Genomic DNA, 57,671 nt, shown 5'->3' on the forward strand with positions numbered 1-57,671 from the left:
TTTTTTTGAAGGATCCCCTTGCAACCCGGAATACGGGGGCAAGGGGATTTTCGCGTTTATTTTGTATGTATCGCAGATTTTCTTATCTTTGCGGCATCAACTTTTATTAATTTAATGTTTAAAGCAAAATTTTTAAGTATGAAAACTAAATTATTTCTGGCTGCTCTTGCAGTTTCATTCTCTTTTGCATTGACTTCTTGTGGTAACAAACCTGCAAATTCAGAGGTGACTTCAGAAACGGTAGAAGTAGAAACGGTAGAAGCTGCTGCGACAGCTCCTTGTTGTAAAGCTGATTCTGCTGCTTGTGATTCGACGAAAGCATGCTGCAAGGACAAAGAAGCATGCTGCAAGGACAAAGCAGATTGCGAAAAGAAAGCAGATTGCGAAAAAAAATGTGACAAAAAGTAAGCTACGGTATTTAAACGTGTAAATGAATGGGAATAAGACATGTATATGTGTTTTATTCCCATTTTTTATTATAGAAATTCACAGGATTTTGTGATATATTTATTGATAAATAGCAATTATTCTTATGGAATGATATTTTTTTGAATAAAAAAGTAACGTTTTATTTGGTGGGAAAGAAATAATCTCTACCTTTGCATCGTCAAAATATAAAAGAAGACAATAACATGAATCAATCATTTATATATATTCTATTGTGTGGTATTATTATTCTACTGGCAGGGCTTAGTGGAAGTGAGTGTCGCGTATAGATGTGTATGATGAAAATATACGAAAGCCTTTCTCACTTCCCGGTGCGAAAGGCTTTTTTGATGATGTATAATCCGATAAAAACAATAAAAAACAATGAGTGACAGATTATTTATTTTCGACACCACGCTTAGGGATGGTGAACAGGTTCCGGGATGCCAGTTGAATACAGTAGAAAAAATTCAAGTAGCGAAGGCGCTGGAAGTACTGGGTGTAGATGTGATTGAAGCGGGGTTTCCCATTTCCAGTCCGGGTGATTTTAATTCAGTAATCGAAATTTCTAAAGCGGTGACATGGCCCACGATTTGTGCTTTGACACGTGCGGTGCAAAAGGATATTGATGTGGCGGTGGATGCTTTGAAATTTGCCAAGCGTAAACGTATCCATACAGGAATCGGTACATCTGATTCTCATATCAAGTATAAATTTAATTCGAACCGTGAAGAGATTATCGAGCGTGCGGTAGCAGCAGTGAAATATGCCCGTCGCTTTGTGGATGATGTAGAGTTTTATGCGGAGGATGCCGGCCGTACGGATAATGAATATTTGGCCCGTGTGGTTGAAGCCGTTATTAAGGCAGGGGCTACTGTAGTGAATATTCCGGATACAACCGGCTATTGCCTGCCCTCGGAATACGGTGCGAAAATCAAATATCTGATGCAACATGTGGCGGGTATTGAGAAAGCGATCTTGTCTACACATTGCCATAATGATTTGGGTATGGCCACTGCTAATACGATAGCCGGAGTTTTGAACGGTGCCCGTCAGGTGGAAGTGACCATTAATGGTATTGGTGAACGTGCTGGAAATACTGCACTTGAAGAGATAGCCATGATTATCAAGAGTCATCATGAGATCGATATTGAAACGAATATCAATACACATAAAATTTATCCGACGAGCCGGATGGTATCGAGCTTGATGAATATGCCTGTACAGCCGAATAAAGCGATTGTCGGACGAAATGCTTTTGCCCATTCATCGGGGATCCATCAGGATGGTGTGTTGAAGAATGTACAGACTTATGAAATCATCGACCCGAAAGATGTGGGCATTGATGATAACTCCATTGTATTGACGGCCCGCAGTGGACGTGCTGCTCTGAAGAATCGTCTTTCTGTGTTGGGAGTGACGCTTGATCAGGATAAATTGGATAAGGTATATGAAGAGTTCTTGAAGCTGGCTGATCGTAAAAAAGATATTCATGATGATGATATTCTTGTATTGGCAGGAGCCGATCGCAGTCAGAACCATCGTATTAAATTGGAATATCTTCAGGTGACGAGCGGAGTGGGAGTTCGTTCCGTTGCCAGTCTCGGATTGAATATAGCCGGTGAGAAGTTTGAAGCGGCCGCCAGTGGAAATGGGCCGGTAGATGCTGCTATTAAGGCGTTGAAACGAATAATAGACCGTCATATGACTTTGAAAGAGTTTACGATTCAAGCAATCAGTAAAGGTAGTGATGATGTAGGTAAAGTACACATGCAGGTAGAATATGATAACCAGATGTATTACGGCTTTGGTGCCAATACCGATATTATTGCCGCATCCGTAGAAGCCTATATCGACTGTATCAATAAGTTCAGCAAATAGACAACAGGAGTTAGAGTATTTCAATCGTAATTTGTAAATTGTAAAATCGTAAATAAACAAATGAATACATTATTTGATAAAATCTGGGATGCACACGTGGTAACTACGGTGGAAGATGGTCCTACACAACTTTATATCGACAGATTGTATTGTCATGAGGTAACCAGTCCGCAAGCTTTTGCAGGATTGCGTGCACGTGGAATCAAATGTTTCCGTCCGGAAAAGATATATTGTATGCCGGATCATAATACGCCGACGCATGATCAGGATAAGCCGATCGAAGATCCTGTTTCCAAAACACAGGTGGATACCTTGACAAAGAATGCGAAGGATTTCGGTCTGACTCATTTCGGGATGATGGATAAAAGGAACGGTATCATACATGTAGTCGGTCCGGAGCGTGGGTTGACTTTGCCGGGTATGACGATTGTCTGCGGAGATTCGCATACTTCTACTCATGGAGCAATGGGGGCAGTGGCTTTCGGTATCGGAACCAGTGAGGTAGAGATGGTATTGGCATCACAGTGTATTTTGCAGTCGCGTCCAAAAACGATGCGTATCACGGTGGATGGAAAACCGGGTGAAGGAGTTACTGCCAAAGACATTGCACTTTATATGATGTCGAAGATGACGACCAGTGGTGCAACCGGGTATTTTGTGGAATATGCGGGGGAAGCGATTCGTAACTTGACGATGGAAGGTCGTCTGACACTTTGTAATCTTTCTATCGAGATGGGCGCACGCGGTGGCATGATAGCTCCGGATGAAGTTACATTCGAATATATCAAAGGTCGTGAAAATGCACCGAAAGGTGAAGAGTGGGAGAAGGCGTTGGCTTATTGGAGAACGTTGAAGAGTGAAGAGGATGCCGTTTTCGATAAGGAGGTGCGCTTTGATGCTGCGGATATCGAACCGATGATTACTTACGGAACAAATCCGGGTATGGGTATGGGAATCACACAATTTATCCCAACTACAGATGATATGAATGAAACGACGAAGGCGTCTTTTATCAAATCTTTGGATTATATGGGTTTTCGGCCGGGAGAGTCTTTACTGGGTAAGAAGATTGACTATGTATTTCTGGGGGCTTGTACCAATGGGCGTATTGAGGATTTCCGGGCTTTTGCTTCTTTGGTGAAAGGACGGAAGAAAGCCGATCATGTGATTGCATGGTTGGTTCCCGGTTCTTGGATGGTAGACGAGCAGATTCGGGAAGAGGGATTGGATAAAATTCTGGAAGAAGCCGGTTTTGCTATCCGCCAGCCGGGTTGTTCGGCTTGTCTGGCAATGAATGATGATAAAATACCGGCAGGCAAATATTCCGTATCTACCAGCAACCGTAACTTTGAAGGCCGTCAGGGACCGGGGGCGCGTACATTGCTGGCAAGTCCGCTTGTTGCTGCTGCGGCAGCGGTGACCGGGGTGATTACCGATCCGAGAGAAATGATGAGATAGGATTTTCGATTGGACGATTTACCGTTTACGGTCGAAGTAAGTTCGTAAATCGGGATCGTCTGTGTAAGTCAAAAGTAATATCAATCGTAAATAGTAAATCGTTAAATCGTAAATAAAAAAGATGAAAGCAAAATTCAATATACTGACAAGTACATGTGTACCTCTGCCATTGGAGAATGTAGATACAGACCAGATTATACCGGCACGTTTTCTGAAAGCGACGACGAAAGAGGGGTTTGGAGAAAATCTGTTTCGCGACTGGCGTTATGACAAACAGGGAAATAAGATCGAATCATTTGTACTGAATGATCCTACTTATGGCGGTCAGATTCTGGTAGCCGGAAAGAATTTCGGTTCGGGTTCGAGCCGTGAGCATGCTGCGTGGGCCATTGCCGATTATGGCTTTCGGGTGGTGGTGAGTAGCTTTTTTGCCGATATTCATAAAAATAATGAGTTGAACAATTTTGTGTTGCCGGTGGTGGTAACCGAAGAATTCCTGGCAGAACTGTTTGACTCTATTTTCAAGAATCCGAAGACGGAAGTAGAGGTGAACTTGCCGGAGCAGACCATAATCAATAAAGCCACCGGGAAAAGCGAATCTTTTGAAATCAATGCGTATAAGAAGCATTGCCTTATGAATGGATTGGATGATATAGACTTCTTGCTGACAAACAAAGAAAAGATAGAACAATGGGAAAAGGCGTCAAAATAGAAATCATGGACACAACCCTCCGCGACGGTGAACAGACCAGTGGAGTGTCTTTTGTGCCCCATGAAAAACTAATGATAGCCCGACTGTTGCTGGAAGAACTGAAGGTAGACCGTGTGGAGGTGGCTTCGGCACGGGTGTCTGAAGGGGAATTTGACGCGGTAAAGATGATCTGTGACTGGGCGGCCCGTAGAAATCTGCTGCAAAAGGTAGAGGTCTTGGGATTTGTGGACGGTCGTACTTCGCTGGATTGGATTCATGCTACCGGATGCCGTGTCATCAATTTATTGTGTAAAGGCTCGCTGAAGCACTGTACTTATCAGTTGAAGAAAACTCCTGAAGAGCATATTGAAGATATTCTTGCCGTGGTGGATTATGCCAACGAATTGGATATCGAAGTCAATGTGTATCTTGAAGACTGGAGTAACGGTATGAAGGATTCTCCCGAATATGTGTTCCGGATTGTCGATGCATTGAAACAGACCAGTATCAAACGTTTCATGTTGCCTGATACGTTAGGTGTTCTGAATCCGTTGCAGGTGATCGAGTTCATGCGGAAGATGAAGAAGCGTTATCCGGATACCCACTTCGACTTCCATGCTCACAATGACTATGACTTGGCGGTGAGTAATGTGCTTGCTGCCGTGTTGAGTGGCGTGAAAGGGCTTCATACTACCATCAATGGTCTGGGCGAGCGTGCGGGTAATGCTCCTTTGGCAAGTGTGCAGGCTATCCTGAAAGACCATTTCAATGCTATTACCAATATTGATGAGAGCCGTCTGAACGATGTAAGCCGGGTAGTGGAATCTTATTCCGGTATTGTGATACCGGCCAATAAGCCGATTGTTGGTGAGAATGTATTCACACAGGTAGCCGGCGTGCATGCGGATGGCGACAATAAGAGTAACCTTTATTGCAATGATCTTTTGCCCGAACGTTTCGGGCGGATACGCGAGTATGCTTTAGGAAAAACTTCCGGCAAGGCGAACATACGTAAGAATCTCGAAAGCTTAGGACTCGAGTTGGATGAAGAATCTATGAGGAAAGTAACCGAACGTATCATCGAGCTGGGTGATAAGAAAGAACTCGTGACGCAGGAGGATCTTCCGTATATCATTTCTGATGTATTGAAGCACGATGGCATGAATAATAAGGTGAAACTCAAGAGCTATTTTGTGACGTTGGCAAACGGATTGAAGCCTATGGCTACATTGAGTGTTGAAATAGACGGGCAGGTGTACGAAGAGAGTTCATCCGGTGACGGTCAGTACGATGCTTTTGTGCGTGCATTGCGCAAAATATACAAAGTGACCTTGGGACGTAAATTCCCGATGCTGATAAATTATGCCGTGAGTATTCCTCCCGGAGGCCGTACCGATGCTTTCGTGCAGACGGTCATCACTTGGAGTTTCGGTGAGAAAGTATTCCGTACCCGTGGATTGGACGCTGACCAGACAGAAGCAGCCATCAAGGCTACGATTAAGATGCTGAATATAATAGAAGAGTATTGATTGATTTATGATTTATGAATTATGATTTATGGTTCATGAGTTTATAATATATGGCCGGGCATAATTCATAAATCATAAACCATAAATCACAGATCATAAATCATAATTCATAAATCATAAATCAAAAAGACATGGATTTTAAAATTGCTGTATTAGCGGGAGACGGCATCGGGCCGGAGATTTCCGTACAAGGTGTGGAGGTGATGAGTGCCGTTTGTGAGAAGTTTGGACATAAAGTAGATTATGAATATGCTATTTGCGGTGCGGATGCGATAGATAAGGTGGGCGATCCTTTTCCGGAAGAGACTTTCCGGATATGCAAGGATGCTGACGCCGTGCTTTTTTCTGCCGTAGGTGATCCGAAGTTTGATAATGATCCTACTGCCAAGGTGCGTCCGGAGCAGGGATTGCTGGCTATGCGCAAGAAGTTGGGGCTTTTTGCAAATATACGTCCCGTCCAGACTTTTAAATGCTTGGTTCATAAGTCGCCTTTGCGTGCCGAACTGGTAGAAGGGGCTGATTTTCTTTGTATCCGCGAATTGACCGGTGGTATGTATTTCGGTGAAAAATACCAGGATAACGACAAGGCTTATGATACGAACATGTATACCCGTCCCGAGATAGAACGTATCTTGAAGACGGCTTTTGAATATGCGATGAAGCGCCGTAAGCACCTCACGGTGGTAGATAAGGCAAATGTGCTTGCTTCCAGCCGTTTGTGGCGTCAGATCGCACAGGAGATGGCACCTGCTTATCCTGAAGTGACCACAGATTATATGTTTGTGGATAATGCGGCTATGAAGATGATACAGGAACCGAAATTCTTTGATGTGATGGTGACGGAAAATACTTTCGGAGACATTCTTACGGATGAAGGTTCGGTTATCAGTGGTTCTATGGGATTGCTGCCTTCAGCTTCGACCGGTGAAAGTACTCCGGTATTCGAGCCGATTCACGGTTCATGGCCACAGGCGAAAGGATTGAATATTGCCAATCCGTTGGCGCAGATTCTTTCGGTAGCTATGCTTTTCGAGTATTTCGACTGTAAAGAAGAGGGAGCACTGATCCGCCGGGCGGTGGATGCTTCTTTGGATGCTAATGTACGTACTCCGGAGATACAGGTGACCGGTGGTGAAAAATATGGTACGAAAGAGGTAGGAGAGTGGATTGTCGATTATGTTCGAAAGGCAGCCTCTCCCCAGCCCTCTCCGTGGGAGAGGGAGCTAAGTTAGTCTTGAATCGATTCAGAAGACAGAAGAACATATTTCCTGCATAGCTTTTATAGGTATCTTATTTGTTCTTTTGTTCTTTTGTTTGAAAAATAGTAATTAGCTCATGGCTAATCAGTTTTGAAGCCTCTCCCCAACCCTCTCCGTAGGAGAGGGCGTACAGTTACTCTTGTCTATCAATTAGTTACAAAACTAACTTAGCTCCCTCTCCCACGGAGAGGGCTGGGGAGAGGCTACCGTTTTATATTGTATGTATCGCCGAATAGATCAGGATTCCCACAGTAGTCAATAGTCCGATATAAATGGGAACCTCTGTCTGCCGGGCATTTCTGAAATCTTCTTTTGTCACCTTTCGTAGCAGATAGTACATAAGTGCGGCGCCGCACAAACCTACCAGCATCCCTACTATCAGGTCTCCCGGATAATGTAATCCTAAATAGATGCGGGTATAGCAATTGACAGTAGCCCATATACAGATGAACAGGCTGAGCCATCGTTTACGGAACAGGAATACGAGGAAAAAAGCCAAGCCGAACGAATTGGAAGCATGGCAGGACGGGAATCCGAAACCACCGCCCCGTCTTCCGTTGACGATATGTACCAGGTCGGCAATCGGACTTGCCGGATTGGAGGGTCGGGGACGTTCTACGATCGGACGGATAAGGGTGGCGCAAACTTGATCGGCGAATGTGATGGTAAGGGTGATTGCTATCAGGCAAAGCAGGGTAACTTTCCAGTTATAGTTTTTCAATAATACGTATAATATGCCGGCGTACATCGGTACCCATATCCACTTGCCGGTAAAGACCGGCATGAAATAATCACCGAATGTATTGTGCAGCCCGTTCAGATAAAGCAGCAGGCTCTGGTCTGCTTCGGTGAGTGATTGTAATAGTTGGTATGTCATCTTTGTGGTTTTTTAATGTTTATCTTTTAGCGAGGTCATCGTATAGTTTCTGCAAGTATGCTTTTCCTTTATTCAGATTTTCACCTTGGTGTGTTCCTTCATCCATCGCAACTGTATTTGATTCACAGTTGAATACCACTTCATTATCGGCTGTAACCATTCCGAATATATTGGGGAAAGTGAAAAATGCGAAATGAGGTGAAGACGGATTAAGGATGTTTTTGCTGAAAGTAAAATCATCGTGAGGTAGTCCTAACTGTGCCAGTAAGGTGGCGGCTATGTCGATTTGTGAGCCGTAAGCTGTAATTCTCTGCGGTTCTTTTACCGCACCTCCGGTCAGGATTAGGGGAATGGTATAGCGCTCGGGCGAAAGATGGTCTATACTTTCGGGGTATACACCTAAATGATCGGGTACGAAAAGAACGACACTGTTTTTCCAAAGAGGGGTTTCTTTGAGTTGGCGTACAAAATCTCCGGCACAACTGTCGGTATAGGCGAAAGCATTCAGTTTGGCATTCGACAATTTGCTGTAAGGTACTTCGAATGGCTCGTGACTGCTGGACGTCTGTAAAATCTTGAAAAAAGGCTCCTGTTGCGGTTCGGTCTTTAAGTCTGTCAAGATCCGGTGGAACAGGATGTGATCGTGTACTCCCCATTTACTGAGACGTTCGGAGACGGGAAAATCATTTTGGGAAACGATCTTTTCAATCCCGGTAGATACCAGATACGAACGCATGTTGGTGAAATCGGCATCGCCTCCGTAGTAATATTGCAGGTCGTATCCTGCTTTCTTCAGACTGGCAGGAATGGAAGGAAGGCTCTGTGTTTTACGGGTATATTTCATGATACTCGTAGTAGGCTGGGCGGGGTATCCGCTAATAATGGATACCAAGCCCCGGTCGGTGCGGAAGCTGTTGGCATAGAAATGGGTAAACAGGATACCTTCTTTGGCAAATTCATCCATATTGACCGCTATACCGGGTTCACCACCGAGTGTTTCCATCAAATGTGAAGAAAAACTTTCGAGTATGATCATGATAATGTTAGGACGTTCCGTGTTGAACAAGCGGGGGATGGAATCTGTCACGGGCTTATCCGTCAATTCGGAAAATAAAATATCTGCCTCTTCAGCAGGCATAAAGCGATATTGTTTATCGAAATCCGCCTGTCTGGAAAAGGAATCCAACAGGCTGAAAGCCGGATTGATGGCGGCATGGTTCAACCGTTGGTCGGCACTGAAAAAAACTCTGCCTAAATTCATGGTTGATACGCTGAATCCTCCGCGTATCGGGATAAAAAGCAGACCGGTAGCCAACAGGAGTACTCCGGATACGCTCAAACGGCGATAAGGTATCTTTAACGGACGTTTTTCGTTAACCAGTATCCATGAGAAGACGAAATATAAAAGTGCTGCATAAACCGCCATCGCCAAAATGCCTCTGGCCACCACCCATAGGCTGACGCTGGCAAGAGCATCTTTGGGAGAAGAGAAGAAATAAAACAATGGTGTGGTATCGAGCCGGAAACCCCAATAACCATATAGGCCGAGGTCGCTTATAAATATGCAGGAGAGCAATATGGATATGATGGTGAAATAGATGCGGCGTATCAGTTGTAATATCCGTGAGTCTGTCCATGCGGATGCTATCAGCAGTAACCCGGGAAGAATGGTCAGATATCCTGCCAGTGACAGATCGAGTGGAAGCCCGTGTCCGATTACACTGAACCAGTCCGTCCATGACACCTTATTATATAAGGTATAATAATAAGCCATGAAAATGGGTTTTTGCAGAATAAAGATAAATACAAAAAGAAAATAGGTAGTAATGAATTGTATAAGTCTTCTCTTCATACGATATACTTAAAAAGATTGAACGCAGGCAAAGGTACTATACTTTTCTTTATCTTTGCACATTAACTGATGTAAAACAGTGATAATTATGAAAAAAGTAGCAAAGAATCTGATAGGATTGATCGGGCATACTCCATTGATGGAGCTGTCCGGATATAGCGCCAAGTATGGTTTGGAAGGAAATATTGTGGCCAAACTCGAAGCCTTTAATCCTGCCGGAAGTGTGAAGGACCGTGTTGCGCTTTCGATGATAGAAGATGCCGAGGAACGGGGATTTTTGAAGCCGGGAGCCACCATAATAGAGCCTACAAGCGGTAATACTGGTGTCGGGTTGGCGATGGTAGCTACCATTAAAGGTTATCGTCTGATACTGACCATGCCGGAGACAATGAGTCTTGAACGCCGGAATCTGCTGAAAGCGTTAGGAGCGCAGATTGTGTTGACGGATGGTATGGCCGGCATGTCCGGTTCTATTGCAAAAGCACAGGAACTGAAAGCTACGATTCCCGGTTCGGTCATATTACAGCAATTTGAGAACCCTGCCAATGCGGCTGTACACGAACGTACCACAGGAGAAGAAATATGGGAAGATACCGGAGGACAGATTGCTGCTTTTGTTGCCGGGGTAGGAACCGGTGGAACTATCTGTGGTGTGGCTCGTGCATTGAAAAAACACAATCCCGATGTTTATGTAATGGCTGTTGAACCTGCCACTTCTCCGGTGTTGGCGGGCGGTGTGGCTGCCCCTCACCGGATACAGGGAATCGGTGCCAATTTTATTCCGAAGATTTATGATGCTTCCGTGGTAGATGAAGTAATGGGAGTACCCGATGATGAAGCGATACGTGCCGGGCGCGAACTTGCTGCTACGGAAGGATTATTGGCCGGTATTTCTTCCGGTGCAGCCGTTTATGCGGCGCGGAAGTTAGCGGAACGTCCGGAGTTTGCCGGCAAGATGATTGTAGCATTATTGCCCGATACGGGAGAGCGTTACTTGTCGACGGAGTTGTTTGCATTCGATGCGTATCCGTTGGACTGAATAATTGGCCAATGTGGCAATGTGCCAATATGCCAATTGGGGAATTGAAAGAATGAATTGGATAATTAATAAATTATTCATTGGACATTGGTATATTATATGCATTGGTATATTATTTAGCGCAGCCAATTGGCACATTGGCATATTTGCACATTATTAAATTATTAGTATGATGAAGTCAATCTTTGTTTTTTCCCTCCTCTTTTTCTCTTCTTTGACGGTTTCCGCTCAAACCTATCGTGAACTTTCTGAAAAGGCGATAGACTGTATAGAAAGAGACAGCTTGGCGCAGGCGGAAGATCTGCTGGTACAGGCTATGAAACTCGAACCGTCCAATCCTCATAATGCGTTGCTGTTTTCCAATCTCGGATTGGTGCAGCGTCGGTTAGGACGTTATGATGATGCGCTTCAATCGTATACTTATGCATTGAATATCGCTCCTAATGCCGTACCTATCCTATTGGATCGTGCTGCTATTTATATGGAGAAAGGAATGACCGATCGTGCTTTTCTGGACTATTCCGAAGCGCTCGAGGCCGATAGGGGCAATAAGGAAGCTTTATTGATGCGGGCCTATATCTATACTGTCCGGCGTGATTATAAAGCGGCGCGTCTCGACTATGACCGGTTGTTGGAACTGGATTCTAAGAGTTATGCCGGCCGTCTCGGGTTGGCTACTCTCGAACAGAAAGAAGGCAAATTCCGGGAAGCTCTTGAACTGGTAAATAAATTGCTGGTAGAAAATCCGGATGACGCCACTCTTTATGTGGCCCGTGCCGATATAGAACGGGAGATGGAACATTTGGAACTGGCTCTTGTCGATCTTGAAGAAGCGATTCGCTTGTCTTCATCATTGATGGATGCTTATTTGCTTCGTGGTGACATTTATCTGCTTCAGAAGAGGAAAGCACTTGCCAAAGCCGATTATGAAAAGGCGATTTCTCTCGGAGTACCGCCGTCCGATCTGTATGAGAAGCTGAAACAATGTAAATAAGTTGCTTGGATGCGGGGCGTTTCGTAATTGTGAGATGATCGTCTCATAACTGTGAGACGCACGTTTCTCAATTGAGTGACGATCGTCTCACAACTGTGAAACACTATATATTACCGTATCTTATTCGGTATTTTCCGTTATCTTTCATTTGAATTGACGTATCAGTTCGATGAACTCCTTACCGTACTTTTTCTTTTTATACTCTCCTATACCACTGATACTACCGAATTCCTCGATTGTTGTGGGTTGTGCCATACTGAGCAGGTGCAGTACTTTGTCCGATAAAACTATATAGGCGGGAATTGCTTCTTGTTCGGCTAATTGTTTGCGGAGTCCGCGTAAAGCTTCGAACAAATCTTTGTTCTCAGTTGTTGTTAGTCCCAAAGGCAGTTCTTTATTGACAACCACCTTTTTTCCCCTCCTTTTGGAGGTTGTGTTTTCTTCTCGTCGGATGGCCACTAATTTTGTCTTTTTTCGTCCAAATAGTATGTCATTTCCGATTTCCGTAATTTTCAAATGATTATTTTCATTATATGCAATTTCGAAAAAGCCCATTTGCAGAATTTGTAATAAATAGTCTTGCCAGTCTCTGGCTGAAATATCACGTCCGACTCCAAAAGTTTTTAGCTTTTCGTATCCTCTTTCTACGAGTTCGGAGGAAAATGATCCACGCAAAATGTCAATTAACATGCTTGTTCCTATCTGTTCTCCGGTACGCGCAATTGCACTGAGTGCTTTTTGCACAATTATCGTGCCATCGAACTGTTCCGGAGGGTTTCGGCAAACATCACAATTACCACAATCCTTTTCTACTTTCTCGCCGAAATAGCTCAGAAGAATCCGTCTCCTGCAAATGTTGGCTTCTGCATATTGCTGCATCCGTTGCAGCTTCTCCAGATTGATTGATTGCTGGTTGCTTTCAGTGGCAAATTTAGTGAGCAGGATCAAGTCTCCCAAAGAATAGAAAAGGAGGGTGTCGCTTGGCATTCCGTCTCGCCCGGCCCGGCCTATTTCCTGATAAAAGCTCTCGATGCTTTTGGGAAGATTATAGTGGATCACCCAACGGACATTTGATTTGTCGATCCCCATTCCAAAGGCAATTGTGGCGCAGACCACCTGTATACGGTCATTGATGAAATCGTCCTGCGTTGCGTCCCGTTGCTGGGTTGAAAGCCCCGCATGATAGACTCCGCAGCGTATTCCATGCTTTTGTAACATCTGTGCTACGGTCTCTGTTTTACTGCGGCTCATGCAATATATGATGCCGCACTCACCGGCGTGCCGGTCGATAAATTCCAGTATGGTCCTGCTCTTTTCTTTCTGTTGGTATCCCCGTTTCACGGCCAGGCTGAGGTTGGGGCGGTCGAAAGAAGAGATAAACACTTTCGGATCGGTGAGATGCAGTTGGCGTATGATGTCTTCACGCGTGATCTTATCGGCTGTGGCTGTCAGTGCGATAATAGGTATATGCGGGAATACCTGATGTAATATGCCCATTTGAGCATACTCAGGGCGGAAATCATGTCCCCATTGCGAGATGCAGTGTGCTTCGTCGATGGCAAAGAGGGAAAGATGCATGTCCCGCAGCAGATAGTCGATTTCGGTGATCAGTTTTTCGGGAGATATATAGAGGAGTTTCAGTTTGCCTTCGATGCAGGCACGCCGCAGATTGGCATTTTCGGTTTCGTCATTGCTACTGTTCAGTGCTCCTGCGGCTATTCCGTTGGCCCGGAGCGTTTCTACCTGGTCTTTCATCAATGATATAAGCGGAGATACCACGATGGCAGTACCTTCGCAAAGCAGCGCAGGGAGTTGGTAGCAGATCGATTTTCCTCCTCCGGTGGGCATTAATACCAGGCTGTCTTTCCGATCCAGTAAATTCTGGATAATCTCTTCTTGCAGGGGGCGGAAACTTTCATAACCGAAGTAGGTTTTCAGTGTTTGGATCATGGTTCGTATTTTGAAACTTTTTGCAAAGGTACTATTTTCTTCGGTCTATCATCTATATTGATAGATGATGGCAGGAAATTAAATAATCTGTGATCGAAAACACCCCCTCCGGAAGTTAAAGTTTCTTATTCTCTATGTTCTTTCTCACAAATTTCATCATTTTGATAGTTCAGTTATAAAAAATATATACTCAAAAGTTGCATATGTGAAAATAATGTCCGAAATTTGTGACATGGAAATATTGCTCCATTGTAGCAATAATTAAAAACAAACCCTAACCAGTTAATTTCAATGAGTAATTTAGAAAACAAAAAACAGGAAGAGACTCCGAAGAAGCGCCCTTATAACTTGAGGGAGAAGAAAGAGAAGAAAGCAGCGTATCGTTCTTTAATCAGACCGGAACTTGCAGATGAATTGTATGACAAGATATTGAATATCGTTGTCGTTCAGAAGAAGTACAGAGATCCTGACTATTCTGCAAAGGATTTGGCGAAAGAACTGAAAACGAATACGCGTTATTTATCCGCAGTAGTTAATTCTCGTTTCGGCCAGAATTATTCTTGCTTGCTGAACGAATACAGAGTGAAAGACGCTTTGCATTTATTGACAGACAAGAGATATGCAGATAAGAATGTGGAAGAAATCAGTGCAATGGTTGGTTTTGCTAACCGTCAGTCTTTCTATGCCGCTTTCTATAAGAATGTAGGTAAGACTCCTAATGGTTATCGCAAAGAACACCTTGAGAGCAAGAAGTAACAACGTATTTAATATGTAGAATAGAAAAGGAAATATTCCGGGCTGAAAAATCCCGGGATACTTCCTTTTTGTGATTTGGGGCCTCTCCCCAGCCCTCTCCGTGGGAGAGGGGGTGTAGATACTATTATTATTTATTAACCGGTAATCAAGCTAACTTAGCCCCCTCTCCCACGGGGAAGGCTGGGAAGAGGCTTTCCCCCTTTTTATGAAAAAGCATCTTATTATTTCGATGGCTGTAACCGCTACTGTGCTAACGTCATGCGGCGGTGCCAAAACAACGACTGCCCAGGCAGATAAATTTGATTATACAGTGGAACAATTTGCCGATTTACAGATATTGCGCTACCGGGTTTCCGGATTTGAGGACCTGTCGCTGAAACAGAAAGAATTGATTTATTATCTCACGGAGGCTGCACTCGAAGGACGTGATATCCTCTTTGATCAGAATGGAAAGTATAACTTGCGTATCCGGCGAATGCTGGAAGCCGTATACACTAACTACAAGGGAGACAAGAACAGCGCCGATTTTAAAAATATGGAGACATATCTTAAACGGGTATGGTTCTCTAACGGCATTCACCATCATTATGGTTCGGAGAAGTTCGTACCTGGTTTCTCTCAGGATTTCCTTAAACAGGCGGTGACGGGCATCGATGCTTCCTTGCTTCCTCTCTCTGAAGGTCAGACAACGGAGCAATTGTGCGAAGAAATATTCCCGGTGATTTTTGATCCGGCTATTCTGCCTAAACGGGTGAATCAAGCCGATGGTGAAGATCTGATACTGACCTCTGCCTGTAACTATTATGATGGAGTGACTCAGGCGGAAGCGGAAGCTTTCTACAATAAGATGAAAGATCCGAAAGACGAGACGCCGGTTTCATACGGCTTAAACAGTCGTTTGGTAAAAGAGAATGGTAAGATACAAGAGAAAGTATGGAAAGTTGGCGGACTTTATACGCAAGCCATTGAAAAGATCGTCTATTGGTTGAAGAAAGCCGAAGGGGTGGCCGAAGATGAAGCGCAGAGAGCTGCCATCGGTAAGCTGATCGAGTTTTATGAGACGGGCGACTTAAAGACTTTTGACGAATACGCCATTTTGTGGGTGAAAGACTTGAACTCCCGTATTGATTTCGTAAATGGTTTTACCGAAAGCTACGGTGATCCGCTCGGCATGAAGGCCAGTTGGGAATCTCTTGTTAATTTCAAGGATTTGGAGGCTACACACCGTACGGAAGTGATTAGCAGCAATGCGCAATGGTTTGAAGATCATTCTCCGGTAGATCCCCGGTTCCGGAAAGATCAGGTGAAAGGAGTTTCTGCGAAAGTGATAACTGCAGCTATCCTTGCCGGTGATCTTTATCCTGCAACGGCTATCGGCATCAATCTGCCTAATGCGAACTGGATACGTGCGCACCATGGTTCCAAGTCCGTAACCATTGGAAATATCACGGATGCTTATAATAAAGCTGCCCACGGTAATGGCTTTAACGAAGAGTTTGTATACAGTGATGCGGAGATCGCACTGATAGACCGGTACTCGGACTTGACGGATGAACTGCATACTGACTTGCACGAATGTTTAGGGCATGGTTCCGGTAAATTGCTTCCGGGAGTCGATCCGGATGCCTTGAAGGCTTACGGTTCTACCATTGAAGAGGCGCGTGCCGATCTTTTCGGATTGTATTATGTGGCTGATCCGAAACTGGTCGAGTTGGGGCTGCTTCCCAGCAATGAAGCGTATAAAGCGCAGTATTACACTTATCTCATGAACGGGCTGATGACACAATTGGTACGTATCCAGCCGGGTAATACGGTGGAAGAGGCACATATGCGTAACCGTCAGCTTATCGCCCGTTGGGTATTTGAGAAAGGTGCTGCCGATAAAGTGGTAGAGTTGGTGAAGAAGGACGGTAAGACTTATGTGGCAGTGAATGATTATGAAAAAGTACGTCAACTTTTCGGTGAGTTGCTGGCGGAGATTCAGCGTATTAAATCTACCGGTGATTTTGCGGCTGCCCGTGCATTGGTAGAAGATTATGCCGTGAAAGTAGATCCTACTCTTCATGCAGAAGTCTTGGAACGCTATAAGAAACTTAATCTTGCCCCATACAAGGGATTTGTGAATCCTAAATATGAGGCGGTAACGGATGAGAACGGGGCAGTAACTGATGTTACCGTAACTTATGACGAGGGATATGCAGAGCAGATGTTACGTTATAGTAAGGACTACTCTCCATTGCCTTCTGTGAATTAGTTGCAAGCTACGAACTGTGAGTGGTACGCGTGGTTAATATGTTGTATATTAGTATTGTAACCTCTGCTTTGTGGTCTGTAACCTGTAACTTGTAACTAAAAAAACAATGGATATAAAAGAACAACTGAAAGATATCAAGACACAACTCCGGCTTTCGATGAACGGGGTTGTGTCTCAAAGTATGCGTGAGAAGGGCTTAAACTATAAACTTAATTTCGGGGTGGAGTTGCCTCGGATCAAAAGTATAGCAGCTGCATATGAGAAGAATCATGAACTGGCACAAACCCTATGGAAAGAGGATATTCGTGAGTGTAAAATTCTTGCAGGATTGTTACAGCCGGTAGAGACTTTCTTTCCGGAAATCGCAGATATATGGGTAGAGAACATGCCGAATATCGAGATAGCGGAGCTTACCTGTATGAATCTTTTTCAACACTTGCCTTATGCTCCGGCCAAATCATTCCATTGGATCGCTTCGGAAGAGGAGTATGCGCAGATTTGCGGTTTCCTTACTATTGCCCGTTTGCTGATGAAAAAAGGGGATATGGCCGAGCGTCCTGCCGGAGAATTTCTGGATCAGGCTGTTTGTGCTGTTCTTTCCGGCAGCTATCATGTGCGTAATGCCGCTTTGCTTGCCATTCGTAAATATATGCAGCACAGTGAAGAACACGCATTCCAGGTCTGCCGTCTGGTAGAAGGCATGAAAGATTCATCCGTAGAAGCCGAACAGGTATTATATAATACGGTGAAAGAAGAGGCCTCTCCCCACCCCTCTCCGTGGGAGAGGGAGCTAAGTTAGTTTTGTAACTAATAATAGACGATAGTATCTGTACTCCCTCTCCCACGGAGAGGGGTGGGGAGAGGCCACATCTTATTTTCATATTATTCTTCATATTATTTTTGCTTTCTATAAAAAAGGCTTAACTTTGTTGGCGCTAATTTCGTGCCGATATGGAAACTCAGAACGTAAAAGATACGGTAAGACAGATATTTACGGAATATCTTAATGCGAACGGGCATCGCAAGACCCCCGAACGTTATGCCATACTCGACACCATCTATTCTATAGACGGACATTTTGACATAGATATGCTCTATTCGCAGATGATGAATCATGAAAATTTCCGGGTCAGTCGTGCGACACTTTACAATACCATCATTCTGCTTATCAACGCCCGTCTGGTTATCAAGCATCAGTTCGGCACTTCTTCCCAATACGAGAAATCATACAATCGTGAAACGCATCATCATCAAATCTGTACCCAATGCGGTAAAGTGACCGAGTTTCAGAATGGAGCGTTGCAGAATGCGATTGAGAATACAAAATTGAGCAGGTTTCAGCTTTCACATTATTCGTTGTATATCTATGGGATATGCAGTAAATGCGATCGTGCCAATAAACGGAAAAAAGTAAGTAACAACAATAAAAAAGAGAAATGAAAGTAGATGTACTATTAGGATTACAATGGGGCGACGAAGGAAAAGGTAAAGTAGTCGACGTACTAACTCCGAGATATGATGTGGTTGCACGTTTTCAGGGCGGCCCGAATGCCGGTCATACACTTGAGTTCGAAGGACAGAAATATGTGCTCCGTTCCATTCCTTCCGGTATCTTTCAGGGAGATAAAGTGAACATTATCGGTAATGGAGTCGTGCTTGATCCGGCTTTATTCAAAGCGGAAGCCGAAGCTTTGGAAGCATCGGGGCATAACTTGAAAAACCGGCTGCATATTTCTAAAAAAGCACATCTTATCCTGCCGACACACCGTATTCTGGATGCTGCTTACGAAGCCGCCAAAGGGGATGCGAAAGTGGGTACTACCGGAAAGGGAATCGGTCCTACTTATACAGATAAGGTAAGCCGTAACGGAATCCGTGTAGGTGACATTCTCGATAATTTTGATCAAAAATATGCTGCCGCCAAAGCTCGTCATGAACAGATTCTGAAGGGTTTGAACTATGAGTATGATCTTACGGAAATGGAAAAGACTTGGATGGAAGGCATCGAATACCTCAAGCAATTCAACCTGGTAGACAGCGAACATGAAGTGAACAACTTGTTGAAGTCCGGCAAGAGTGTGCTTTGCGAAGGTGCACAGGGAACGATGCTGGATATCGATTTCGGTTCTTATCCGTTTGTTACCTCTTCGAACACGGTTTGTGCCGGTGCCTGTACCGGGCTTGGTGTGGCTCCCAATCGTATAGGTGAAGTGTATGGTATCTTCAAGGCGTATTGTACTCGGGTAGGTGCAGGTCCGTTCCCTACGGAACTGTTTGATGAGACTGGTGATAAGATATGTACATTGGGACATGAATTCGGTTCGGTTACCGGTCGTAAACGTCGTTGTGGTTGGATCGACCTTGTTGCATTGAAGTATTCCGTTATGATCAACGGTGTCACTAAGCTGATTATGATGAAGAGTGATGTGCTCGATACATTCGAGACAATCAGAGCTTGTGTAGCTTATAAAGTGAACGGAGAAGAAATTGACTACTTCCCCTATGAAATTAATGATAGTGTAGAGCCTGTATATGCCGAACTTCCGGGTTGGCAGACCGATATGACGAAAATGCAGAACGAAGATGAGTTCCCGGAGGAATTCAATGCTTATCTGTCTTTCCTTGAAGAACAATTAGGTGTGGAAATCAAAATTGTTTCTGTAGGGCCGGATAGAGAGCAGACAATTGAAAGGTATACGGAAGAATAAACGGAATTTTAGATAATTCTTCATAAATAGGAAGGGAAACTCTTGTGATATACAAAGTTTCCCTTTATTTTTGGCAAACTATTTGTACAGATACTTGTAGTAATCATTAAAAAAAGAAAGTATATGATATCGTATTGGGTATTATTTATCGGCATTGCCGTAGTGAGTTGGTTGGTACAAATGAACTTGCAGAACAAGTTTAAGAAGTATTCGAAGATACCGACCGGAAATGGAATGACAGGACGCGACGTGGCTATTAAGATGTTACATGATAATGGAATTTATGATGTTCAGGTGACTCATACTCCCGGACAACTGACTGACCACTATAATCCTGCCAATAAGACAGTGAACCTGAGTGAAGGTGTATATGAAAGTAACAGTATCATGGCTGCTGCTGTGGCTGCTCATGAGTGCGGACATGCCGTTCAGCATGCTCGTGCCTATGCTCCGCTAACCATGCGCAGCAAGTTGGTGCCTGTAGTGACTTTTGCATCCCAATGGATGACATGGCTGTTGCTTGCAGGTATTTTATTGATAAATACGTTCCCTCAACTTTTACTCGCAGGTATTATTTTGTTTGCCATGACAACGTTGTTTAGCTTTATCACCCTTCCGGTGGAAATCAATGCAAGTAAGCGTGCCCTGGTATGGTTGAGTTCATCCGGAATTACTAATTCCTATAATCATTCTCAGGCAGAAGATGCGCTTCGTTCGGCTGCTTACACTTATGTAGTTGCTGCATTGGGTTCTCTGGCTACATTGATCTATTATGTCATGATTTTCATGGGTAGAAGAGATTAAGCGGAATTTAGACAGGATCTATCTAAGTTTGGAAATATGAATTCCCTCTTTCGGATAAGTTCCGGGAGAGGGAATTACTGTTTGTAGGCTTCCGACAAAAGTAAACCTTTTCATTGAATAATCAATTATTTCCTATAACTTTGCAATCCAAATACATAAAACTGTAAGAATTATGGCAGCAAAACCAAGCATACCTAAAGGAACGCGTGACTTTTCGCCTGTAGAGATGGCGAAACGCAATTATATTTTCAATACGATTCGTGAAGTTTATCACCTGTATGGGTTTCAGCAGATAGAAACCCCGTCTATGGAGATGCTTTCCACATTGATGGGAAAGTATGGTGAGGAAGGGGATAAACTCTTGTTTAAGATACAAAATTCCGGAGATTATTTTTCGGGAATAACGGATGAAGAGTTATTGGGCCGCAATGCTGTGAAGTTGGCCAGTAAGTTTTGTGAGAAGGGATTGCGGTATGATCTTACAGTGCCGTTTGCCCGTTATGTGGTGATGCACCGTGATGAAATTACTTTCCCGTTCAAACGTTATCAGATTCAGCCGGTATGGCGTGCAGACCGTCCGCAAAAGGGGCGTTATCGCGAGTTTTACCAATGTGATGCCGATGTGGTAGGTAGCGATTCGTTATTGAATGAGGTAGAATTGATGCAAATTGTGGATACAGTGTTCACTCGTTTCGGTATTCGCGTTTGTATTAAGATTAATAACCGTAAGATTTTGACAGGTATTGCCGAGATCATCGGTGAGGCTGATAAAATAGTAGATATAACGGTGGCTATCGATAAGCTGGATAAGATAGGTCTTGATAATGTGAATGCCGAGCTGAAAGAGAAGGGAATCAGTGATGAGGCGATTGCCAAATTACAACCGATTATTCTGTTGAGTGGAACCAATGCCGAAAAGTTGGCTACATTGAAGAATGTGCTGGCGGGCAGCGAGACCGGTATTAAGGGAGTGGAAGAGAGTGAATTCATATTGAATACACTTGCGGTTATGGGACTGAAGAATGAAATAGAACTCGACTTGACACTGGCGCGTGGTTTGAATTATTATACAGGTGCTATCTTTGAAGTGAAAGCGTTGGATGTGCAGATCGGTAGTATTACCGGTGGTGGCCGTTACGATAATCTGACCGGAGTATTCGGTATGGCAGGCGTTTCGGGAGTAGGTATTTCTTTTGGCGCCGACCGCATTTTTGATGTGTTGAATCAATTGGAACTTTATCCGAAGGAAGCGGTGAACGGCACGCAACTGTTGTTTGTAAACTTCGGTGAGAAGGAAGCGGCTTTCTCTATGGAGATATTGGCCAAAGCACGTTTGGCCGGTATACGTGCAGAGATTTTCCCGGATGCGGCAAAAATGAAGAAGCAGATGAGCTATGCCAATGCCAAGAATATTCCGTTTGTAGCTATTGTGGGCGAAAATGAGATGAATGAGGGCAAGGCGATGCTGAAAAATATGGAGACCGGTGAGCAGTCGTTGGTTTCAGGGGAAGAGTTGATCAAGGCTCTTTTGAAATAGTTTTTCTCCCCCGTTCTCCTCGGTGTCGGAGATATCTTTCTTCGGTGCCGGACCACTGTCTCCTCAGTGGTGAAGAAGATCCTCCCCGATGCCGGCAAGGTTGAACTGCAGTTCAATTCAGAAGCATCGGGGAGGATTTTTTTATTCCTTTTACCATTCTATTTTATCGAGTATTCCGTTGAGACAGGCGATGGCCACTCCGTAATTGGTCATTGGAATTTTTTGCAGCCTGGCTTGTGCTATCCGGCTGAGGACATACTTTCGGTTGAACATGCAGGCACCACACTGGATTATTAGATCATACTTCTTGAGATCTTTTGGAAAATCATTGCCGGATACGATGTCTATTTGTAATCCTTCTCCTGCTTTTTTGCGTAAAAGACGGGGAAGTTTTACACGGCCGATATCTTCTGACAATGGTGCATGAGTACATGCTTCGGCAATCAGCACATGAGATTTTTCAGTCAGTTTATCAATGGCCGACGCACTGGCGGTGTAGTATTCGATGTCCCCTTTATAAGCGGCGAATAGCACGGAAAAAGAGGTCAGCATGCTTTCTGCCGGTTTCTGTTCGTAGACAGTTTTGAATACCTGCGAATCGGTGATAATCAGTTTAGGAGGGCGTGATAGTGCTTGTAGGGTGGCTTTCAGCCGGTCAGTAGTGCAACTCATCACCGGGCATTTCCGGTCAAGCAATTCTCGGAGTGTCTGTACTTGCGGAAGGATGAGGCGCCCTTTGGGTGCTTGTATGTCTTGCGGCATGACGAGTAGAACGAGATCCCCTTCCGAAACCAGATTCCCCGTGATACTTTGTGCATCGAAATCTTCCGGCAGATGCCGTATGATGGCTTGCGAAATTTCTGCTATGCCTTGATGTGTCTTTGCGCTTACGATGAGGGGATACTGTCCGCTTTTATCTTTGATGCTTTGTGCTTCCTGTTCCGTATCATACAGTATGTCCGCTTTGTTTAGTAGCAAAATTACCGGAATATTCTTTTCTTTGAGTATCTTGATCCAGTGAAGTTCTTCTTTCATATCCGGGTGGCAGAGCAACAGGGCAATGTCTGTTTTTTCAATAGCCTGCAAAGTACGGGTTATACGCATCTTCCCCAGTTCGCCTTCATCGTCATATCCGGGCGTGTCGATGAAAAGGCAGGGGCCGATGCCGTGAATCTCCATTGCTTTAAGCACCGGATCGGTCGTTGTACCTGGAGTGTCGGATACAAGGGCGGTATTCTGTCCTGTCAGTGCATTGATCAAGGAGGACTTGCCACTGTTTCGCCGCCCGAAAAGAGCGATATGCAGTCGGTTGGAATTAGGAGTTTTCTGAAAGCTCATACTGATTGAATTATAAAATGATGATTGTCGGTCCGATGTATCTTTCCGTTCGGGAAATATTTCTTGCAAGGACAATACAGGGTAGCACCGGGTGCTACACTAAAACCGAAAGTCTCTTTTCCCATTAGCTATTTCGCTCAGGTTCCGGATGGCTATTTCTTTGATTTTCGGATTAGGTATTCCGGCAGCTTCGGCAGCTATCAACGATTCGCCTTTGATACGGGTGGCGGGAGAGGCATAATCCTCCAGATACTCTTTTAAAGTCATCAAGGCATTCGGTCCGCAGCAGTTGGCTATCTGGCCTGATTTAACCAGTGACATAAACCGGTCGCCTGTTCTTCCGGCCCGATAGCAGGCAGTGCAGAAACTGGGGATGTATCCTAAGTCGAGCAGCCAGCTCACGATTTCGTCCAGTGTACGGGTATCACTCAAATCAAACTGCGCTGAATTTTCGGATAAAGGTTCCGGCACCGCATAACCGCCTACGCTGGTGCGCGAGCCGCCACTGATTTGTGAAATACCTATGTCAAGAACCTGTTGCCGAGACTCTTGTGATTCACGGGTAGAAATAATCATTCCTGTATAAGGTACGGCAATGCGGATCACTGCTACGATGCGGCGGAATATATCATCGGACACGGCATTGGGGAAGTCGGCAGTATCGATGTCATCAGCCGGGCAAATGCGTGGAACACTGATCGTATGCGGTCCTACTCCGAATACGGCTTCAAGATGTTCGGCATGCATTAGCAGTCCGGTAAAGTCATATTTAAAAGTATTCAGTCCGAACAAGACTCCGATGCCCACATCGTCTATTCCTCCTTGCATGGCACGGTCCATAGCTTCCGTATGCCAGGCATAGTTGCTTTTGGGTCCGGTGGGGTGGAGCTTTTCGTAGTTCTCTTTATGGTAAGTCTCTTGAAAGAGGATATAGGTTCCGATACCTGCATCTTTCAGTTTTCTGTAGTTCTCCACCGTAGTGGCGGCTATGTTGACGTTCACCCGGCGGATTGCTCCGTTTTTGTGTTTGATGCTGTATATCGTTTCGATGGATTCGAGAATATACTCCAACGGGTTGAGTATCGGGTGTTCACCGGCTTCCAATGCCAAACGCTTATGGCCCATATCCTGTAGGGCGATTACTTCACGACGAATTTCTTCTTGTGCCAGTTTTTTACGGGCAATCGTTTTGTTCTTCAGATGATACGGGCAATAGGTACAGCCGTTTACGCAATAGTTGGAGAGATAGAGTGGCGCAAACATCACGATGCGGTTACCGTAGAGTTTCTGTTTAATCTCTTTGGCTAAGTGAAAGATACGTTCTGTCAGATCCGGCTGGTCACATTCCAGCAGGAGAGCGGCTTCCCGGTGGGTGAGTCCTTTGCACAGGGCGGCTTTGTCTATGAGTCGTTCTATCAGCGTCCGGTTATTTTTGTTTTCGCGGGCATACTCCAGTGTGTCCAATATCTCCTGATGATTGATGAATTCATCAGCTCGGGAGGAATGGGGGAGGTAAGGTATGGTTTCCATTGTTTTTTAATTATTTAAACGGGTTATCACCGTTTGGGGCATCTCCTCGTGTGGGAAGTACTTTGTAACCGATAGCCTGTAACTGCTTGTTCAGCATGGCAAGACCTTCGGCAGCTTCGGCACCGAGAGAAGCTTTGTTATTATATAATGCATATTTTATTCGTTCTTCGCAAGGCGAGAGGTTAGGCATCACCACGTTGGCACCTGCCAGTATACCTCGTTCGCGCCCGTCGGGTGCAAGGGTGGCCAAGGCCGTAGTAGCCGGAATGAGTGCATCGGGCAGCATCAGCCGGAAGATGGAGAGTAACCGTAAAGTCTGCTCTATGCTTCCCGGCGCGGATGTGCCGAAAGGTGTATCCTGATGAGGGATAAAAGGACCTATGCCGATCATCTGCGGGCGGAAACATTCGATGAACCTGATGTCTTCGATGAGATGATCGGTCGTCTGCCCGGGGCTGCCTACCATTATTCCTGTCCCTGTCTGGTAGCCTATCTCTTTTAACCAATGCAAACATTGTATCCGGTTTTGTTGTGACATTTCTGCCGGGTGCAACAGCTTGTAATGTTCTGCGTTAAATGTCTCGTGACGCAGGAGATAACGATTGGCTCCTGCACGGAAAAAACGCTCGTATTCTTCCCGGGTCTTTTCTCCCAAAGACAGGGTAATGGTACAATCGGGGAAGCGGTTTCTTATGGCGGCTACGGTCTCTTCCACCCATTCGGACGATTGTGCCGCATCTTCTCCTCCCTGCATTACAAAGGTACGGAATCCCAACTCGTATCCTTGCGTGCAACAGTCGAGGATCGTTTCACGGCTGAGGCGATATCGCTCTACTTGTGGATTTCCTTTTCGTATTCCACAGTAATGGCAATTGTTCCGGCAGCAATTGCTGATTTCAATTAGTCCACGGATATAGATATTATTACCAAAACGTGCCTGTGTCACTTTCTGTGCCTGTCGGTGCAGATATGTGGTGACATCGACATGGGTGCAGGTCAGTAGTGCCTTGTATCCCTCGGGCGGGAGGGTATGTTCTTGTTTGAGACGGTCAACCCATATTTTCATAAGATTCTTTGCGTTTAAGCAAGCTCTGTACCAATTGCCGGCGACCGGAAACAATATCGTTGTGCGTACTCGGTCCGGTGATACAACCGCCCTCACAAGCCATTACCTCGATGAATTGTCCGGCGGCTTTGCCCGTTTTGGCGCATGCCCGGAGCAAGGCGATATTCTTTTTGTTTATATCGGACACTTGGATGGCGTTGATCTTGTCGGCTTCTTCTTTCAGGTAAGCTTTTACCGCTCCCATTACACCACCTGCCTGGGCAAATCCGTGTGCTTCGCGCACGGAAGTGTATGCCAGAGAGAAAGGTTGAGCCTGTTCCAACCGGATATCCATACCGTCGAGGATGGAACCTATTTCTTCAAATGTCAGAATGAAATCTATTGCTTCATCACGACGTATCTCCTGACGTTTTGCCACGCAAGGACCGACGAATACGATTTTTGCATCCGGGTGCTTTTCTTTTGCAATACGGGCTGCATAGTACATGGGCGAGCCGGTGGTGGATACGTAAGGTTTTAAATCGGGAATGTGCTTTTCTACCAATTCGATATACGACGGACAGCAGGAAGTTGTCATAAATGCTTGTCCTTCTTCCAACTTTTCCAGTAACTCATGGGCCTCATTGCTGGTGGTATCCATGGCCCCTTGTGCCACTTCGATCACATCTGTGAAACCGATCTCCTTGAAAGCGCCGTATACGTGTTCTATATCGGTTTTGAACTGTCCGAGGATGGAAGGAGCAATAATCGCTACCATCTTTTCTCCTTTACGTATGTGTTGCAGAACATCGAAGGCTTGTGAGATTTCGAAAATGGCACCGAACGGACAAGCGTTCATACACTTTCCGCAATAGATGCATTTGCTCTCGTCGATGTGTTCGATACCCCGTTCGTCTTTACTGATTGCCTTGACAGGACAAGCTTCTTCGCAAGGCACAGGAATATAGACGATGGCATGGTACGGGCAGCTTTTATGGCAGATGCCACAACTGACGCAAGTGTCATGGTCAATCATTGCTTGTCCGTTTTTCTTAAAACGGATGGCATCTTTGGGGCAGTTCATATAGCAACTGCGTGCCACGCACCCCCGGCAGAGATTGGTTATTTCATAATTGATTTGTACACAGGAAGAACAGGCTTCATCTATTACGCACAGGATATTCTCTTTAGTACACGTTTCGCGGTCTAATGCTTGACGGGCGTATTCGGACAAGGTAGTCAACTCATCCTTTTCATCTGCCATGTCCAGTCCCAACAAGGGGAGGCATTTGTATTTCCATACAGCGCGCTCTTTGTGGATGCAGCACCGTCCCAATGGTTTTGATTTACGGGGGCTCAATTCAATGGGAAGCCGGTCGATTTTGTCTGTTAATTCATCTTTCTTCCATAGTCTTACGAGGTCGGCCAGCAGTTTGTGGCGGACAATCATAACGTTGTTAGTAAATGCCATAATGTCTTTTTAGGGTTGTTAGGGACTGCAAAGATAATGAACAGTTTGCTGAAAAACTAATATTCGTTAAAGATGATTGTCATGCCAACTTCAAACAATTGTAATATCCCATGTGTTTCTTTGCACTCAACCGAATAAATTATTATGATAGGGCTTTTTAATGATTGTTTCCCTCCGATTATGGATGGGGTATCGCTTACTACACAGAATTATGCTTATTGGCTTCATAAAAAAGCCGGCAATGTTTGTGTTGTGACTCCTAAAACACCGGCTGCAAAAGATAAAGAGGCATATCCGGTGTATCGTTATTCTTCTGTTCCCATTCCTATGCGTAAACCGTATCGGTTGGGGTTTCCACGTATTGACTGGCCTTTTCACGAACGAATCAATAAACTCTCTTTTGAACTGGTGCACGCGCATTGTCCTTTTTCATCCGGTTCGCTTGCTCTGAAAATAGCCAAAACGCAGCATATTCCTTTGGTAGCTACATTTCATTCTAAGTACCGTTCTGATTTTGAGAGGGTCATTCCTTGCAAAGCTCTGGTTGACTATCTGATTCGAAGCATTATTCGTTTCTATGAAATGGCAGATGAAGTATGGATTCCACAGGCGGCGGTAGAAGAAACTTTGCGTGAATACGGGTATAAAGGTAAAGTGGAAGTCGTTGATAATGGCAGTGACTTTGCTGGGAATATCCCAGTGGAACAGTTACGGCGTTCGGCAAGGGATAAACTGCGGTTACCTTCCGATGAATTTATGTTTTTATTCGTGGGACAGCATATCTGGGAAAAGAATCTGGAATTTTTGTTGGAGGCCTTGGCTGAAATCCGAACACTTCCTTTTCGGATGTATTTTATCGGTTCGGGATATGCTGCTTCCGAACTGCGGAGGAAAACAGAGGATTTGTATCTAACGGATAAGGTGATTTTCATGGGAAGTATAACAGAACGTGAGCGGTTGAAGTTGTATTATGCGGCAGCAGATTTGTTTCTTTTTCCTTCTTTATATGATAACGCTCCGTTAGTTGTTCGTGAAGCAGCCGCATTGCATACTCCTTCGTTACTGATCAAAGGTTCCACTTCGGCAGAGGTAATACATGATTCTGTCAATGGATTCTTGAGTGATAACAGTGTTACGGCATATGCATCCCGTATCAGTCAGTTATTAGAGACCCCACAATTGATAGCGGAAGCCGGAGAGGCGGCTTCACACAGTATAGCCCGCTCATGGGAAGATGTGGCAGAAGAGGTATACGATCGGTATGTTAACCTTATCCATCGCAGCGGAAATTGAAAGACGACGTGATGGGTAATACGATAAAAACCTTTAAAATCTCTTATGTGTTTCTGCCTGTTCTTATAGGATTGGTTGTTGTAAGTTGGCTTTTCTATAGGGATTTTAATCCGGAGTTGTTTTCCGGACTTCATTTTTCCTGGCGGATGTGTGGAGGAATCTTATTGGCTTTTTTATTTATATTCGGTAGAGATTTTGGGGCAATGGTACGTTTGCGTTGGCTTAGCGACGATACGCTTACCTGGCGTCAGGTTTTTAATGTGAACATGCTTTGTGAGTTTACTTCGGCTGTTACCCCTTCGGCTGTGGGCGGGGGAAGTCTCATTGTTTTATTTCTCAATAAAGAAGGGGTTGATGCCGGAAAAAGTACGGCATTGATGATTTCCTGTATTTTTTTAGATGAGTTGTTTTTTGTATTTGCTTGTCCTGTTGCATTGCTTTTGTTTTCTTTTGACGAACTTTTTGGCAGTATCGGTGTCATCTCTTCAGGAATTAAAGCATTGTTTTTTATCGTTTATTCTTTGATTGTTTTTTGGACGTTATTATTATATGTGGCTTTGTTTCACCGCCCTGAATGGGTGAAACGTTTGTTACTGGCGGTTTTCCGTATTCCACTGCTTTACCGTTGGAAAGGAGCTGTCGAGACGCTGACTGATAATCTTGTCATCAGCTCTCATGAGATGAGTCATCGTTCATTGCTTTTTTGGCTAAAGGTTTTTGGGATGACTTGCATTTCATGGATGTCACGCTATCTGGTGGTCAATGCATTGTTGGTTGCTTTCACGACAAACGGGCATCAATTATTGGCTTTTGTCAGGCAGCTTATTCTCTGGATTGTGATGACTGTCAGTCCCACACCGGGTGGTAGCGGTGTAAGCGAATATATGTTTCGGGTATATTATGCCGACTTTTTTACTATCGGTGGAATGGCTTTGCTTGTTGCTTTTATCTGGCGGATGATAACCTATTACATGTATCTTTTTATCGGAGTCTGTATATTACCCGGTTGGCTCAGAAAGTTGAAAACGTAAGTGAACTGTCACGTTTCTGTAAGGAAGATGTAAGATTCCGGCTTTATTTTTGTACTATGAATAATCAAAGAAAGAAATTACGATGGGTAAAAACGATTTGGTACGAAAAAGTCATTTTGCTATGGTGAGTACATTGATGGCCATTATAAGTTTGGTATTCCTTTTCTATATGGGTAGTTCGCTTATCGATTTTACAAAGAAGTACCAAAACCGGACGATAGAGATTGCAACTCGATAGAAGAATATAATGGCTGTTACCTATGTGCTTCATATTTATAAAATGTATGTTTTCTCTTCGAAAGGGTTTCTCGGATTGCCCCGTTTTCTCGGATTAATTGATAAAAGGAGAAAGCATAGGATGTGTTTTTTATGCTTTCCCCTTTATCGGTTGATATATATCGAGTATGTTGAATTGTAGTTAGAACATAAACATGGCTACTCCCACAACACGGTGATTGCTGATGGAATGGGTATCTTTGATTTTTCCGTTTGAAGTATCCATCGAACCATACCAGGCTGAACTGAATGTATATTCAAGTCCGAATTTCCAGTGAGCTACATTGTAAGTCAACTCAGCTCCCACGGTCGTGAGTTGATCGACATCAGTTCCTGTACCGTATAATTGGGTTACAGAATCCCCGGTCCCTAAATTCTTGATATATCCGAGGAAAACTCCCGGTTTCCACTTTTTGCCATATACCACATTCACCCATGAACTGGAGTTTAAGATAGATGCATACTCTTGTTTACCGGTCTTTGCGTCTTTGGATTTTATGCCGTAACCGCCTAACATGGAGGTTTGTGTCAGATTACTTCCTAATACGCTTTTTGCAGCAACAAGCCAGTTTGCATTGCTGTATTTCAGATGTGCTTCGTATGAGAGGGTGGTAATACGTTCGTTTACCTTATAAGTATTATAGTGTTTTTTTTCCGGTGTCGATTCCGGTGTCTCCACTTTTGATTCTGTTCTGGGCTTGATGGATAATAATTCGATACCTGCACCTACCAACCAGTTTTTTCCTTTGTAATCTGCTCCGGCATAAATCTCCGGGATGCAACTGTTTTTAATATAATTCTGGCTTTTTACATTATCCGGACCCACTGACAAGTATTGCGATTGCCAAATGGCAGCACCTGTCAATTGAAGATTCTTGTTAGTGTATTGATACCGTATTTGCGGTGCCCGGCTGAATGGCTGGAAAGGAGCCCCCACCGAGAGGTTTAATATTTGTGGGGAGACATCACCAAACAGGGGATGCCAGGTCTGTCCCATCAGGAGGGCTGACTTGCCCCAATCCAAATTTAGATAGGCATGGCGTACGCGTACAGTGGAAAAAGTGGTTCCCGAACCTCTGAAATCGACTTCCACTTTGGCGGATGTTTTGGCATTTCCCAATTTCGGCCCTGCCACGTCTACTCCCAAACGAGTATATAAAACATAGAAGCTTCCGTTGGCTGTAGCATTCAAATCTTTTCCATCTGCATCCGGGAGTTTATCCAATGGATACATATAGAATAATCCGTCCACCGTTTCTTTATTGGCGCGGCTGTTGTAAAATAAATCCGTACGGATTTGCCCATAGAATTTGTATTTGAAATCTTTCTTTTGGGCAAAGCCGTTCATTGTTACCAAAAGGCAAATTGCGAGTAGTAATTTCTTTTTCATATGAATGTGTGCGTAAATGACGTGCAAAGGTACATAATTTATTCCTAATTCGTCAGCCACATCTGCGTCATTTTGTCAGTCTTTCGCTGACAAACAAACATATTTTGATTTTGGCACGGTTTTCGCAATCTGTTTTTCGTTCGTTTGAAACGGACAGATTAATAATATAATTATGTATAACATATAAAACAAAAAAGTAACTATGAACATTAAACCATTGGCAGACAGAGTGCTGATACTCCCTGCACCTGCAGAAGAAAAGACAATTGGCGGTATCATTATTCCTGATACAGCAAAAGAAAAACCTTTGAAAGGTGAAGTTGTGGCAGTAGGTCACGGTACAAAAGATGAAGAAATGGTATTAAAAGTAGGCGATACGGTTCTTTATGGAAAATATGCCGGAACAGAACTCGAAGTGGAAGGTAGCAAATACCTTATCATGCGTCAAAGCGATGTTCTCGCTGTTTTGGGTTAATTAAAATAGTAGATTGTAAATTATTAAATAGTAAATAGAGATGGCAAAAGAAATATTATTCAATATCGATGCCCGTGACCAATTGAAAAAAGGTGTCGATGCTTTGGCAAATGCAGTAAAAGTAACACTGGGTCCGAAAGGACGTAATGTCATTATTGAAAAGAAATTCGGAGCTCCTCACATCACTAAAGACGGTGTGACGGTGGCTAAAGAAATCGAATTGGCAGATGCTTATCAGAATACCGGTGCCCAACTGGTAAAAGAGGTAGCTTCTAAAACAGGTGATGATGCTGGTGACGGAACAACGACTGCAACAGTTTTGGCTCAGGCAATCGTAGCTGAAGGTTTGAAGAATGTAACAGCCGGTGCAAGTCCTATGGATATCAAACGCGGTATTGACAAAGCTGTTGCCAAGGTGGTTGAATCTATTAAGAATCAGGCCGAAAAGGTAGGTGACAACTATGACAAGATAGAGCAAGTAGCTACTGTTTCTGCTAATAATGATCCGGTAATCGGTAAACTGATTGCTGATGCAATGCGCAAGGTCTCTAAAGACGGTGTTATCACTATTGAAGAGGCGAAGGGTACTGACACTACTATCGGTGTGGTAGAAGGTATGCAGTTCGACCGTGGTTATTTATCTGCTTACTTTGTAACCAATACAGAGAAGATGGAATGTGAAATGGAGAAACCATACATTCTGATCTATGACAAGAAAATCTCTAATCTGAAAGATTTCTTGCCTATTTTGGAACCTGCTGTACAGACAGGACGTCCTTTATTGGTGATTGCAGAAGATGTTGACAGTGAAGCATTGACCACATTGGTTGTAAACCGTTTGCGTTCTCAGTTGAAGATTTGTGCAGTGAAAGCTCCGGGCTTCGGTGACCGCAGAAAAGAAATGCTGGAAGATATCGCTATCTTGACAGGCGGTGTGGTTATCAGCGAAGAAAAAGGATTGAAACTGGAACAGGCTACTATCGAAATGTTGGGTACAGCCGATAAGGTTACGGTTTCTAAAGATAATACGACTATCGTAAACGGTGCCGGTGCAAAAGAGAACATCAAGGAACGTTGCGATCAGATTAAGGCTCAGATTGCTGCTACTAAATCGGATTATGACCGTGAAAAATTACAGGAACGTCTGGCTAAATTGTCTGGTGGTGTAGCTGTTCTTTATGTAGGTGCTGCTTCTGAAGTAGAAATGAAAGAGAAGAAAGATCGCGTAGACGATGCCCTTCGTGCTACTCGTGCAGCTATCGAAGAAGGTATCATTCCGGGTGGTGGCGTAGCTTATATTCGTGCTATCGATGTTCTGGAAGGTATGAAGGGTGATAATGCCGATGAGACAACCGGTGTGGAAATCATCAAGCGTGCCATTGAAGAGCCGCTTCGTCAGATTGTAGCTAACGCAGGCAAGGAAGGTGCTGTAGTAGTTCAGAAAGTTCGTGAAGGCAAAGGTGACTTTGGTTATAATGCCCGTATGGATGTTTACGAGAATCTGCATGCTGCCGGTGTAGTCGATCCTGCTAAGGTTGCTCGTGTAGCTTTGGAAAATGCTGCTTCTATTGCCGGTATGTTCCTTACTACCGAATGTGTAATTGTAGAGAAAAAGGAAGATAAACCCGAAATGCCGATGGGCGCTCCCGGAATGGGAGGAATGGGTGGAATGATGTAATATTATCCCATAATTTTAAGAGGAAAGCCGCTTCAGTTTGTTTGAAGTGGCTTTCTTTTTTTTAGTAGTTACACTATTTCTTCAAGTTGTTTCTTATTGCCGTATAAACACGTTTTATACTAACTTTGGCTAACATATTATAATGAAAAAAAGTATCCCGTTTAACGTATGCTAAGAACAGTAATATATTGAGTTGTAAGACGGTCGTTATGTTAAAAATGCTGTGTGAAATAGAAAATTATTGCTTTTGCAGTAACAATGTTTGCGCAATTTTGTTAACTTTAATCGATGAAATGGTAACCGATTGTATTACAACCTTTAAATTATTGTATTAAATTATGGATAAGATGGAAATTGGCTTGAATGCCGGGAAAGTTTGGCAGTTGCTAAGCAACAATGACAAATGGAGCTACGGGAGCCTTAAAAGGAAATCCGGGCTCAAAGATAAAGAGTTGGGGGCAGCTTTAGGTTGGTTAGCCAGAGAAGATAAAATTGAGTTTGAACAACAAGAAGACGAACTTTATGTTTTTCTGTGTGTAAATGTGTATATCGGCTAATTGATGCTTTTTAGATAGAAAATAAGAGGGTACAGAAAGTCTCTTTAAAAAGACTTTACCCCTGCTACCGATGTTGTGTTGTAGTAGGGGTAAGGTTCTTAGCGAAGAATTTTTTATATATTTTCCGATTCTTATCGGTCTTCTTTCTTTTTATTCATTTTGTTCTCGATGAGGAAAGCGGTAATCAGGCCGGCACCTCCAAAAAGCAGAACACTGGAGCCATAAACGATGCCGACTATTTGTCTCGCATTCCAACTGAGGTCACTGGTAGCAAGATAATCGGGTATGGCAGATGCACAAATAAAAAAGCCAATCAATAACCCCAATCCGATACCTAACATCAGGCAGCCTCCTTTCAATGTACTAAAAGAATAATGGTTGTAAATGGGTAGGGAAAACTTTCCTTTCCAATCGGCTGCTGAAATCTTATCGCCCAATTTTTCAATGATAGCCATGCGTTCTCGTCTGCATGCAAATAGTTCGAACAGTTTATAAATTCCTAATGTAATAATTCCCATGATGAGTGGAACCATAATAAAATCCATCATAATCGTATGTTTTTAAGTGAATAATTTCGTTCTTTGTACTGTTTGACGCGATACAGTGAAAAAGGTTACAGTAAAATTGAATTTATTTATCGGGATGATTCCTGTATCCTAAAAGGTATGGGTCCTGTTTTAATTTTGCTCAAAAGAAGCTGATAAAGCTTTTAAGGGAAAATTCAGACAGACTTTTAGGTTATTTCTGTAACCTTTTTCTGTAAACTGCGTCTAACCGGATATCATGGTACAAAACGAAGAGACACGGTATATTGCACGGATTTTGGATGGAGAAACGGAGTATTTTTCTGTTTTACTCGATCGTTACAGTCGTCCGCTCTATTCGTTGATCGTGCAAATAGTCGGTTGCTCTGAAGATGCGGAGGAGCTTGTACAGGATGTTTTCTTAAAAGCTTTCCGGAACCTGAGTAATTATAAAGGAGAGTGTTTGTTTTCTACGTGGATTTACCGGATTGCTTATAATACGGCCATATCCGCAACTCGTAAAAAGAAGCAGGAGTTTTTCTATGTGGATGAAAATACCATTAACAATGTGCCTGACGATAAAGCAGACGATATACTTTGTCTGACGGATGATGAAGAACGGATAGCGAAACTAATACATGCGATTGATCGCTTGACTGCAGAAGAGAAAGCGTTAATTACCCTTTTTTATTATGAGGAAAGATCAATGGAAGAGATTAGTGAGATTTTAAAGTTGTCGTCTGGAAATGTAAAAGTGAAGTTGCATCGGACGCGTAAGAAAATCTATTTATTAATGAATGAGGAGAGCCGTTATGGAAACAAAAATCGATAATACATTGAAACAAGTGCTTGAAAAGAGAAAATCCGGAAGTCTGTCTTCCAATTTCACTTTTCGTATGATGGAACAGATACGCGTAGAGGCAGTAAAACAGGAAAGACGGAAAAAGAGGAATCTGCTTTTCTCTTTATTGGCTGCTTTGTTTGTGATGTTGGGTACTTTAGTCTACTATTTGTTTTTTTATTTAGATTTCAGTCCATCGGATTTTATGCTTCATTTGAAGCTGTCTTCAACCTCTTTCCCGTTAATAGCTTTCTATGCTTATATTGCGTTATTGGCTTTGGGGCTTTTAGGGATAGATTATTGGATCAGGAGAAAAAAATCAATATATAAATAGTATCGCATATGAAAGAGATAGACAGATTTGTTAGTAAGTTGGATTTTGACCAGCTTTTAGAAAAGATAAAAGATTGGGGGAAAACTCTTGGACGTACTTCCATGCGTCCTGTGCTTTCTCTTTATTATGTATTGAAGAGTCCTGATACACCCTTGTCAGATAAACTTTTGGTTGTTTCTGCACTCTCTTATTTAATATTACCTGTTGATTTGATATCTGCCCGGCGATTCCCTGTTTTGGGCTGGATAGATGAAATAACAGCTGTAACGATAGCATATAAGAAAGTGAAAAAGCACATAACCCCTGAAATAGAATCCGAAGTAGACAATATTCTGGAAAAATGGTTTCCTGAATTAAAATATGAAATATTACTTTAGTTTATCACCATTAAAGTAAAGAAGAGGCGGCACATGATTTTCTGATGAGATAGAAAATTTTGTGCTGCCTCTTTTTTATTGAGAGGAAAATTTAAACCGGCTCTTAATAGATGTTTGGATAAATAGGATTTATATTTTTCTTAAAATGTATTGTTAATATCTTTTAAGGATATGGAAAAATCAAGATATGACACTACCCGTTTTTTCATATTGACTGTCTGATTGTTGGGGAGGTACCAATACCTTAAACAAATTATGTCCTATTATGAAAAACAATCGTAGTTACAGGAAACTATATATCGTTTTCTTTATTATCGTTTTGCAGGGTTATTCTCCTTTGACTTTCTGTCAGGATAATGTTATCGATAGTGGGTTCAAACAGCTTTTTAGCGGTTCACAATTACAGGATCCGGGTAATAAGCGGGATAGTATTGGGCAGTGTATGCAGATGATGTATGAGTATCATTATTATGTTTCATATATTGAGTTCTATGGGTGCGATCATTTTTCATGGTATCCGGCTTTTAATTATCCAGACTTTATGGATTGGCTTTTTAATCAGAAAAAGTAAATAATTAGACTTTTTGTTATTAGTATGATTGGATTTATTTATCTTTGAAATACAACAATTAAATCTTTTACTTAATTTGACTAAATGACAGGTGTACCTGGAGATTAACTATGACTATGAGTAACAAAAATGATATTATTACGGATAATAATGTCATGATCTATTTGAGAGAAGGAAATGAATATGCCTTTCGTTTTATTTTTGATAAATACTATGATTTCTTATGTATGGTTGCTGACAGTTATCTAAGAGATGAGTACATTTCGGAAACGATAGTGGGAGATATCATTTATAATTTGTGGGAAATAAAAGACAATATTGATATTAAGTATTCTCTGCGCTCTTATTTAGTGAGGAGCGTGAAGAATCGTTGTATTAATTATCTGCAGCAGGAATATATTCAACGGGAAATAAGTATTAATCAATATGAGGATAAAGCGGCAATAGAAGAATTATTTTTCATAGAGAACAAGCATCCGTTAGAAAGCTTGCTGGAACAGGAGTTGGAGAATAAAATAAATTCGATAATTAATGAATTGTCTCCCGAATGCCGGGCTGTATTTAAAATGAGCCGGTTTGACGGTATGAAATATGAAGAAATAGCGAGTGAACTGAATATTTCGGTTAATACAGTGAAATATCACATGAAGAATGCATTAGGGAAACTACGGTTAGAGTTGAAAGACTATATACTGTCAATTCTGGTGTTTTTAACGTTACTTTAATGATTTTGAAATAAAATCGTCATATTAGACTACACAAAAGTGCAAACGGATTGTCTTAAGTTATAGAATATGGAAAGAAATATAACAAATATAGATAGTTTGATACTCTCTTTTTTAGAGAGAACCATTTCTTCAGGAGATTTGCAGGTTTTGCGGAAATGGGTAAAGGAGTCTGCCGAAAATAAAGCATACTTTCAGCAGTATGAAGAAGCGTGGTTGCTTTCCGTTGCTTCTACCGATAAAAAGCGTTATCATAAAGAGCTTGCATATCAAAATTTTAAGGAAAAAGTGGATAGAGCTGTAAAAAGCAAGAATAAGATGATTCCTTTAAGGAGGATTCTTTATTATGCGGCATGTATTTGTCTGATTTTTATGGCAGGTATAGGAACTAATTATTTATTGAGTACCTCATCTTCTGAAAAATTGTTGACTTATTCATTGGAAACTCCCCGAAGGGCCAAGTTGAAATTTAATCTTCCGGATGGCAGTATCGTTTGGCTGAATGCTGCATCCACACTTTGCTATAATAATCAGTTTGGAATAACGAATCGGGATTTGTCATTGCAAGGTGAAGGGTATTTCGAAATCAGTAAGAATCCGGAGCTTCCGTTGGTGGTGGTTTCGGGTGAAGCGAAGGTAAAAGTATTGGGAACTAAATTCAATGTGCAGAATTATCAGGAAGATGATGAAATCCGGGTAGCTCTATTGGAAGGCTCCGTTGATTTTCGTGACAGTAGGTTTGATAAATCTATTTTGTTGAAACCCAATCAATTGATAACCTGTAATAAAAGGAGTGGAGTCTTGACCGTCAAAGATATCAATGCTGAATATATGAATGCGTGGATTGATAATAATGTATTCTTTAATGAGGAGAAATTAGGTAATATAGCTAAAATTTTGGAACGGGCATTTGATGTCACCATTCATTTTGACAATGATGATTTGAAGCATTTGATTTTTTATGGTGATATAACTATCGGAGCGGACAATATCGTGCAAATTATGGATATTATGTCTGCTACGAATAAATTTAATTATCATTACGATATGGACAAGAGTGAAATTCGCATTTTCCATTGATGCTTTTTCTCTGTCTGCCTTTATGCTGATTAATTAACACATAGATATTTGTTTATCCGGAATTTGTCGGGGCTGTATTGTTCTGATACAGTCGGTGTGCAATTTCCTAAATAGAATTATTCATGAAAGATCAGCGCAAATTCATTCATTTTCATTGTTTTGTATTTTTGTTTATAATCTATCCCTTTACTCTCTCGTCAACTGAATATCTGACGGTAGGAGGTGAAAAATACGGATGGGAGGTATCTGTTCATCCGGATAGAGGAACCATAAAACAGTTCCGACAATTGATGGGAGATGTTTGGGAAACGATTCCTTTCAGAGATGACAGCTTGGCAGGGCCGGCATGGAGTGGCATGCAATTGTGTCCTTCGAAAAAGCAGCTTTATGTGTTCGAAGCTCATCAGGGTGATATTTATTACACACTTCGATATAAGGCAGCATACGATCATTTGATTGTTGAATGTACTATATCTAATCGGGGAGATGATGTTTTTAGACCTGAATATTCCCGGCTTTTTATAGGAGTTGATTCGGAGATGAAAACATATCCGGATTGGGATACTAAGTTTTTCCCTACTTTGCTGCGTTGTGAGAAGGATTTTGCTTGGGGATATTTTATGTCTCCACGTCAGATCATTATGGGAATCGGGGTCGAAGAACCGGTAGCTTCTTATACATTGAATTATGTATATGAAGGATCGATGGAGTGGAAGTGGGGGCACCAGATAAAGACAGGGAGTCTCGATTTGTTGCACTGCCTGCCTTTGCCGGAGCGGCATCCCCAGAACAATATTTCACTGAAACCACATGAAACAAGAAAATGGACATTACATTTGGGAGTGGTCGACCGGCTTGCCGGAGTGAAAGAAAAGCTATCTCAATGGATACAGGCTCCGATGATTGAATGTGAGAAATATACGATGGCCGGACACGAAACGAGTTGTTTACTTATCCATAGCCAGAGCGGTTTGGAAAAACTGATCGTAAAAGCACCCGATGGTACGCAGTCTGTTTTGCCGGTTGATGGTGTCGCTGATAATGTATATTCTGCTTTATTTTCTCCTTCTTCACAGAAAGGGCTTTATCGGATTACGGCTACGGCTATCAATGGAAAAACAGCAGAAGCCAGTATTTACATACGCAATCCCTGGTCTTGGTATATGAAGAATGCCCGTGATTTTGTGGCAAGGAATCCACCTCTTTTTTCAAATGGATGTGAAGCTTTTTATGGATATTATACAGCTTTTCTGGGTGCTCGCCATTTTCCGGAGACTTCTGTGGATAGTATACTTGAGAAACGTTTTAACCGTACGCTTCCTTTCTTTATCGATACGTTGACTTGGATTCCTAAATCTGAAGCCGCACCGGACAGGGTACAGAATTTCTCTACGCTCGTTGGAATGCTGGTTGATTTATGGGAGGCTACAGGCGATATCGGTTATCTTGAAAAGGCAGCTCATGTGGGCGATTATTTATGTTCGGAGAAAGTGCAGTCGGCAGACGGTGCGTACCGTTCCAAGGGGACTCATTATACGGCTGTTATTTATCCGGCTAAATCGATGCTTGAATTGGTGGCAGCCGAAAGAGGGCTTATCGGCTCCCCTTTGTGGAAAGAGCGTTATGTACGGCATAAAGAATCGGCAGAAAGGGCGATTGATGATTTATTGCTTCGACTCGATGATATTCAGACAGAAGGAGATATGACTTTTGAAGATGGAATGATAACCTGCAGTGCCTTGCAATTGGCGCTGCGGGCGTTATTGGAAGGTGATTCTGCAAGACGGGAGCGATATACTTCTTCTGCTGCTTATCTGATGGGCAAGCATCAATGTCTGGAACAGCAGTTAATTCCGGATTGTCGTATGAGAGGGGGAACTTTGCGTTATTGGGAGGCCCTTGATGTTTATTTTGTACCGAATCAGGTAATGAATTCTCCTCACGGCTGGACGGCATGGAAGATCTATGCGTGTTATTACCTTTACCTGTTGACGGGAGAAGTCCGTTATCTATCCGATTTTATGGATACGTTAGGTGCATGTGCTCAATTTATGGAATTGAACGGGCATTTGCGGTGGGGATTTCTTCCCGATCCTTATATCAAAGGTAAGGTTTGTATGGAAAGGACCGACAGGCAACATGATTGGCATCCGGTGGATTCCATTGTCGGAGAACAGTATTTGGATATGATCAGTCCCTGGCTGAGACCGGATAATGAGAATGCCGTTTGTGCATTTGGTGAGCGGGGTGGTGCGGGTGATAACACCGTACAGGAGATCTTTAAGGTAATGGAAGAATGTGCTTTGACCTCTGCCTATGTTGTGGCGGATGGAGCCGGCCGGGTTCGGTGTTGGAATTGTACAGCCGAATATGAGGAGGGGATTCTTTGCATTGCTCCCGATGAAGAAACGGTTGTGGGAATACATCTTAATTTATCCGGTGATGTGGAGGTAGAAGTTGTTTTACCGGGTAATCGTATTCGTAAAAATTGTCCGGCAGGGATGAGATGGATTGGAAATATTCCTTCATTGATAAAATAGAGAAATCGTTGAGGTAGATGGTTTTATTGTTATCTATTCTAATTTTTATAAATGTACTGGAACCATAGTTAGAGAAATTCAAGGTAGCTGTTTGAAAAAAGTGTTACTAAAAAGCGGATTATACTATTCTTTTGATTTTATATTGTCTTTTTTCTGACATGCTATTCTGCAAATTTATTTCAAATAGAAAATGGATTGTATAATAATTCAATATATGACTCCCTCTTTTCTGCATATATTCACTTAATTTGAATGAATATGTTGTTTTCTACATACCTTGACCTTACTATCTTTATATAATAAGTACGGTTCCTCTACGAGAAAATATAAAAGACTCGTAGAGGAACGGCATAAGACTCTACGAGGAGCGACAAAAGCTCTGTAAAGCGGGTATATTGCTTCCTCAAAAATCATGTTTTTGCACTGGTTCCTATCTGATTTTGATTCGTTATTAAGTAGCAAAAAGTGTTATATAGTGCGAGATATGTGTTGATTTGTGTAGTAAATATCTGAAAGTGCAAGGAATGTATTCTGTAGTTGACTCTGAACCTGATAAATTGAAAAGAGACGATTGGAAAATAAAGACGTAATTGCCTCTCTATACATCATTTTTCCCAATAAAAGGATTGTACGGGATTGGAAATATCATTTTGCCAGATTGATATATTGAAGTTTTAAGAAAAAAAGTAAAAATCAGACTACACACATTTCTCTTTTACCTGTCTTTCATATAAACCGGAATATTTAATCTATGTATACAATGTTTTGAAATTCCTACTTAACTGATTTTATCCGTATTAATCTTATTTAATTCTTATGATGAAAAGAAAATTGAGACTGTTTACATTATTGTTGTTCTGTTGGTGCACTTTCATCCAGGCGCAAAATGTATCGCTTAACCTAAAGAATGTAACGGTTAAGGAAGCTCTTGAAGCTGTAAGAAAACAGACCGGAAAGTCTTTTTTCTTTAATGTAAATGATGTCAACATGAATCAGCGTATTACGTTGAACTTTAAAAACGAACCTTTGGAAAAGGCTGTCAAACTTATCCTTGAAGGACAAAAACTGAGCTATGAAATTAAAGACAATCACATCATTCTTTCTAAAGCGCAGGTTGTAAAACAGGTGGGAAACGACTTGGATGTGAGTGGCAAAGTGGTGGATAATGCCGGTAATCCTCTGATTGGTGTGAATGTCGCAGTGGACGGGGTAGGGGTCACAATAACCGATATTGATGGAATTTATCGTGTAAAGGTACCGGTAGGCCATACCCTTACTTTTACGTATATCGGGTATAAGCCACAAACCGTAAAAGTGAAAGAAAAACAGAATATTAACATTAGGATGACTGAAGATAGCAAGGCACTGGAAGAAGTGGTAGTAATCGGCTATGGCACGCAGAAAAAAGTCAATCTGACAGGAGCGATCGGTTATACTGATTCGAAGGCGATTGAGAATCGTCCGGTAGCTAACTTAGGACAAGCCATTCAGGGTGCAATTCCGAATTTGAATATATCTTTTGGTTCCGGAAAGCCGGGTGAGACAACCAGTATGAATATTCGCGGTTTTGCATCTATCAATCAGGAGTCCAAACCATTAATATTGATCGATGGCATTGAGGGTAACATTGATAATCTGAATCCACGTGATGTTGAGTCTATTTCTGTTTTGAAAGATGCTTCTTCTGCTGCCATATATGGTGCCAGAGCACCTTTTGGAGTAGTATTGGTGACTACGAAGAAAGGGAAAGCCGGAAAAATGCAGGTAAATTATAATGGCAGGTTCAGTTTCTCTACCGAAACAACGAAAACCGATTTTATAACTTCCGGATATGATGCGGCCAAGTTAGTGGATGGCTTTATGAGATCTTATAATGGAAACTCTTATACCCGGTATACGGAGGACGACTATAAAGAACTCGAGGCCCGTCGTTATGACAAAACCGAGAATCCGGAACGCCCGTGGACGGTTGTGCAGAATCGCGACGGTGTGGATAAGTATATGTATTATGCTAATTTCGACTGGTATAACTATTTGATAAAATCAAGTCGCCCTACATGGGACAATAATGTGAGTATATCGGGCGGAACTGATAAAATAAATTATCTGGTAAGTGGAAATTTCAATACACAGACCGGTATTTATGCACAAAATCCGGATAAATATAAGACTGGGAATCTGAGAGCCCGTTTGAATGCCGAGGTTAAGTCTTGGTTGTCATTGAATTTTGCAACCAGTTTCTTCTCTTCCAAATATTCGGCTCCGGGATTAGGCCACGGAAACAATTTACCTAATTATACTTTCCATGCAATGCCATTCCTGATGCCTTATAATCCGGACGGAACACACGTATTCAGTAACCCGATTATTGGCCAGCAGCCTACTGATGGAGTCCATATAATGACTGCTGATGGTAATTCTAAATCGGTGGAAGATAAAAAGCAGATGACTTATACCGTAGGTGCTACATTTAAAATATATAAAGGGCTATCTTTTAATGCCAACTACAGTTTTAAGTATAATACGGTTGATTATATGGAGCGTACGGCAAAATCCCAGTTCTCACAATATCCCGGAGTTCTTGAGGATGCCGATGGTTCATTGTTTAAAAATAAGTTGCGTCAGTTGAACGAGAAAGTTTACTATCATAGTGCAGATGCTTATTTCAATTACGAACAATCTTTTGGCGGACACAATTTGCGTGCCGTAGCCGGTTTCAACTATGAGCAGAATGCTTATAAGAGAATCTATGCAACAAAATTGAATATCCAGTCGGATAATTTGAACGACTTTAATTTAGGGGATATCTCGAAGGATGTAACTTTGGAAGGCGGCCAGAATGAATGGGCTTTACTTGGTTATTTCGGTCGTCTCGGTTATGACTGGAAGGGAAAATATCTGGCAGAGTTTAATGTTCGCTGGGATGCTTCTTCGCGTTTTCCGAAAGGACAGCGTTCCGGTACTTTCCCGTCGTTCTCCGCCGGATGGCGTGCAAGTGAAGAAAAGTTCTTTGAGCCGATTCGGAATGTGGTGTCTAATTTAAAAATAAGAGGTTCTATCGGCTCTTTGGGAAATCAGGCAGTAACGGATTGTTATCCTTATCTTCAGACACTGACTATGGCATATTATGACGGATATCTGCTGGATGGTGACAGATTGACCTATGCCAGTGTAACCCCTCCTCCGGCAGGAGACCAGACTTGGGAAACCATTATACATAAGAATGTGGGTATCGATTTGGGATTTTTCAATAACAGGTTGACTTATAGTGCAGATGTGTTTATCCGTGATACCAGAGATATGCTTATTGCAGGTAAAGCCTTGCCGGGTGTTTATGGGACTACTTCACCTAAAGAGAATGCTGCAGATCTTCGTACAAAAGGTTTTGAAATGACGTTGAGTTGGAATGACAGTTTTACCTTGTTGGATAAGCCGTTCAGTTACAATGTGTCACTCAGTCTGGCAGACAGTCGTTCGCATATAACGAAATACGATAACCCGTTGAAAGAATTTAGCAAGTCCAACTATTATGTAGGCATGGAAATCGGAGAAATATGGGGATACCATGTTACCGGTTTATTCGGTACGGACGAGGAAGCAAAAGCTTATCAGGAAGCGATAGATCACAGCTATGTTTGTAAGAACATCTTAGAAACCGCTATTGGAGAAAATAAAGGTTTGAAAGCCGGTGATATGATTTTTGCCGATCTTGATGGAAGCGGAAGGATTGATGATGGTAAAAAAACAGCGGACGACCGTGGAGATATGCGCATTATAGGTAACTCAAGACCACGCTATACATACAGTGGAAATCTGGGCTTCAACTGGTACGGTTTCGACTGTTCTGCTTTCTTCCAGGGAGTAGGCAGGCAGAATCGTTATCCGGGAGGTAATGCTATGCTTTTTTGGGGAGGGTTTGCCCGTCCGTATGCCTCATTCACTCCAATTGATTGGGTCGATAATATCTGGACGGAAGAGAATCCGGATGCTTATTTCCCGAGAATGCGTGGATATGCGGCACAGGGCGACCGTTCATTAGCAAAAGTCAATGACCGTTATCTGCAGAATCTTGCTTATTGCCGTTTGAAAAATCTGACGTTGGGATATACGCTTCCTGCCCAATGGACTACGAAGGTAGGAATGGAGCGTGTGAGGTTCTACTTCAGTGGTGATAATTTGTTGACATGGACGAAATTGAAAACCAAATATATAGATCCGGAACAATTCTCGGCCGATGCCGATGCCCGGGTATATCCTTATGCTAAAACATTCTCTTTTGGCTTAGATGTAACTTTTTAATAACCTTCAGTAAGTATGAAAATGAAAAGAGTTAAATATATATATGTAGCAATGTTATTGTTGGGTACAACGAGTTGCGCTGATATGTTAGATAGATTTCCACTTGACTCTCTGGCTCCGGAAACTTATTATAATAATGAAATGGAGTTAAAGAGTGCGACGAATAATTTTTATGGAATGTTTCCGGGTGCTTCTTCCGGTTATGGGGAGAGCGATGATATTGTGTGCGTGTTTACTTTGCCGGAAGCGATCATCGGTTCACGAACGATCCCTACTACCGGTGGCGGATGGGATTGGGGATATTTGCGTAATATAAATTTTTATCTGGAACATTCTCAACGTTGCTCCAATACGACTGTTCGGGAACAGTATGACGGTATTGCACGTTTTTTCAGAGCGTACTTTTATTTTGAGAAAGTAAAGCGATTCGGTGATGTTCCCTGGTACGATAAAGCGATGGCATCGAATGATGAAGATTTGATGAAGCCCCGGGATACCAGAGAGTTTGTTATGGGAAAAATCATTGAAGATATAGATTATGCAATCAAGCATATTTCTGATGCGGCGGAACTCTACCGGGTGACCAAATGGACGGCAATGGCACTGAAATCGAGGATCTGTCTTTTTGAGGGTACATTTCGGAAATATCATGGCATAGCGGGTTATGAAACCTATCTGGATAAATGTATTTCTGTTTCAGAAGACTTTATAACAAACAGCCCTTACTCTATTTATAAAGATGGTGAGAAACCTTATCGTGACCTGTTCTCTTCCATGGATGCGATTTCTCAGGAAGTCATTCTGGCAAGAGACTATGACAAGGGAAAGGCGGTTATGCATGAAGCCAATTATAATACGATGGGGCCTACGTATGGACGTCCCGGTATGAATAAGAAAGTTGTCAACAGTTATTTGATGACCGATGGAAGCCGGTTTACTGATAAAGAAGGGTATCAGACTATGCAGTATTATGATGAAATGCAAAATCGTGACCCTCGTCTGACGCAGACGGTAGTAGGACCGGGCTACACGCGTATTAACAGTACTACGGTCGAATCTCCCAATTTTAGCTCGTCTACTACTGGATACCAGATCATAAAATGGGTGACAGATGCCAGTGGAGACGGCTATATGGGATCTTCCAATGATTATATTTTGTTTAGAGCTGCCGAGGTTTATCTGAACTTTGCCGAAGCAAAAGCCGAGCGTGGAACCTTAACACAAAGTGATCTGGATATTTCAATTAAGAAAATTCGTGATCGTGTAGGAATGCCTAACATCGATATGGCGGAAGCCAATGCGAATCCGGATCCTTATTTGAGTAATATAGAAACCGGATATGCTAATGTAACAGGTGTTAATAAAGGGGTTATTCTTGAAATTCGCCGTGAACGTACTGTGGAGTTGATTCTTGAGGGTTTCAGGTATTATGATGTCATGAGATGGAAAGAAGGGAAAATATTTGAACAACCTTATTTAGGAATGTATTTCCCCGGATTAGAACATGGCGAGGGTGACAATCGGTTTGGTGTGTTTGATATGAATGACGGGACACTGCGTGATAAGGATAAAGTGGATATCTGTATTTATACAGGAAAGAAACCTACGGGAACACTTGTTAAAAATATCCGGAAGTTCTATAAGTTAGGAGATGAATTCCGCTTCACAGACGGACTGAAAGGAAATATCATCGTTCATGATGTGAAAGACGAACCTCGAGTGTGGAGAGAGGACAGAGATTATCTGTATCCCATACCTGTTCAAGAACGGGTATTGACCAATGGAAATATTACTCAGAATCCAAATTGGGAAGACGGGCTTGACTTCTGAAATAAAGGGGGCTATTGATGCCCCTGCTATAAATATCTTACAAATGTTTAACACTTAATTATTTGAACTTATGAAAAGTATTACTTTGATCGGAAAGAGAGTATTTGCTATTGCAGTACTCGCATTTGCAAGTACTTTAGGTTTCGCACAAGAACAAAACTGGAATTTCAACGCGGATGAAACGGCGGATTATGCGGCGTTCTTCAAGCAACCTTCGGCTATTGAGGGAAAATGTAACGCCGAAGTTATGGGAATAGATATTCATAGAGACGGTTTCTCATGGAATGATATGAATACCTGGAAGAATGCGGAAGGCAAAATATGGCATACCTATTCGGCTACATATGCCGAAACGCTGTTTGGGGTATGTGTTAATGCTGCGGCTCCTTTTAATGGTAAAACCAGCAGCTTGTCCTGGACAAATACGGAGGGAGACAATAAGTGGTATCCGGTTTTACCGGTTGTTGAGAATTTAAAAGGAAAGTTGGTTCTGAGAGATTTTAAGGCGACAACCGTACACGTTTCGAATACCCAAATGGATACAGTAAAAATAGCAATGACCAATGCAGAGAATGATTGTTATCTTCATATCAGACGTAATCCTTTTGTGAAGCAAATTGATTTGAGCGGTTCTACCGGAAAGTGCCGTCAACTTGCCGGGTATAGGAATATTCTGTCAGATGAGACAGCTTTCGTCTGCAATGATTGTCGGCAAACAGAATTCCTGGACTGGCTATTAAATCTGGAGGACAACTGTTTCACATATTCCACATTGCCTTTGCATCCGGCTACAGGAAAAGTATTGGGTAGCGGTTATAAATCTCAGTGGAATACGTTGGGCGGCCTTCCTATAGGTTTGAAAAATGACGAGGGAGAATATGAGATAGGAGTGGATGAGGATATCGATCTGTCGGCAGAATACGATGTGCAGGGCAAGCTGACGACTTATACCTGGAAGAATGAAGATGGCGATGTAATAACCCCGACCTCCGCCGATGCTACCGGTTGGTTTTGTTTTGGAAGCGAGTGTGTGGGAAAAGTATATCGTTGTGAAATGCAGAATGCTGCCTATCCGGCATTAGCTTTGAATACAGTCTGGGTGAAGGTGGTGGACAGCTATTCTACAGGTGTGAATAAAACGGAAAGTGTGAAGATAAAAGTCGGCCCGAACCCTGTTGTGAATGAACTTTCTGTTGTTGCTTCGGATGTTCGAAGCATCGATGTTTACTCAACTACCGGCGCTTGTGTGAAGAGAGCAAACGGTTCTCAGACAATAGTCAATGTGTCTGATTTGACTCCGGGACTGTATTTTGTAAAGGTAACCACTTCAACAAGCGAGGATATTGTCAAAATAATAAAGAAGTAATTACTTTTCAAGTATTCATTGTTTAATGGCCGGCAGGAATTACGCTTCCTGTTGGCTATTGAAAAACGAAAATGTGTTATGAGAAAATATATAATCTTTTGGGGATTCTTATGTTTATGTCTGGAATTGGCGGCTCAGACATACCCTAAAGAGGGGAATGTAATAAGGATTTTAACTTATAATACTCATTATTGTAAAGGCGGGACTGATCCCGGCAGTATTAATGATGCCAATACGAGACTGTTGGCTTCGGTCATTAAAACATTGGATGCCGATGTGGTTTCGTTGCAGGAACTTGACAGTGCGGCAAATAGCAGGGGAAAACGCTATTTACTGGAGCAAATAGGCAAAGCGACCGGACTGAATTACACACCCGTGTACGGCAGTGCGCTCAAGTGGGACGGTGGGAGTGTCGGTTGCGGAAGTCTTATAAAAACGATTTATCCCATAAGTAAAATAAAAAAGATCGCTTTGCCCGGCGACGAGCCACGCATAGCGGTGAGAACCGATTTGGATAAGTTTGTTTTCATAAGTGTTCATGGCGACCTTAATGACACAAAGCGGATACAAGGGGCAAATATTATCAATAACGAACTGGATTATATTCGTAAACCAGTTTTTCTGGCTGGCGATTTGAATGATTGCCACCGTTGGGGAAATGGCGGTATTGCTTTTCCCGTTTATATGGAAAAGTTTACGATAGCCAGTGATACGAAAGGTAATACGGTATGGAACGGCCCGCACGGTGAAGAAGGCGCTGACCAGGGGCTTATCGACTATGTCCTTTTCCATGACTATAATAATTCGAGGATTGAAGTGGTACAGACACATATAGTGAGATCCATAGAGATCAACGGCGCTATCGTCAATCTGCAGAATGTGTCGGATCATTATCCTGTATTTGTCGATATCAGGCTTCCGGGTTCTACGTCGATTGAAAATGTAGAAGGAGAACCGGATTTTAATGTTTATTTTGATGGCGTCAGAGAGAGATTCTGCATACAGGGAGAGATGCCGTTAGAGCAGATAGACGTGTATGCACTGACCGGACAGAAGATGGCGGGCATGAAAGGAGAAAATGTAACAGCAGTGGATGTATCCGGATTATCAAAAGGCGTGTATATCGTAAAAGGATTTTCTGCCGGTAAATCTTTGGTGAGGAAAGTGATAAAAGAATAACCAAGTGATAATAAACAACTAACGACGGTCATGTTTCAAAAAATATTTTTTACATTTGTAATGTCATTCCTTTGTTTTGGTGTGGTTGCTCAGGAATATGAAAAGAAAAGAGGTACCATACGTTTGTTAACTTATAATACGCACTATTGTAAGGGAGCCGCAGACCCGGGAACGATATCGGAAGAAAATGTACATAATCTGGCCCGGATAATTAAAGCTCTGGATGCCGATATTGTAGCATTGCAGGAGCTCGATAGCGCTTCGTTGCACCGGGGAGGGCGGTATCTGTTGAAAGATATTGCAGATGCGACAGGAAGTGAATATACACCGGTGTATGGAAATGCCGCCTCATTCGATCATGGCAGTATAGGCTGTGGAGTGCTGGTCAGGAAAAAGCGGTCTGTCAAAAACATTGAAGTAATTCCTTTGCCGGGAGATGAGGCCAGGGTTGCCGTGAAAATAAAATTCAAGAATTTTGTTTTTATCGGTACTCATTCCGACCTTAATGATGAAAAGCGTAAAGAAGGGGCTGTAACCGTATGTGATTTAGTGAAAGACGAAACAAAACCGGTTTTTCTTGCCGGTGATTTGAATGATTCTCATCGTTGGCCCAAAGGCGGAATATCATTTCCTGTGTGGATGAAACAGTTTAAAATCATAAGTGATACGATCGGTAACTCCATTCCGGGAAGAACGGATGGCGGAGCTTTGATCGATTATGTACTTTTACTTGATAATAAAAAGGCTTCGAAGGTTAAGGTTGGCCAGTCATACATAGTGCGCAGCCTTTCCATTGATGGTAAAAAAGTAGATACAAGTGCAGTTTCGGATCATTATCCGGTTTTTGTTGACGTAAAATTATAAATGTTTGATTTCTTATAGCATGGTCTCTTCTCCCTTGCGAATTTCTTTCTCTCGTAAGAGACATACTGTAAAAAGATTATTGGGATTGAATTCATAAAAAATGTTCTAATGCGGAAAGTACTATTATTCTTCACATCCATCCTGTTTTGTGGATGTTCGATTTCTAAACCCGACCAGCCGGTATATGGGTTGGCTGAACGTCTGTTACCGGCGAATAACTCCTCTTTTGTCTTTGAACAGCTCTCTTCCGATTCTGATTTTTTTGAGTTGGAGCAGACTACAGAAGATAAGATTATCATCAGAGGGAATAATGGCGTCTCGATGGCACGTGGGCTGAATCATTATCTTAGGAACTATTGTCACCGTTCTGTTTCGTGGTGCGGTAATAATTTGTCCGACTTGCCGGAGCCGTTGCCTCCGGTGAAAGAAAAGATCAGGATTGACGCTTCTTTTCCTTACCGCTATTATTTGAATTATTGTACTTATAGCTACTCCATGGCTTTCTGGGATTGGGAACGGTGGGAGGCAGAGATCGACCGGATGGCTCTTCAAGGGATCAACATGCCCTTGATGGCTGTGTACGGAGAATATGCCGTATGGCAGAATACGCTTAGAAGATTGAATTTCAGTGAAACGGATATAGCTGCGTTCCTTCCGGGAGCAGGCTATGAAGCATGGTGGCTCATGGGAAATCTGGAAGGATTCGGCGGGCCCGTGAGTCCGGAATTTATTGCAAGACAGACGGACCTGCAACAGAAAATGTTGAAGCGGATGAGGGAGTTAGGGATGAAACCGGTATTTCAAGGATTTTATGGAATGGTTCCTAATGTTTTGAAAAAGAAATATCCCGATGCCCGTATCAAAGAACAGGGGACGTGGCAAACTTATCAGCGTCCGGCCTTTTTAGATCCGACAGACCCGCTTTTTGATAGAGTGGCAGCTATTTATTACGAAGAACAGAAAAAATTATTTGGAGATGCGGAATTTTTTGGCGGTGATCCTTTTCATGAGGGTGGCACTTCGGAAGGCATTCATGTAAAACTTGCCGCGCAGAAAATATTGCAGGCTATGCGGAAAGTAAACCCGAAAGCGGTCTGGGTCTTACAGGGATGGCAGCATAACCCGGTAAAAGACTTGATGGACGGGTTGAATCCCGGTGAGACAATCATATTGGATCTGATGGCCTGCGAACGTCCCCAGTGGGGAGGAGTCACTACTTCCATGTTTCATAAGCCGGAAGGGCATCAGGATCACCGGTGGATATGGTGCGCTTTACCTAACTTCGGAGGAAAAACCGGGCTGCATGGAAAAATGAGCAGTTATGCTTCGGGAGCCGTCTTTGCAAAAGAACATCCGATGGGGAGAAATATTTGCGGTATAGGGACTGCTCCTGAGGGTATCGGAACGGTTCCGGTAGTTTATGATATGGTGTATGATATGGCATGGAGAACGGATAGTATCCAGATTCCCCAGTGGTTGACCAATTATACTTATTATAGGTATGGCATGGAAGATACGAACTGTGATAAAGCGTGGAAAATATTATCCGAAACCGTCTATGAATGCCATAATGAGTTGGGCGGACCGGTAGAATCTTATATTTGCGCCCGTCCTGCAGATACGATCGATCATGTGTCTACGTGGGGCAATGCCAGGATATTTTACGAACCTGTAAAGATGGTAGAGGCATGGGAGTTTTTGTATCAGTCGAGAAACCGATTTAACCATTGCGATACCTATGAATATGATCTTGTCGATGTCACCCGGCAGGTTCTATCCGATTATGCCAAGTATCTGCATAAAGAAATGGTAGAGGCATTTCATCAAAAGAATAAGAATGGCTTTATGAAATATAGCACTGAATTTCTGGATGTCATAAAGGATGAAGACCGCCTGCTGTCCACCCGCAAGGAATTTATGCTTGGCACTTGGTTGACGGAAGCCGAAAATGCAGGTTGTACTCCTGAGGAAAAAAGACGCTTCGTTACGAATGCCAAAAGGCTGGTAACGACATGGACCGACAGGGATTCGGATCTGCATGATTATGCCAATAAGGAGTGGAGCGGGCTGTTGAGTGATTTTTATCTTCCCCGTTGGGAGGCTTATGTAACCTATAAAGCCAGTTTACTGTATGGTAAGAAACTTCCTTATCCGGATTTTGCAGAGATGGAAGAGAAGTGGGTTTTGGCAAACTCTACCTATCTTTCCAAAGTGAATCCGGAAGGGACGATACCGGTTGTCGAAGAACTTCATAAACGCTATTATAAAAAAATAGAACAGGCATATCTGAAATAACGAGAACAAATACATTATGATAAAAAGAAATCGATTGAAATTATTGCTTTCCGGTTTTTTACTTTTACCGGGAATGATATTTGCCCAGCAATTGCCTTATAGGCAAAGCTCTCTTCCGATATCGGAAAGGGTGGATGATTTGTTGGGACGCATGACTCTGGAAGAAAAAATAGCGCAAATCAGGCATATCCATTCATGGAATGTATTCAATGGTCAGGACTTGGATATGGAAAAGCTCGGGAAATTTACCGGCGGTGTGAGCTGGGGATTTGTAGAAGGATTTCCATTGACAGGAGTTAACTGTAAGAAGAATATGCAGTTGATACAGAAATTTATGGTTGAGAATACGCGTTTGGGGATACCGGTGTTTACCGTTGCGGAGTCATTGCATGGTTCGGTACACGAGGGATCTACTATTTATCCTCAGAATATAGCCATGGGGAGTACTTTCCGCCCTGAACTTGCTTACCGGAAAGCGGCAATGATCACGAAAGACCTTCATGCACAGGGAATGCATCAGGTATTGGCACCCTGCATCGACGTGGTAAGAGATTTGCGGTGGGGACGTGTGGAAGAATCTTTCGGAGAAGATCCTGTATTATGCGGGTTGTTTGGCATTGCCGAAGTAAAAGGGTATATGGACAACGGTATTTCTCCGATGCTGAAACATTATGGCCCTCATGGTAATCCGTTGAGCGGTTTGAATCTGGCTTCTGTGGAATGTGGGCTTCGGGATTTGCATGAGGTATATTTGAAACCGTTCGAGATGGTGATTCGTAATACTCCTGTGTTGGCGGTTATGTCTACTTATAATTCATGGAATCATGTGCCGAATTCTGCTTCGCATTATTTATTGACAGAGGTATTGCGCGGACAGTTCGGATTTAAAGGGTATGTATATTCGGATTGGGGAGCCATTGAAATGTTGAAGACTCTTCATCGCGTGGCGCATAATTCGGAAGAAGCGGCTATGCAGGCTTTCACTGCCGGGCTCGATGTAGAGGCTTCTAGTAATTGTTATCCTTTGTTGGCCGGCCTGATACAGAAGGGGAAGTTGGATGAGGAGGTTTTGAATGAGTCTGTTCGCCGGGTATTGTACGCCAAGTTTAAAATGGGACTTTTCGAAGACCCTTATGGCGAACAGTATTCTCATAGTGAGATGCATGGGGCAGAAAGCATACGGTTGTCGAAAGAGATAGCGGATGAATCGGTTGTCCTGTTGAAAAACGAGAATGGGCTTTTGCCTTTGAATGCCGATAAGTTGAAGTCTGTTGCGGTGATCGGCCCTAATGCAGACCAGGTACAATTCGGAGATTATACATGGAGTCGTAATAACAAAGACGGCGTTACCCCGTTGGAGGGAATCAGGCGATTATTGGGCGGTAAGGCTACTGTCCGTTATGCGAAAGGATGCGATCTCGTTTCATTGAATGCCGGTGGAATAAAGGAGGCCGTAGAAGCGGCACGGAAGAGTGAAGTGGCGATTCTGTTTTGTGGAAGCGCCAGTGCGGCCCTTGCACGTGATTATAAAAGTTCTACCTGTGGTGAAGGTTTTGATTTGAATGATCTGAACCTGACGGGAGTACAAGGGCAGTTGATTAAAGAAGTGCATGAAACCGGAACGCCGGTAGTGTTGGTATTGGTAACCGGAAAACCGTTTGCCATATCTTGGGAGAAGAAACATATTCCGGCTATTTTGACACAATGGTATGCAGGAGAACAAGCAGGAAATTCGATTGCGGATATTTTGTTTGGAAGCATTTCTCCATCAGGAAGACTGACTTTTTCTTATCCTCAGACTACGGGACATTTGCCGGTATATTATAATTATCTTCCTTCCGACAAGGGCTTTTACAAAAATCCCGGAAGCTATGAATCTCCGGGAAGAGATTATGTGTTTTCCTCTCCGGACGCTCTTTGGGCTTTTGGTCATGGGCTGACTTATACTTCTTTTGTATATAAGAATCTAAGGACAGACAAAGAACATTATGGACTCAATGATACGATATACATTGATGTCGATATTAAAAATACAGGAAAGAGAGAAGGGAAAGAGGTCGTGCAGTTGTATGTGAATGATAAGGTTAGTACCGTGGTAACTCCTGTAAAGCAACTGCGGGATTTTAAGAAAGTGGATGTTGAGGCTGGAAAAACAGAAACGGTGAAACTGAAAGTCGCAGTGAACGATCTTTATATTGTAAATGCCGGAAATAAAAGGGTAGTTGAACCGGGAGAGTTTGAGTTACAGGTGGGGGCTGCGTCAGACAATATTCTTCAATCGAAAGTAGTCTCCGTCGGTGAATTTGTATCCACCGCTTTGGTAGAAGAACAAAAAATACTAAAGAGCAGCAAGACGATTTCCGTTCATGGAGAAGTAAGGGATGTACAGGCCACTTTGATAGGGAAGGTGAATATTTATGCCAAGAGCACGGGAGAACTTCTTGGGAAGAGCGATGACAGGGGCTGCTATCGGATGGATGTAGGGAATAAGGAAGTATTGATATTTAGTAAAAAGGGATATCAGAATCTGGAAGTACCGGTCGATAATCAAGAGGTTGTAAATGTGCGTATGAACTATGGTGACAATTGAAACTGAAAAAATAATTATTAATTAAATCTGTGATATATGAGAATCAAGCCTTTTTGTCTGATACCACTCTTTTCTTTGGTGTTTTTTGCTTGTGGGGAGAAGATGGTTGTGAAACCTTATAATGAAGGTCTTCACATAATTCCCGAACCTGAGAGAATCACTCAACAGACGGGAGAATTTGTTTTAAATCCTAACACGCTTTTTATTATCGATAATGATACGCTCGATGCGGTTGCCGGTTATTTTAAATACAAGATAAAGCAATCTACCGGTTATCAACTTGCTGACGGACAGGAAGCAGAACGGAATTATATTCGTCTGGCTTTGGATACTACTTTAAACCTGAAAGAGGAAGGGTATAAATTAGCCGTGCTTCCTGAAGGAATTTGGGTACGGTCACAGTCCCCGCAAGGAATTTTTTATGGGATGCAGACGGTGATGCAACTTTTGCCTGCCGAGATAGAGAGTGGACAGGTTATAAATAATATTGTATGGGCTATGCCGTGTGTCGAGATAGAAGACGAACCGGCTTATTCCTATCGCGGGATGATGCTGGATGTCAGCCGGCATTTTCATGATGTGGCTTTTGTCAAGAAGCAGTTGGATATCATGGCTATGTTTAAGCTGAACCGTTTTCATTGGCATCTTACGAATGATCATCTGTGGACGATTGAAATAAAGAAATATCCCCGCCTTACCGAAGTGGGTTCAGTGCGTCGTAATGCTGACGGAAGTATACACAAAGGTTTTTATACACAGGAACAGATTAAGGAGGTGGTTGCTTATGCGGCAGAAAGGTTTATAACGGTCATTCCGGAAGTCGAATTACCCGGACATGCTTTGGCCGCTCTGACGGCTTATCCGGAATTGTCATGTACCGGTGGTCCTTTCCAGTTGAGAAATAAGTGGGGGGTGGAAGAGGATGTATATTGCGCAGGTAATGAACAGACCTTTAAATTTTTGGAAGATGTAATCAATGAGGTCGCATCTTTATTTCCAGGTAAATATTTTCATATAGGAGGAGACGAATGTCCCAAAGTGAGGTGGAATGCTTGTCCGAAGTGCCGGAAGCGCATGCGGGATGAAAAGTTGAAAGATGCCCATGAGTTACAGAGTTATTTTGTACACCGGATCGAGAAAGTAGTGTTGGCACATGGTAAGCGCATGGTAGGCTGGGATGAGATTCTTGAAGGCGGACTGGCACCTACGGCGACCGTAATGTCGTGGCGTGGGGAGGAAGGTGGTATCGAGGCCGCTTCCATGGGGCACGATGTGATAATGACACCTGCCAAATGGTTGTATTTGGATTTTGGGCAGGGGAATATCGAAGTGGAGCCTATTACAATTAATTTTAAGACTTTGCTGAGCAAAACCTATCATTACAATCCTGCGTCCGAAAAAATACCGGCGGAACAACGCTCACATGTGATAGGAGCACAGGGTAATATGTGGGCAGAATATGCCGTCAATCCGGATCATACGGAATACATGCTTTATCCGAGACTGTTGGCGGTAGCGGAACTTACCTGGACACCTGCCGATAGAAAAGATTATGCATCTTTTGAACGTCGTCTGGATAATCAATTGGTACGCTTGGACGAACATCATATTCATTATCACATTCCATTGCCCGAAGGGCCGATGGCCGATCGTGTGGCAATTGTCGGTCCGGATACGCTTAGTTTCTCGAATAGCCGCAATCTTCCGATGGTATATACACTGGATGGAAGCGAACCGGCGGTTCATTCCAAACGCTACAGCGCTCCCATTGTTGTAGACGGCAATCAGACTATACGTATTGCAACCCTTCTTTCTTCGGGCAAAATGAGCAGAGTGCGTACGATAGAAGTAGTGAAAGAACCCTTATGGCCGTCTTACAAAGAGAGGACTGAACCGGGAGTGTCTTTGATGTATGCAGAGGGTGATTTTTATTTTGTGAAAGATACGGAAAACGCTGCTTGGAAGGATGAAAAGATAGTAGACGATTTCAATTTGAAACCAGTTTTAGAAGATAAGGGGGCATTCTGCTATACCGGATATTTTGAGGTGCCTCAAGACGGAGTCTATTATGTATCTACCGAGATGGACGAGTTGCAGATAGACGGTAAATTGGTATTGAGTAATGACGGTAAATTGGTACGTCATTCACACACGCGT

General features: G+C 42.8%; 45 protein-coding genes (1 of these 45 running past the window's edge). 36 read left to right on the plus strand and 9 right to left on the minus strand.

What is annotated here, in order from left to right; translation table 11 throughout:
* Positions 1–138 precede the first annotated feature (138 nt).
* From HMPREF1532_RS21800 to leuB, 6 genes are all read left to right on the plus strand, one after another.
* Complete coding sequence (locus HMPREF1532_RS21800) at positions 139–408, plus strand: hypothetical protein (RefSeq protein ID WP_007481356.1); 270 nt, start codon at positions 139–141, stop codon at positions 406–408.
* Positions 409–810: 402 nt separating this feature from the next.
* Complete coding sequence (locus HMPREF1532_RS11405) at positions 811–2,307, plus strand: 2-isopropylmalate synthase (protein WP_005929384.1); 1,497 nt, start codon at positions 811–813, stop codon at positions 2,305–2,307.
* Between the two features lie 60 nt (positions 2,308–2,367).
* Positions 2,368–3,765, plus strand: a complete 1,398-nt coding sequence (gene leuC, locus HMPREF1532_RS11410; RefSeq protein ID WP_005929386.1) for a 3-isopropylmalate dehydratase large subunit — start codon at positions 2,368–2,370, stop codon at positions 3,763–3,765.
* Between the two features lie 121 nt (positions 3,766–3,886).
* Positions 3,887–4,477 (plus strand): 3-isopropylmalate dehydratase small subunit, encoded by a 591-nt coding sequence (leuD, locus tag HMPREF1532_RS11415; protein WP_005929388.1) that lies wholly within the window; start codon positions 3,887–3,889, stop codon positions 4,475–4,477.
* A complete protein-coding gene (locus HMPREF1532_RS11420) occupies positions 4,456–5,985 on the plus strand; it encodes an alpha-isopropylmalate synthase regulatory domain-containing protein (RefSeq protein WP_005929389.1) in 1,530 nt (509 codons plus the stop codon). The genes leuD and HMPREF1532_RS11420 overlap by 22 nt, the downstream gene beginning before the upstream one ends.
* Positions 5,986–6,116: 131 nt before the next feature.
* Entirely contained in the window at positions 6,117–7,217 is a 1,101-nt protein-coding gene (gene leuB, locus HMPREF1532_RS11425; protein WP_005929391.1) for a 3-isopropylmalate dehydrogenase, read from the plus strand.
* Between the two features lie 238 nt (positions 7,218–7,455).
* On the opposite strand, the gene HMPREF1532_RS11430 is transcribed toward leuB, so the two are convergent.
* Positions 7,456–8,121, minus strand: coding sequence for a phosphatase PAP2 family protein (locus HMPREF1532_RS11430; protein ID WP_005929393.1), 666 nt, complete (start codon positions 8,119–8,121; stop codon positions 7,456–7,458).
* Between the two features lie 19 nt (positions 8,122–8,140).
* Positions 8,141–9,973, minus strand: coding sequence for an LTA synthase family protein (locus tag HMPREF1532_RS11435; protein WP_025819862.1), 1,833 nt, complete (start codon positions 9,971–9,973; stop codon positions 8,141–8,143).
* Between the two features lie 88 nt (positions 9,974–10,061).
* On the opposite strand from HMPREF1532_RS11435, the gene cysK reads away from it, so the two are divergent.
* Together cysK and HMPREF1532_RS11445 are read left to right on the plus strand one after the other, a co-directional pair.
* Positions 10,062–11,012 carry a cysteine synthase A gene (gene cysK / locus HMPREF1532_RS11440; RefSeq protein ID WP_005929397.1) on the plus strand — a complete coding sequence of 317 codons (951 nt, stop codon included), beginning with the start codon at positions 10,062–10,064 and terminating at the stop codon, positions 11,010–11,012.
* Between the two features lie 172 nt (positions 11,013–11,184).
* Positions 11,185–12,006, plus strand: a complete 822-nt coding sequence (locus HMPREF1532_RS11445) for a tetratricopeptide repeat protein (RefSeq protein WP_005929400.1) — start codon at positions 11,185–11,187, stop codon at positions 12,004–12,006.
* A 144-nt stretch (positions 12,007–12,150) separates the two neighbouring features.
* Here HMPREF1532_RS11445 and recQ read toward each other — a convergent pair whose 3' ends face one another.
* The gene (gene recQ / locus HMPREF1532_RS11450) at positions 12,151–13,956 is read right to left on the minus strand and encodes a DNA helicase RecQ (protein ID WP_005929402.1); all 1,806 of its coding nucleotides are present in this window, start codon (positions 13,954–13,956) and stop codon (positions 12,151–12,153) included.
* Positions 13,957–14,247: 291 nt separating this feature from the next.
* Between recQ and HMPREF1532_RS11455 the strand changes: the two genes are divergently transcribed.
* From HMPREF1532_RS11455 to hisS, 7 genes are all read left to right on the plus strand, one after another.
* Positions 14,248–14,712: a helix-turn-helix domain-containing protein gene (locus HMPREF1532_RS11455; protein WP_005929403.1), complete on the plus strand. Its 465-nt coding sequence runs from the start codon at positions 14,248–14,250 to the stop codon at positions 14,710–14,712.
* A gap of 205 nt (positions 14,713–14,917) precedes the next feature.
* Positions 14,918–16,966 (plus strand): dipeptidyl-peptidase 3 family protein, encoded by a 2,049-nt coding sequence (locus HMPREF1532_RS11460; protein ID WP_025819866.1) that lies wholly within the window; start codon positions 14,918–14,920, stop codon positions 16,964–16,966.
* A gap of 106 nt (positions 16,967–17,072) precedes the next feature.
* Entirely contained in the window at positions 17,073–17,765 is a 693-nt protein-coding gene (locus tag HMPREF1532_RS11465) for a DNA alkylation repair protein (RefSeq protein WP_005929406.1), read from the plus strand.
* 152 nt (positions 17,766–17,917) lie between these two features.
* Positions 17,918–18,406, plus strand: a complete 489-nt coding sequence (locus HMPREF1532_RS11470; RefSeq protein ID WP_005929409.1) for a Fur family transcriptional regulator — start codon at positions 17,918–17,920, stop codon at positions 18,404–18,406.
* Positions 18,403–19,674 (plus strand): adenylosuccinate synthase, encoded by a 1,272-nt coding sequence (locus tag HMPREF1532_RS11475; RefSeq protein ID WP_005929411.1) that lies wholly within the window; start codon positions 18,403–18,405, stop codon positions 19,672–19,674. The genes HMPREF1532_RS11470 and HMPREF1532_RS11475 overlap by 4 nt, the downstream gene beginning before the upstream one ends.
* Before the next feature lie 123 nt (positions 19,675–19,797).
* Positions 19,798–20,478: a zinc metallopeptidase gene (locus HMPREF1532_RS11480; RefSeq protein ID WP_005929414.1), complete on the plus strand. Its 681-nt coding sequence runs from the start codon at positions 19,798–19,800 to the stop codon at positions 20,476–20,478.
* 172 nt (positions 20,479–20,650) lie between these two features.
* Positions 20,651–22,015 carry a histidine--tRNA ligase gene (gene hisS / locus HMPREF1532_RS11485; protein WP_005929417.1) on the plus strand — a complete coding sequence of 455 codons (1,365 nt, stop codon included), beginning with the start codon at positions 20,651–20,653 and terminating at the stop codon, positions 22,013–22,015.
* A 150-nt stretch (positions 22,016–22,165) separates the two neighbouring features.
* Here hisS and hydF read toward each other — a convergent pair whose 3' ends face one another.
* From hydF to HMPREF1532_RS11505, 4 genes are all read right to left on the minus strand, one after another.
* Entirely contained in the window at positions 22,166–23,353 is a 1,188-nt protein-coding gene (gene hydF, locus HMPREF1532_RS11490; RefSeq protein WP_005929420.1) for a [FeFe] hydrogenase H-cluster maturation GTPase HydF, read from the minus strand.
* Positions 23,354–23,452: 99 nt separating this feature from the next.
* A complete protein-coding gene (hydG, locus tag HMPREF1532_RS11495) occupies positions 23,453–24,883 on the minus strand; it encodes a [FeFe] hydrogenase H-cluster radical SAM maturase HydG (protein ID WP_005929422.1) in 1,431 nt (476 codons plus the stop codon).
* A 10-nt stretch (positions 24,884–24,893) separates the two neighbouring features.
* Positions 24,894–25,949: a [FeFe] hydrogenase H-cluster radical SAM maturase HydE gene (gene hydE, locus HMPREF1532_RS11500; protein ID WP_005929424.1), complete on the minus strand. Its 1,056-nt coding sequence runs from the start codon at positions 25,947–25,949 to the stop codon at positions 24,894–24,896.
* Positions 25,933–27,399 (minus strand): monomeric [FeFe] hydrogenase, encoded by a 1,467-nt coding sequence (locus tag HMPREF1532_RS11505; RefSeq protein ID WP_005929426.1) that lies wholly within the window; start codon positions 27,397–27,399, stop codon positions 25,933–25,935. Before HMPREF1532_RS11505 ends, hydE begins: the two co-directional genes overlap by 17 nt.
* Positions 27,400–27,543: 144 nt before the next feature.
* Here HMPREF1532_RS11505 and HMPREF1532_RS11510 point away from each other — a divergent pair, with 144 nt between their 5' ends.
* The 3 genes from HMPREF1532_RS11510 to HMPREF1532_RS21525 all read left to right on the plus strand — a co-directional run bounded on the left by HMPREF1532_RS11510 (position 27,544) and on the right by HMPREF1532_RS21525 (position 29,961).
* The gene (locus HMPREF1532_RS11510) at positions 27,544–28,692 is read left to right on the plus strand and encodes a glycosyltransferase (RefSeq protein WP_005929428.1); all 1,149 of its coding nucleotides are present in this window, start codon (positions 27,544–27,546) and stop codon (positions 28,690–28,692) included.
* Between the two features lie 11 nt (positions 28,693–28,703).
* Positions 28,704–29,723, plus strand: coding sequence for a lysylphosphatidylglycerol synthase transmembrane domain-containing protein (locus HMPREF1532_RS11515; RefSeq protein ID WP_005929430.1), 1,020 nt, complete (start codon positions 28,704–28,706; stop codon positions 29,721–29,723).
* An 82-nt stretch (positions 29,724–29,805) separates the two neighbouring features.
* Positions 29,806–29,961, plus strand: a complete 156-nt coding sequence (locus tag HMPREF1532_RS21525; protein ID WP_005929432.1) for a hypothetical protein — start codon at positions 29,806–29,808, stop codon at positions 29,959–29,961.
* Between the two features lie 180 nt (positions 29,962–30,141).
* On the opposite strand, the gene HMPREF1532_RS11520 is transcribed toward HMPREF1532_RS21525, so the two are convergent.
* Positions 30,142–31,389, minus strand: coding sequence for a DcaP family trimeric outer membrane transporter (locus tag HMPREF1532_RS11520; protein WP_025819872.1), 1,248 nt, complete (start codon positions 31,387–31,389; stop codon positions 30,142–30,144).
* A 202-nt stretch (positions 31,390–31,591) separates the two neighbouring features.
* Here HMPREF1532_RS11520 and HMPREF1532_RS11525 point away from each other — a divergent pair, with 202 nt between their 5' ends.
* The 3 genes from HMPREF1532_RS11525 (at position 31,592) to HMPREF1532_RS11535 (ending at position 34,099) form a co-directional block, all read left to right on the plus strand.
* Positions 31,592–31,864, plus strand: coding sequence for a co-chaperone GroES (locus HMPREF1532_RS11525; protein ID WP_005929439.1), 273 nt, complete (start codon positions 31,592–31,594; stop codon positions 31,862–31,864).
* A gap of 40 nt (positions 31,865–31,904) precedes the next feature.
* Positions 31,905–33,542 carry a chaperonin GroEL gene (groL, locus tag HMPREF1532_RS11530; protein WP_005929441.1) on the plus strand — a complete coding sequence of 546 codons (1,638 nt, stop codon included), beginning with the start codon at positions 31,905–31,907 and terminating at the stop codon, positions 33,540–33,542.
* Between the two features lie 338 nt (positions 33,543–33,880).
* Complete coding sequence (locus HMPREF1532_RS11535) at positions 33,881–34,099, plus strand: winged helix-turn-helix domain-containing protein (protein WP_025819875.1); 219 nt, start codon at positions 33,881–33,883, stop codon at positions 34,097–34,099.
* A gap of 131 nt (positions 34,100–34,230) precedes the next feature.
* Here the strand turns inward: HMPREF1532_RS11535 and HMPREF1532_RS11540 are convergent, their stop codons facing one another.
* Positions 34,231–34,644, minus strand: a complete 414-nt coding sequence (locus HMPREF1532_RS11540; protein ID WP_005929447.1) for a DUF6249 domain-containing protein — start codon at positions 34,642–34,644, stop codon at positions 34,231–34,233.
* A 238-nt stretch (positions 34,645–34,882) separates the two neighbouring features.
* Between HMPREF1532_RS11540 and HMPREF1532_RS11545 the strand changes: the two genes are divergently transcribed.
* The 15 genes from HMPREF1532_RS11545 to HMPREF1532_RS11615 all read left to right on the plus strand — a co-directional run.
* The gene (locus HMPREF1532_RS11545) at positions 34,883–35,455 is read left to right on the plus strand and encodes an RNA polymerase sigma factor (protein WP_005929451.1); all 573 of its coding nucleotides are present in this window, start codon (positions 34,883–34,885) and stop codon (positions 35,453–35,455) included.
* On the plus strand, positions 35,436–35,798 hold the full coding sequence (locus tag HMPREF1532_RS11550) for a hypothetical protein (RefSeq protein WP_025819878.1): 363 nt from the start codon (positions 35,436–35,438) through the stop codon (positions 35,796–35,798). Before HMPREF1532_RS11545 ends, HMPREF1532_RS11550 begins: the two co-directional genes overlap by 20 nt.
* A gap of 8 nt (positions 35,799–35,806) precedes the next feature.
* Positions 35,807–36,175 (plus strand): YkvA family protein, encoded by a 369-nt coding sequence (locus HMPREF1532_RS11555; protein WP_005929455.1) that lies wholly within the window; start codon positions 35,807–35,809, stop codon positions 36,173–36,175.
* 265 nt (positions 36,176–36,440) lie between these two features.
* Positions 36,441–36,746, plus strand: a complete 306-nt coding sequence (locus HMPREF1532_RS11560; RefSeq protein WP_005929458.1) for a hypothetical protein — start codon at positions 36,441–36,443, stop codon at positions 36,744–36,746.
* A 116-nt stretch (positions 36,747–36,862) separates the two neighbouring features.
* A complete protein-coding gene (locus HMPREF1532_RS11565) occupies positions 36,863–37,471 on the plus strand; it encodes an RNA polymerase sigma-70 factor (protein WP_025819883.1) in 609 nt (202 codons plus the stop codon).
* A 69-nt stretch (positions 37,472–37,540) separates the two neighbouring features.
* On the plus strand, positions 37,541–38,551 hold the full coding sequence (locus tag HMPREF1532_RS11570; RefSeq protein WP_005929464.1) for a FecR family protein: 1,011 nt from the start codon (positions 37,541–37,543) through the stop codon (positions 38,549–38,551).
* 122 nt (positions 38,552–38,673) lie between these two features.
* Entirely contained in the window at positions 38,674–41,091 is a 2,418-nt protein-coding gene (locus tag HMPREF1532_RS11575) for a hypothetical protein (RefSeq protein ID WP_005929467.1), read from the plus strand.
* Between the two features lie 816 nt (positions 41,092–41,907).
* Complete coding sequence (locus HMPREF1532_RS11580; protein WP_005929470.1) at positions 41,908–45,390, plus strand: TonB-dependent receptor; 3,483 nt, start codon at positions 41,908–41,910, stop codon at positions 45,388–45,390.
* 15 nt (positions 45,391–45,405) lie between these two features.
* Entirely contained in the window at positions 45,406–47,220 is a 1,815-nt protein-coding gene (locus HMPREF1532_RS11585; protein ID WP_005929473.1) for a RagB/SusD family nutrient uptake outer membrane protein, read from the plus strand.
* A 70-nt stretch (positions 47,221–47,290) separates the two neighbouring features.
* On the plus strand, positions 47,291–48,586 hold the full coding sequence (locus tag HMPREF1532_RS11590) for a T9SS type A sorting domain-containing protein (protein WP_005929476.1): 1,296 nt from the start codon (positions 47,291–47,293) through the stop codon (positions 48,584–48,586).
* 78 nt (positions 48,587–48,664) lie between these two features.
* A complete protein-coding gene (locus tag HMPREF1532_RS11595; protein WP_005929479.1) occupies positions 48,665–49,765 on the plus strand; it encodes an endonuclease/exonuclease/phosphatase family protein in 1,101 nt (366 codons plus the stop codon).
* A 30-nt stretch (positions 49,766–49,795) separates the two neighbouring features.
* Positions 49,796–50,629: an endonuclease/exonuclease/phosphatase family protein gene (locus HMPREF1532_RS11600; protein ID WP_005929482.1), complete on the plus strand. Its 834-nt coding sequence runs from the start codon at positions 49,796–49,798 to the stop codon at positions 50,627–50,629.
* Positions 50,630–50,737: 108 nt separating this feature from the next.
* Positions 50,738–52,924, plus strand: a complete 2,187-nt coding sequence (locus HMPREF1532_RS11605; protein ID WP_005929485.1) for an alpha-N-acetylglucosaminidase — start codon at positions 50,738–50,740, stop codon at positions 52,922–52,924.
* 16 nt (positions 52,925–52,940) lie between these two features.
* Positions 52,941–55,514, plus strand: a complete 2,574-nt coding sequence (locus tag HMPREF1532_RS11610) for a glycoside hydrolase family 3 N-terminal domain-containing protein (protein ID WP_005929488.1) — start codon at positions 52,941–52,943, stop codon at positions 55,512–55,514.
* A gap of 36 nt (positions 55,515–55,550) precedes the next feature.
* Positions 55,551–57,671, plus strand: the 5' portion of a protein-coding gene (locus HMPREF1532_RS11615) for a family 20 glycosylhydrolase (RefSeq protein WP_005929491.1). The gene runs 153 nt beyond the window's last position; 2,121 of the gene's 2,274 nt are visible here — the first part of the coding sequence; it begins with the start codon at positions 55,551–55,553; its stop codon lies beyond the right edge, outside the window.

Origin of the sequence: Bacteroides salyersiae WAL 10018 = DSM 18765 = JCM 12988, from assembly GCF_000381365.1 — a bacterium.
In the GTDB taxonomy this organism is placed as follows: Bacteria; Bacteroidota; Bacteroidia; order Bacteroidales; family Bacteroidaceae; genus Bacteroides; species Bacteroides salyersiae.

Coding starts and splice junctions, on each gene's coding strand:
- HMPREF1532_RS21800 (WP_007481356.1), top strand. CDS start 139: ATGAAAACTAAATTATTTCTGGCTGCTCTTGCAGTTTCATTCTCTTTT.
- HMPREF1532_RS11405 (WP_005929384.1), top strand. CDS start 811: ATGAGTGACAGATTATTTATTTTCGACACCACGCTTAGGGATGGTGAA.
- leuC (WP_005929386.1), top strand. CDS start 2,368: ATGAATACATTATTTGATAAAATCTGGGATGCACACGTGGTAACTACG.
- leuD (WP_005929388.1), top strand. CDS start 3,887: ATGAAAGCAAAATTCAATATACTGACAAGTACATGTGTACCTCTGCCA.
- HMPREF1532_RS11420 (WP_005929389.1), top strand. CDS start 4,456: ATGGGAAAAGGCGTCAAAATAGAAATCATGGACACAACCCTCCGCGAC.
- leuB (WP_005929391.1), top strand. CDS start 6,117: ATGGATTTTAAAATTGCTGTATTAGCGGGAGACGGCATCGGGCCGGAG.
- HMPREF1532_RS11430 (WP_005929393.1), bottom strand. CDS start 8,121: ATGACATACCAACTATTACAATCACTCACCGAAGCAGACCAGAGCCTG.
- HMPREF1532_RS11435 (WP_025819862.1), bottom strand. CDS start 9,973: ATGAAGAGAAGACTTATACAATTCATTACTACCTATTTTCTTTTTGTA.
- cysK (WP_005929397.1), top strand. CDS start 10,062: ATGAAAAAAGTAGCAAAGAATCTGATAGGATTGATCGGGCATACTCCA.
- HMPREF1532_RS11445 (WP_005929400.1), top strand. CDS start 11,185: ATGAAGTCAATCTTTGTTTTTTCCCTCCTCTTTTTCTCTTCTTTGACG.
- recQ (WP_005929402.1), bottom strand. CDS start 13,956: ATGATCCAAACACTGAAAACCTACTTCGGTTATGAAAGTTTCCGCCCC.
- HMPREF1532_RS11455 (WP_005929403.1), top strand. CDS start 14,248: ATGAGTAATTTAGAAAACAAAAAACAGGAAGAGACTCCGAAGAAGCGC.
- HMPREF1532_RS11460 (WP_025819866.1), top strand. CDS start 14,918: ATGAAAAAGCATCTTATTATTTCGATGGCTGTAACCGCTACTGTGCTA.
- HMPREF1532_RS11465 (WP_005929406.1), top strand. CDS start 17,073: ATGGATATAAAAGAACAACTGAAAGATATCAAGACACAACTCCGGCTT.
- HMPREF1532_RS11470 (WP_005929409.1), top strand. CDS start 17,918: ATGGAAACTCAGAACGTAAAAGATACGGTAAGACAGATATTTACGGAA.
- HMPREF1532_RS11475 (WP_005929411.1), top strand. CDS start 18,403: ATGAAAGTAGATGTACTATTAGGATTACAATGGGGCGACGAAGGAAAA.
- HMPREF1532_RS11480 (WP_005929414.1), top strand. CDS start 19,798: ATGATATCGTATTGGGTATTATTTATCGGCATTGCCGTAGTGAGTTGG.
- hisS (WP_005929417.1), top strand. CDS start 20,651: ATGGCAGCAAAACCAAGCATACCTAAAGGAACGCGTGACTTTTCGCCT.
- hydF (WP_005929420.1), bottom strand. CDS start 23,353: ATGAGCTTTCAGAAAACTCCTAATTCCAACCGACTGCATATCGCTCTT.
- hydG (WP_005929422.1), bottom strand. CDS start 24,883: ATGGAAACCATACCTTACCTCCCCCATTCCTCCCGAGCTGATGAATTC.
- hydE (WP_005929424.1), bottom strand. CDS start 25,949: ATGAAAATATGGGTTGACCGTCTCAAACAAGAACATACCCTCCCGCCC.
- HMPREF1532_RS11505 (WP_005929426.1), bottom strand. CDS start 27,399: ATGGCATTTACTAACAACGTTATGATTGTCCGCCACAAACTGCTGGCC.
- HMPREF1532_RS11510 (WP_005929428.1), top strand. CDS start 27,544: ATGATAGGGCTTTTTAATGATTGTTTCCCTCCGATTATGGATGGGGTA.
- HMPREF1532_RS11515 (WP_005929430.1), top strand. CDS start 28,704: ATGGGTAATACGATAAAAACCTTTAAAATCTCTTATGTGTTTCTGCCT.
- HMPREF1532_RS21525 (WP_005929432.1), top strand. CDS start 29,806: ATGGGTAAAAACGATTTGGTACGAAAAAGTCATTTTGCTATGGTGAGT.
- HMPREF1532_RS11520 (WP_025819872.1), bottom strand. CDS start 31,389: ATGAAAAAGAAATTACTACTCGCAATTTGCCTTTTGGTAACAATGAAC.
- HMPREF1532_RS11525 (WP_005929439.1), top strand. CDS start 31,592: ATGAACATTAAACCATTGGCAGACAGAGTGCTGATACTCCCTGCACCT.
- groL (WP_005929441.1), top strand. CDS start 31,905: ATGGCAAAAGAAATATTATTCAATATCGATGCCCGTGACCAATTGAAA.
- HMPREF1532_RS11535 (WP_025819875.1), top strand. CDS start 33,881: ATGGATAAGATGGAAATTGGCTTGAATGCCGGGAAAGTTTGGCAGTTG.
- HMPREF1532_RS11540 (WP_005929447.1), bottom strand. CDS start 34,644: ATGGATTTTATTATGGTTCCACTCATCATGGGAATTATTACATTAGGA.
- HMPREF1532_RS11545 (WP_005929451.1), top strand. CDS start 34,883: ATGGTACAAAACGAAGAGACACGGTATATTGCACGGATTTTGGATGGA.
- HMPREF1532_RS11550 (WP_025819878.1), top strand. CDS start 35,436: ATGGAAACAAAAATCGATAATACATTGAAACAAGTGCTTGAAAAGAGA.
- HMPREF1532_RS11555 (WP_005929455.1), top strand. CDS start 35,807: ATGAAAGAGATAGACAGATTTGTTAGTAAGTTGGATTTTGACCAGCTT.
- HMPREF1532_RS11560 (WP_005929458.1), top strand. CDS start 36,441: ATGAAAAACAATCGTAGTTACAGGAAACTATATATCGTTTTCTTTATT.
- HMPREF1532_RS11565 (WP_025819883.1), top strand. CDS start 36,863: ATGAGTAACAAAAATGATATTATTACGGATAATAATGTCATGATCTAT.
- HMPREF1532_RS11570 (WP_005929464.1), top strand. CDS start 37,541: ATGGAAAGAAATATAACAAATATAGATAGTTTGATACTCTCTTTTTTA.
- HMPREF1532_RS11575 (WP_005929467.1), top strand. CDS start 38,674: ATGAAAGATCAGCGCAAATTCATTCATTTTCATTGTTTTGTATTTTTG.
- HMPREF1532_RS11580 (WP_005929470.1), top strand. CDS start 41,908: ATGATGAAAAGAAAATTGAGACTGTTTACATTATTGTTGTTCTGTTGG.
- HMPREF1532_RS11585 (WP_005929473.1), top strand. CDS start 45,406: ATGAAAATGAAAAGAGTTAAATATATATATGTAGCAATGTTATTGTTG.
- HMPREF1532_RS11590 (WP_005929476.1), top strand. CDS start 47,291: ATGAAAAGTATTACTTTGATCGGAAAGAGAGTATTTGCTATTGCAGTA.
- HMPREF1532_RS11595 (WP_005929479.1), top strand. CDS start 48,665: ATGAGAAAATATATAATCTTTTGGGGATTCTTATGTTTATGTCTGGAA.
- HMPREF1532_RS11600 (WP_005929482.1), top strand. CDS start 49,796: ATGTTTCAAAAAATATTTTTTACATTTGTAATGTCATTCCTTTGTTTT.
- HMPREF1532_RS11605 (WP_005929485.1), top strand. CDS start 50,738: ATGCGGAAAGTACTATTATTCTTCACATCCATCCTGTTTTGTGGATGT.
- HMPREF1532_RS11610 (WP_005929488.1), top strand. CDS start 52,941: ATGATAAAAAGAAATCGATTGAAATTATTGCTTTCCGGTTTTTTACTT.